The organism is Phenylobacterium sp., from assembly GCF_013822795.1.
Taxonomy (GTDB): Bacteria; Pseudomonadota; Alphaproteobacteria; order Caulobacterales; family Caulobacteraceae; genus Phenylobacterium.
Genome location: NZ_PNLB01000009.1, coordinates 111512 through 165912 on the forward strand (window position 1 = coordinate 111512; position 54401 = coordinate 165912).

General features: G+C 68.4%; 59 protein-coding genes, 1 tRNA gene and 1 pseudogene (2 of these 61 running past the window's edge). 34 read left to right on the plus strand and 27 right to left on the minus strand.

All coding sequences use genetic code 11. The annotated features are described in order from the left end of the window. A protein-coding gene (locus C0481_RS10050; protein WP_293403229.1) for an amidohydrolase family protein crosses the window boundary here: on the plus strand, nucleotides 1–399 show its 3' end. It extends 948 nt beyond the left edge of the window; the window shows 399 of its 1347 coding nt (coding positions 949–1347); its start codon lies off the left edge, out of view; it ends in the stop codon at nucleotides 397–399. Here C0481_RS10050 and C0481_RS10055 read toward each other — a convergent pair. The 3 genes from C0481_RS10055 to C0481_RS10065 are packed head-to-tail and all read right to left on the minus strand — an operon-like array spanning nucleotide 396 to nucleotide 3865. Beyond that, nucleotides 396–1412, minus strand: coding sequence for an inorganic phosphate transporter (locus C0481_RS10055; RefSeq protein ID WP_293403231.1), 1017 nt, complete (start codon nucleotides 1410–1412; stop codon nucleotides 396–398). The genes C0481_RS10050 and C0481_RS10055 overlap by 4 nt on opposite strands. 5 nt (nucleotides 1413–1417) lie before the next feature. Next, entirely contained in the window at nucleotides 1418–2062 is a 645-nt protein-coding gene (locus C0481_RS10060) for a DUF47 domain-containing protein (RefSeq protein WP_293403233.1), read from the minus strand. A 57-nt stretch (nucleotides 2063–2119) separates the two neighbouring features. Further along, on the minus strand, nucleotides 2120–3865 hold the full coding sequence (locus C0481_RS10065; protein WP_293403235.1) for a hypothetical protein: 1746 nt from the start codon (nucleotides 3863–3865) through the stop codon (nucleotides 2120–2122). 107 nt (nucleotides 3866–3972) lie between these two features. Here C0481_RS10065 and C0481_RS10070 point away from each other — a divergent pair, with 107 nt between their 5' ends. Together C0481_RS10070 and C0481_RS10075 are read left to right on the plus strand one after the other, a co-directional pair. Next, nucleotides 3973–5619, plus strand: a complete 1647-nt coding sequence (locus C0481_RS10070) for an amidohydrolase (protein ID WP_293403237.1) — start codon at nucleotides 3973–3975, stop codon at nucleotides 5617–5619. A gap of 99 nt (nucleotides 5620–5718) precedes the next feature. Further along, the gene (locus C0481_RS10075) at nucleotides 5719–6684 is read left to right on the plus strand and encodes a DUF1254 domain-containing protein (RefSeq protein WP_293403239.1); all 966 of its coding nucleotides are present in this window, start codon (nucleotides 5719–5721) and stop codon (nucleotides 6682–6684) included. Here the strand turns inward: C0481_RS10075 and C0481_RS10080 are convergent. Further along, nucleotides 6681–7262 (minus strand): TetR/AcrR family transcriptional regulator, encoded by a 582-nt coding sequence (locus C0481_RS10080; protein ID WP_293403241.1) that lies wholly within the window; start codon nucleotides 7260–7262, stop codon nucleotides 6681–6683. The genes C0481_RS10075 and C0481_RS10080 overlap by 4 nt on opposite strands. A 65-nt stretch (nucleotides 7263–7327) precedes the next feature. Between C0481_RS10080 and C0481_RS10085 the strand changes: the two genes are divergently transcribed. Continuing rightward, nucleotides 7328–8602: an MFS transporter gene (locus C0481_RS10085; RefSeq protein WP_293403243.1), complete on the plus strand. Its 1275-nt coding sequence runs from the start codon at nucleotides 7328–7330 to the stop codon at nucleotides 8600–8602. Here the strand turns inward: C0481_RS10085 and C0481_RS10090 are convergent. The 4 genes from C0481_RS10090 to C0481_RS10105 form a co-directional block, all read right to left on the minus strand. Beyond that, on the minus strand, nucleotides 8599–8943 hold the full coding sequence (locus tag C0481_RS10090; protein ID WP_293403245.1) for a hypothetical protein: 345 nt from the start codon (nucleotides 8941–8943) through the stop codon (nucleotides 8599–8601). The two genes, C0481_RS10085 and C0481_RS10090, sit on opposite strands and share 4 nt — an antisense overlap. A gap of 60 nt (nucleotides 8944–9003) precedes the next feature. Continuing rightward, nucleotides 9004–9447: a cupin domain-containing protein gene (locus tag C0481_RS10095; protein WP_293403247.1), complete on the minus strand. Its 444-nt coding sequence runs from the start codon at nucleotides 9445–9447 to the stop codon at nucleotides 9004–9006. Nucleotides 9448–9503: 56 nt separating this feature from the next. After that, entirely contained in the window at nucleotides 9504–10136 is a 633-nt protein-coding gene (locus C0481_RS10100) for a LysE family translocator (RefSeq protein WP_293403249.1), read from the minus strand. Nucleotides 10137–10228: 92 nt separating this feature from the next. After that, nucleotides 10229–11038 carry a peptidylprolyl isomerase gene (locus C0481_RS10105; protein WP_293403251.1) on the minus strand — a complete coding sequence of 270 codons (810 nt, stop codon included), beginning with the start codon at nucleotides 11036–11038 and terminating at the stop codon, nucleotides 10229–10231. Between the two features lie 121 nt (nucleotides 11039–11159). Between C0481_RS10105 and C0481_RS10110 the strand changes: the two genes are divergently transcribed. From C0481_RS10110 to C0481_RS10120, 3 genes are read left to right on the plus strand one after another with little or no spacing between them, the layout of a single operon-like run. After that, a complete protein-coding gene (locus C0481_RS10110; RefSeq protein WP_183769467.1) occupies nucleotides 11160–11486 on the plus strand; it encodes a PadR family transcriptional regulator in 327 nt (108 codons plus the stop codon). Then, a complete protein-coding gene (locus tag C0481_RS10115; RefSeq protein WP_293403254.1) occupies nucleotides 11483–12049 on the plus strand; it encodes a DUF1700 domain-containing protein in 567 nt (188 codons plus the stop codon). Before C0481_RS10110 ends, C0481_RS10115 begins: the two co-directional genes overlap by 4 nt. Nucleotides 12050–12064: 15 nt before the next feature. After that, the gene (locus C0481_RS10120) at nucleotides 12065–12886 is read left to right on the plus strand and encodes a DUF2807 domain-containing protein (protein ID WP_293403257.1); all 822 of its coding nucleotides are present in this window, start codon (nucleotides 12065–12067) and stop codon (nucleotides 12884–12886) included. On the opposite strand, the gene C0481_RS10125 is transcribed toward C0481_RS10120, so the two are convergent. Beyond that, nucleotides 12883–13530 (minus strand): arylesterase, encoded by a 648-nt coding sequence (locus C0481_RS10125; protein WP_293403259.1) that lies wholly within the window; start codon nucleotides 13528–13530, stop codon nucleotides 12883–12885. The two genes, C0481_RS10120 and C0481_RS10125, sit on opposite strands and share 4 nt — an antisense overlap. Before the next feature lie 53 nt (nucleotides 13531–13583). Here C0481_RS10125 and C0481_RS10130 point away from each other — a divergent pair, with 53 nt between their 5' ends. Genes C0481_RS10130 through C0481_RS10140 form a run of 3 tightly spaced genes read left to right on the plus strand, consistent with a single transcriptional unit; the run spans nucleotide 13584 to nucleotide 17084 of the window. Continuing rightward, entirely contained in the window at nucleotides 13584–14255 is a 672-nt protein-coding gene (locus C0481_RS10130) for an ABC transporter ATP-binding protein (RefSeq protein ID WP_293403261.1), read from the plus strand. Continuing rightward, nucleotides 14255–16774, plus strand: a complete 2520-nt coding sequence (locus C0481_RS10135; RefSeq protein ID WP_293403263.1) for an FtsX-like permease family protein — start codon at nucleotides 14255–14257, stop codon at nucleotides 16772–16774. The genes C0481_RS10130 and C0481_RS10135 overlap by 1 nt, the downstream gene beginning before the upstream one ends. A 58-nt stretch (nucleotides 16775–16832) precedes the next feature. Next, complete coding sequence (locus C0481_RS10140) at nucleotides 16833–17084, plus strand: hypothetical protein (RefSeq protein WP_293403265.1); 252 nt, start codon at nucleotides 16833–16835, stop codon at nucleotides 17082–17084. Nucleotides 17085–17149: 65 nt separating this feature from the next. Here the strand turns inward: C0481_RS10140 and C0481_RS10145 are convergent, their stop codons facing one another. After that, nucleotides 17150–17920, minus strand: a complete 771-nt coding sequence (locus C0481_RS10145) for a THxN family PEP-CTERM protein (RefSeq protein WP_293403267.1) — start codon at nucleotides 17918–17920, stop codon at nucleotides 17150–17152. 167 nt (nucleotides 17921–18087) lie between these two features. Between C0481_RS10145 and C0481_RS10150 the strand changes: the two genes are divergently transcribed. Next, nucleotides 18088–18348 (plus strand): DUF1272 domain-containing protein, encoded by a 261-nt coding sequence (locus C0481_RS10150; protein WP_293403269.1) that lies wholly within the window; start codon nucleotides 18088–18090, stop codon nucleotides 18346–18348. A gap of 2 nt (nucleotides 18349–18350) precedes the next feature. Here the strand turns inward: C0481_RS10150 and C0481_RS10155 are convergent, their stop codons facing one another. After that, nucleotides 18351–18692 carry a PilZ domain-containing protein gene (locus C0481_RS10155; protein ID WP_293403271.1) on the minus strand — a complete coding sequence of 114 codons (342 nt, stop codon included), beginning with the start codon at nucleotides 18690–18692 and terminating at the stop codon, nucleotides 18351–18353. Nucleotides 18693–18876: 184 nt separating this feature from the next. Between C0481_RS10155 and C0481_RS10160 the strand changes: the two genes are divergently transcribed. The 3 genes from C0481_RS10160 to C0481_RS10170 all read left to right on the plus strand — a co-directional run bounded on the left by C0481_RS10160 (nucleotide 18877) and on the right by C0481_RS10170 (nucleotide 24491). Further along, nucleotides 18877–19980, plus strand: coding sequence for an HPP family protein (locus C0481_RS10160; RefSeq protein WP_293403273.1), 1104 nt, complete (start codon nucleotides 18877–18879; stop codon nucleotides 19978–19980). Between the two features lie 136 nt (nucleotides 19981–20116). Then, entirely contained in the window at nucleotides 20117–22384 is a 2268-nt protein-coding gene (locus C0481_RS10165; protein ID WP_293403275.1) for an NADP-dependent malic enzyme, read from the plus strand. A gap of 118 nt (nucleotides 22385–22502) precedes the next feature. Then, nucleotides 22503–24491 carry a TonB-dependent receptor gene (locus tag C0481_RS10170; RefSeq protein ID WP_293403277.1) on the plus strand — a complete coding sequence of 663 codons (1989 nt, stop codon included), beginning with the start codon at nucleotides 22503–22505 and terminating at the stop codon, nucleotides 24489–24491. Here C0481_RS10170 and C0481_RS10175 read toward each other — a convergent pair. Beyond that, nucleotides 24488–25819: an MFS transporter gene (locus C0481_RS10175; protein ID WP_293403279.1), complete on the minus strand. Its 1332-nt coding sequence runs from the start codon at nucleotides 25817–25819 to the stop codon at nucleotides 24488–24490. The genes C0481_RS10170 and C0481_RS10175 overlap by 4 nt on opposite strands. 158 nt (nucleotides 25820–25977) lie before the next feature. On the opposite strand from C0481_RS10175, the gene cyoA reads away from it, so the two are divergent. Genes cyoA through C0481_RS10200 form a run of 5 tightly spaced genes read left to right on the plus strand, consistent with a single transcriptional unit; the run spans nucleotide 25978 to nucleotide 30705 of the window. Further along, nucleotides 25978–26988, plus strand: coding sequence for a ubiquinol oxidase subunit II (cyoA, locus tag C0481_RS10180; protein WP_293403281.1), 1011 nt, complete (start codon nucleotides 25978–25980; stop codon nucleotides 26986–26988). Between the two features lie 37 nt (nucleotides 26989–27025). Further along, nucleotides 27026–28996 (plus strand): cytochrome o ubiquinol oxidase subunit I, encoded by a 1971-nt coding sequence (cyoB, locus tag C0481_RS10185; protein WP_293403336.1) that lies wholly within the window; start codon nucleotides 27026–27028, stop codon nucleotides 28994–28996. 1 nt (nucleotide 28997) lies between these two features. Further along, nucleotides 28998–29636, plus strand: coding sequence for a cytochrome o ubiquinol oxidase subunit III (gene cyoC / locus C0481_RS10190; protein WP_293403283.1), 639 nt, complete (start codon nucleotides 28998–29000; stop codon nucleotides 29634–29636). Further along, nucleotides 29633–30013, plus strand: a complete 381-nt coding sequence (gene cyoD, locus C0481_RS10195) for a cytochrome o ubiquinol oxidase subunit IV (RefSeq protein ID WP_293403285.1) — start codon at nucleotides 29633–29635, stop codon at nucleotides 30011–30013. Before cyoC ends, cyoD begins: the two co-directional genes overlap by 4 nt. Beyond that, complete coding sequence (locus C0481_RS10200; protein ID WP_293403287.1) at nucleotides 30010–30705, plus strand: SURF1 family protein; 696 nt, start codon at nucleotides 30010–30012, stop codon at nucleotides 30703–30705. The genes cyoD and C0481_RS10200 overlap by 4 nt, the downstream gene beginning before the upstream one ends. A 32-nt stretch (nucleotides 30706–30737) precedes the next feature. On the opposite strand, the gene C0481_RS10205 is transcribed toward C0481_RS10200, so the two are convergent. Together C0481_RS10205 and C0481_RS10210 are read right to left on the minus strand one after the other, a co-directional pair. Next, nucleotides 30738–30813, minus strand: a tRNA-Lys gene (locus tag C0481_RS10205). A gap of 123 nt (nucleotides 30814–30936) precedes the next feature. Continuing rightward, nucleotides 30937–31641, minus strand: coding sequence for a hypothetical protein (locus C0481_RS10210; protein ID WP_293403289.1), 705 nt, complete (start codon nucleotides 31639–31641; stop codon nucleotides 30937–30939). Between the two features lie 90 nt (nucleotides 31642–31731). Here C0481_RS10210 and C0481_RS10215 point away from each other — a divergent pair, with 90 nt between their 5' ends. Beyond that, nucleotides 31732–32082, plus strand: coding sequence for an Hpt domain-containing protein (locus C0481_RS10215; protein ID WP_293403291.1), 351 nt, complete (start codon nucleotides 31732–31734; stop codon nucleotides 32080–32082). On the opposite strand, the gene C0481_RS10220 is transcribed toward C0481_RS10215, so the two are convergent. Next, a complete protein-coding gene (locus C0481_RS10220; RefSeq protein WP_293403293.1) occupies nucleotides 32055–32387 on the minus strand; it encodes a chorismate mutase in 333 nt (110 codons plus the stop codon). The genes C0481_RS10215 and C0481_RS10220 overlap by 28 nt on opposite strands. 12 nt (nucleotides 32388–32399) lie before the next feature. Beyond that, the gene (gene gcvA / locus C0481_RS10225; RefSeq protein ID WP_293403296.1) at nucleotides 32400–33356 is read right to left on the minus strand and encodes a transcriptional regulator GcvA; all 957 of its coding nucleotides are present in this window, start codon (nucleotides 33354–33356) and stop codon (nucleotides 32400–32402) included. Between the two features lie 178 nt (nucleotides 33357–33534). Here gcvA and cobA point away from each other — a divergent pair. From cobA to C0481_RS10255, 6 genes and pseudogenes are all read left to right on the plus strand, one after another. Further along, nucleotides 33535–34317, plus strand: a pseudogene (cobA, locus tag C0481_RS10230) (uroporphyrinogen-III C-methyltransferase); the annotation flags it as partial. 50 nt (nucleotides 34318–34367) lie between these two features. Then, entirely contained in the window at nucleotides 34368–34724 is a 357-nt protein-coding gene (locus tag C0481_RS10235; protein ID WP_293403298.1) for a DUF2849 domain-containing protein, read from the plus strand. A gap of 13 nt (nucleotides 34725–34737) precedes the next feature. Beyond that, nucleotides 34738–36393 carry a nitrite/sulfite reductase gene (locus tag C0481_RS10240; protein WP_293403300.1) on the plus strand — a complete coding sequence of 552 codons (1656 nt, stop codon included), beginning with the start codon at nucleotides 34738–34740 and terminating at the stop codon, nucleotides 36391–36393. Next, complete coding sequence (locus C0481_RS10245) at nucleotides 36377–36874, plus strand: DUF934 domain-containing protein (RefSeq protein ID WP_293403301.1); 498 nt, start codon at nucleotides 36377–36379, stop codon at nucleotides 36872–36874. Before C0481_RS10240 ends, C0481_RS10245 begins: the two co-directional genes overlap by 17 nt. 7 nt (nucleotides 36875–36881) lie before the next feature. After that, complete coding sequence (locus tag C0481_RS10250) at nucleotides 36882–37619, plus strand: phosphoadenylyl-sulfate reductase (RefSeq protein ID WP_293403302.1); 738 nt, start codon at nucleotides 36882–36884, stop codon at nucleotides 37617–37619. A gap of 131 nt (nucleotides 37620–37750) precedes the next feature. Next, nucleotides 37751–38512, plus strand: coding sequence for a ferredoxin--NADP reductase (locus C0481_RS10255; protein WP_363223398.1), 762 nt, complete (start codon nucleotides 37751–37753; stop codon nucleotides 38510–38512). 8 nt (nucleotides 38513–38520) lie between these two features. Here C0481_RS10255 and C0481_RS10260 read toward each other — a convergent pair whose 3' ends face one another. Beyond that, nucleotides 38521–39909: a PAS domain S-box protein gene (locus C0481_RS10260; protein ID WP_293403304.1), complete on the minus strand. Its 1389-nt coding sequence runs from the start codon at nucleotides 39907–39909 to the stop codon at nucleotides 38521–38523. Nucleotides 39910–40170: 261 nt separating this feature from the next. Here C0481_RS10260 and C0481_RS10265 point away from each other — a divergent pair, with 261 nt between their 5' ends. Continuing rightward, nucleotides 40171–40953, plus strand: a complete 783-nt coding sequence (locus C0481_RS10265; RefSeq protein WP_293403305.1) for a PEPxxWA-CTERM sorting domain-containing protein — start codon at nucleotides 40171–40173, stop codon at nucleotides 40951–40953. Here C0481_RS10265 and C0481_RS10270 read toward each other — a convergent pair. Beyond that, entirely contained in the window at nucleotides 40892–41470 is a 579-nt protein-coding gene (locus C0481_RS10270) for an AAA family ATPase (protein ID WP_293403306.1), read from the minus strand. The two genes, C0481_RS10265 and C0481_RS10270, sit on opposite strands and share 62 nt — an antisense overlap. 129 nt (nucleotides 41471–41599) lie before the next feature. Between C0481_RS10270 and C0481_RS10275 the strand changes: the two genes are divergently transcribed. Continuing rightward, nucleotides 41600–43966, plus strand: a complete 2367-nt coding sequence (locus C0481_RS10275; RefSeq protein WP_293403307.1) for an arylsulfatase — start codon at nucleotides 41600–41602, stop codon at nucleotides 43964–43966. Nucleotides 43967–43984: 18 nt separating this feature from the next. On the opposite strand, the gene C0481_RS10280 is transcribed toward C0481_RS10275, so the two are convergent. Next, on the minus strand, nucleotides 43985–44299 hold the full coding sequence (locus C0481_RS10280; RefSeq protein ID WP_293403308.1) for a hypothetical protein: 315 nt from the start codon (nucleotides 44297–44299) through the stop codon (nucleotides 43985–43987). Nucleotides 44300–44409: 110 nt separating this feature from the next. After that, nucleotides 44410–44895: a 3D domain-containing protein gene (locus C0481_RS10285; RefSeq protein ID WP_293403309.1), complete on the minus strand. Its 486-nt coding sequence runs from the start codon at nucleotides 44893–44895 to the stop codon at nucleotides 44410–44412. Nucleotides 44896–45064: 169 nt separating this feature from the next. On the opposite strand from C0481_RS10285, the gene C0481_RS10290 reads away from it, so the two are divergent. Genes C0481_RS10290 through C0481_RS10300 form a run of 3 tightly spaced genes read left to right on the plus strand, consistent with a single transcriptional unit; the run spans nucleotide 45065 to nucleotide 47114 of the window. Beyond that, nucleotides 45065–45646, plus strand: a complete 582-nt coding sequence (locus C0481_RS10290) for a glutathione S-transferase family protein (protein ID WP_293403310.1) — start codon at nucleotides 45065–45067, stop codon at nucleotides 45644–45646. A 10-nt stretch (nucleotides 45647–45656) separates the two neighbouring features. Further along, complete coding sequence (locus C0481_RS10295) at nucleotides 45657–46661, plus strand: S1/P1 Nuclease (protein WP_293403311.1); 1005 nt, start codon at nucleotides 45657–45659, stop codon at nucleotides 46659–46661. Nucleotides 46662–46664: 3 nt separating this feature from the next. After that, nucleotides 46665–47114 (plus strand): NUDIX domain-containing protein, encoded by a 450-nt coding sequence (locus C0481_RS10300; protein ID WP_293403312.1) that lies wholly within the window; start codon nucleotides 46665–46667, stop codon nucleotides 47112–47114. Here the strand turns inward: C0481_RS10300 and C0481_RS10305 are convergent. Next, on the minus strand, nucleotides 47111–47560 hold the full coding sequence (locus C0481_RS10305; RefSeq protein ID WP_293403313.1) for a low affinity iron permease family protein: 450 nt from the start codon (nucleotides 47558–47560) through the stop codon (nucleotides 47111–47113). The genes C0481_RS10300 and C0481_RS10305 overlap by 4 nt on opposite strands. Nucleotides 47561–47638: 78 nt before the next feature. On the opposite strand from C0481_RS10305, the gene folD reads away from it, so the two are divergent. Next, nucleotides 47639–48535 (plus strand): bifunctional methylenetetrahydrofolate dehydrogenase/methenyltetrahydrofolate cyclohydrolase FolD, encoded by an 897-nt coding sequence (folD, locus tag C0481_RS10310; RefSeq protein ID WP_293403314.1) that lies wholly within the window; start codon nucleotides 47639–47641, stop codon nucleotides 48533–48535. Here the strand turns inward: folD and C0481_RS10315 are convergent. Genes C0481_RS10315 through C0481_RS10330 form a run of 4 tightly spaced genes read right to left on the minus strand, consistent with a single transcriptional unit; the run spans nucleotide 48532 to nucleotide 52012 of the window. Continuing rightward, nucleotides 48532–49149 carry an ABC-type transport auxiliary lipoprotein family protein gene (locus C0481_RS10315; protein ID WP_293403315.1) on the minus strand — a complete coding sequence of 206 codons (618 nt, stop codon included), beginning with the start codon at nucleotides 49147–49149 and terminating at the stop codon, nucleotides 48532–48534. The two genes, folD and C0481_RS10315, sit on opposite strands and share 4 nt — an antisense overlap. Then, nucleotides 49146–50084, minus strand: coding sequence for an MlaD family protein (locus C0481_RS10320; RefSeq protein ID WP_293403316.1), 939 nt, complete (start codon nucleotides 50082–50084; stop codon nucleotides 49146–49148). Before C0481_RS10320 ends, C0481_RS10315 begins: the two co-directional genes overlap by 4 nt. Beyond that, entirely contained in the window at nucleotides 50084–50896 is an 813-nt protein-coding gene (locus C0481_RS10325; protein ID WP_293403317.1) for an ABC transporter ATP-binding protein, read from the minus strand. The genes C0481_RS10320 and C0481_RS10325 overlap by 1 nt, the downstream gene beginning before the upstream one ends. Beyond that, nucleotides 50897–52012, minus strand: coding sequence for an ABC transporter permease (locus tag C0481_RS10330; RefSeq protein WP_293403318.1), 1116 nt, complete (start codon nucleotides 52010–52012; stop codon nucleotides 50897–50899). 260 nt (nucleotides 52013–52272) lie between these two features. On the opposite strand from C0481_RS10330, the gene C0481_RS10335 reads away from it, so the two are divergent. Continuing rightward, complete coding sequence (locus tag C0481_RS10335; RefSeq protein ID WP_293403320.1) at nucleotides 52273–52593, plus strand: hypothetical protein; 321 nt, start codon at nucleotides 52273–52275, stop codon at nucleotides 52591–52593. 33 nt (nucleotides 52594–52626) lie between these two features. Next, a complete protein-coding gene (locus C0481_RS10340; protein WP_293403322.1) occupies nucleotides 52627–53127 on the plus strand; it encodes a YdcF family protein in 501 nt (166 codons plus the stop codon). On the opposite strand, the gene C0481_RS10345 is transcribed toward C0481_RS10340, so the two are convergent. Further along, nucleotides 53124–53813 (minus strand): response regulator, encoded by a 690-nt coding sequence (locus C0481_RS10345; protein WP_293403324.1) that lies wholly within the window; start codon nucleotides 53811–53813, stop codon nucleotides 53124–53126. The two genes, C0481_RS10340 and C0481_RS10345, sit on opposite strands and share 4 nt — an antisense overlap. Further along, a protein-coding gene (locus C0481_RS10350) for a sensor histidine kinase KdpD (protein WP_293403326.1) crosses the window boundary here: on the minus strand, nucleotides 53810–54401 show its 3' end. It continues 2087 nt past the right edge of the window; the window shows 592 of its 2679 coding nt (coding positions 2088–2679); its start codon lies off the right edge, out of view; it ends in the stop codon at nucleotides 53810–53812. Before C0481_RS10350 ends, C0481_RS10345 begins: the two co-directional genes overlap by 4 nt.

The following is a 54401-nucleotide window of genomic DNA, read 5'->3' on the forward strand; positions in this document are numbered from 1 at the left end:
CCCTATTGCTCGGTCGAGCTCGCGGCCCAGCTGACCGCCCAGGCCCTGAAGGCCGGCGTGACGATCTCGGCCGGCACCGACGGCTTCTCGAACCCTGCCGCCGCCTATCCGGCGCTCTACGAGGAGCTCGAGCTGCTGGTCGACAAGTCAGGCTTCTCGCCGATGCAGGCGATCGTCGCGGCGACCCGCAACGGCGCCCTGGCCGTCAGCAAGACCCCGGATTTCGGAACCATCGAGGCGGGAAAGCTCGCCAACCTGGTGTTCACCGGCCAGGACCCCAGCCAGGACATCCGCGCCCTGCGGACCATCACCCTGACGGTGAAGCGCGGGAAGGACTATCCCCGGGCCGATTTCGATCCAGGCGCGGACGTCGCCGCCCGCGCCATGGTCGACGACTAGCCCATGAACCGCCCGGCCGCCCAGTACGTCAGGGCGCCGATGACCGCAGCGGCCGGCAGCGTCACGACCCAGGCCGTGACGATTTCCTTGGCCACGCCCCAGCGCACCGCCGAGACCCGCTTGGCCGCGCCGACGCCGACGATGGCGCCGGTGATGGTGTGGGTGGTCGAGACCGGCACGCCCAGGCTGGTGGCGGCGAACAGGGTGATCGCCCCGCCGGTCTCGGCGCAGAAGCCCTGCATCGGGGTCAGGCGGGTGATCCGCGAGCCCATGGTGTGAACGATCCGCCAGCCGCCGAACAGCGTGCCCAGGCCCATCGCGGCCTGACAGGACAGCACCACCCACAGCGGCACGTGGAACTCGCCGTCGCTCGGGCCCAGGCCGTGTGCGATCAGCAGCGCGGCGATGATGCCCATGGTCTTCTGGGCGTCGTTGCCGCCGTGGCCCAGCGAGTAGAGCGAGGCCGAGACGAACTGCAGCTTTCGGAACACCCCGTCGACGGCGAACGGCGTCAGCCGCACGAACAGCCACGAGACGATCAGCACCAGGAACAGCGCCAGGATGAAGCCGGTGGCCGGCGACAGGACGATGGCGAACAGGGTCTTGGAGAGCCCGCCCCACATGACCGCGCCCATGCCGGCCTTGGCGATGCCGGCCCCCACCAGCCCGCCGATCAGGGCGTGCGAGGACGAGGAGGGAATCGCCGCCCACCAGGTCAGCAGGTTCCAGCCGATCGCCCCGATCAGCGCCGAGAAGATCAGCCCGTCGCTGATCAGCTCGGGCATCACCAGGCCCGCGCCCACCGTCTTGGCCACGTGCAGGCCGAAGAACAGGAATGCGATGAAGTTGAAGAACGCGGCCCAGGCCACGGCGATGAACGGCGGCAGCACCCGAGTCGCCACGATGGTGGCGATCGAGTTGGCCGCGTCGTGCAGCCCGTTCAGGAAGTCGAAGGCCAGCGCGACGAAGATCAGGAAGATCAGCAGCGGCCCGTAGCCGGTAAGGAGCTCCACTGGGGCTAGACCTGCTCGATCACGATGCCGCTGATGCGGTTCGCCACGTCCTCGAAGCGGTCCATGACCTTTTCCAGGTGGCTGTAAACGTCGACGCCGACGACGAACGCCATCGGGTCGTTATGTCGGTGCGCCAGGAACAGGGCCTTTCGGCCGGCGTCGTAGATCGCGTCCGAGCGATCCTCGATGTGGGTGATCTGTTCGGTCAGTTGGCTGAGCCGCGTCACGTTCTGACGCATGTTGCTCAGCAGGCCGACGGCCTCGCGGGTCAGGACGGCGGCCTCGACGATGATGTCCGCCATTTCCCGCATCGGGTCTTCGAATTCACGCAGCTCGAACAGGCTGACGACCTTCACGGTCTTGTGCATCTGGTCGATCGCGTCGTCGAGCGAGGTGATCAGGTCCTGGATGTCGCTGCGGTCGAACGGGGTGATGAACGAGCGGCGCACGTTCAGCAGCACCTCGCGGGTGATCCCATCGGCGGCGTCTTCGTGCGCCACGACGCGGGCGCAGGCCTCGGCGACGCCGTCGCCGCCCTGCAGGACGTCGCGCAGCGCGGTTGCGCCCTCCACCAATTTCTCGGCGTGGGCGCTGAAGAGGTCGAAGAATTTCAATTCCTTAGGCATCAACGCCTGGAACCAGGTGAGCATCTGTCCGTCCGTGTCCTTCGTGTCGCGGCCGCGGCGGCGCGATGATTCTGCGCGCTCTTAGCCGCTTCCAGGCTCCGACAGAAGACCTCCACCGCCCGCGACCGATGCGCGCGGCGGGATCGAGGGCCCCGTTCGGCGTGTATAGACGATCAGTTTCTGACCATGAAACGCGACCCGCCAGGCCGGCCCGAGCGGCCGTGATCCGATGGCCGCCACGGTGTCGATTTCCGCCAGTCGGGCGCGGTCCGGGGCGCTCAGAATGGTGATCGGGCGGGCCCGCAGCCGCAGATAGGCCAGCCGCGCCTGGATCGGGTCCTCGACGATCACCGCCACGCCGCCGGGGCGCTGTTCGATGATCGCGGCGGCCGCCGTCAGGTCCTGGGCCAGGGCGTCGCGCGCGGCGGCGTTGGTGCGTTCCCACTGCACGTCCAGGACGGTGGAGAGCACGGCCAGCGCCGCGAAGGCGGCCAGCCAGATGCTCATGACCGACCAACTGCGAAGGGCGGTCGCCGCGCCGGCCGCGACGATGATCGCCGCCGCCAGACCGGCGGCTGGGAGATGCTCGAGCGAAAAGGCGCTCAGGGCGGCGGCGTCCCAGGCGCGCGGGGTCACGCCGCCGATCAGGCAGGCGCCCAGCCCGGCCAGGCCGACGATCGGGGCCGCCCCCATGGCCGTCCGCCACCAGCGGCCGCCCGCGCGGTCGAATTCGCTGATGAATGGGGCGGCGGCGATCCAGAGCAGCGGGATCAGCGCTTCGAACTGGCGTCCCCAGATGCGGCTGGGATTGGCGGTCTCGCCGGTGGCGAGCAGCGCGGTCAGGCCGAGGTTCAGGGCCAGGGCGAACAGCACCAGCAGGAAGGTGGCCTCGTGCGGGGCCAGGAAGAAGCGGCCGCGTCCCCGGTGCCAGCGCCAACGCATCTCTATCCGCAGCAGGCCGGTCAGCGCCGGAACCGCGGCCAGCATGACGCAGGACGCAACCATCGCCACCAGGCCGCGGGCGCCGGCGATCCAGCCCTCTGGCGTCACAGAGCCGGTCAGCAGCGCGTCGTAGCGGTTTTCCAGATAGAAGCTGAAGGGCGCGGTCGCGGCCTGGTCCGTGGCCAGCTGCAACAGGTTCACGCTGATCAGGAACGTCACAGCCAGCACGGTCACGCGTCCGACAAAGACGCGCAGATCGCGTCGGCCCAGCAGCAGGTCGACCACAGCCAGCAGCAGGAACGCGACGCCGACCGCCGGCCCTTGCGGCTTCAGCATGGTCAGGGCCCCGACCAGAACGCCGGCCAGGGCCGCATGGACGATCGGGCGGGGGGCATAGAGCCGTGTCGTGGCCAGCGCCGCCGCGCCGAGCAGCAGCACGTACCAGCCTTCCGGCAGGGCCGCGGTGGCGAAGCGGTAATAGGGATAGGCCAGCGCCAGCAGCGCCGCCCCGATCCAGCCGTCCCGGTCCAGGCTGGTGCGCACGCTGGCCAGCATCAGCGCCAGGCCGCCGAAATAGGCGGCCGCGCCGAGGACCCGCAGCCAGGGCAGCAGGTTCTGCGTCGCATAGGTCAGCGCTCGGATCAGCAGGCCGAACAGCGTGTCGCCCATGCCCTGGGCCTGGGGCAGCAGATCGGGCCGCGCCGCTAGCGTCTTCCCGAACAGCGCATGGACGAGGTGCGAGCTCTCGGCCCCGGCATAGAGCGGCAGCTCGAAAAAGATGCGGTCCACATAGACCAGCGCCACGGCGAGCGCCGCTATCGCCAGCAGGCCGTAAGCCGCTTGCGCGCCCAGCCATGCCGGCCGACCTGCTTCCCCCCGAGTCATGACTTCACTGTGGCTGCTTCCGCGGCGAGTGGCCATAGCGCGAAGGCGGTTTGCGCGCGCTCGCAGATCGTCGATCAATGGACGCGGCGATTCACGGTGGGGGAAACATGCGCGCGGCTTTGCAAACTCTAGCCCTGACGGCGGGCCTAGCCCTGGCGGCTCCGGCCGCGGCGCAGGATCTGCTGATCCACGGCGGACCGATCTATACCGGCGAGGCCGTGGTCCAGGCCCTGGCGGTCAAGGACGGCAAGGTCGCCTATGTCGGCGGGCTCGACGCCGCGCGAGCGGCCGCGCCCGGCGCCCGCGACATCGACCTCAAGGGGGCCGCCGCCTATCCGGGCTTCGTCGATTCCCACGCCCACCTGGCGGGGATCGGCTTCCGCGAGATGACCCTCAACCTGGAGGGGACCGCGTCGATCGAGGCCCTGGTCGCCCGGCTGAAGGCGTGGGCGGCGGCTAACCCCGGGGCCGACGTGATCTCCGGCGCCGGCTGGATCGAGACCCATTGGCCGGAAAAGCGCTTTCCGACCCGCGCCGATTTGGACCGCGCCGTACCCGACCGGCCGGTGGTGCTGACCCGCGCCGACGGCCATGCCCTGGTCGCCAACACCGCCATGCTGAAGCTGGCTGGGATCACCGCCCAGACTGCCGCCCCAGCCGGCGGCCAGATCCTGAAGGACGCCAAGGGCGAGCCGGACGGCATGCTGATCGACAACGCCATGAGCCTGGTCCGCGCCAAGGTTCCGCCGCCCGGCGCCGCAGCCCTGGCCGAGGCGGTGCGCCGAGGGGCGCGGGTCTACGCTTCGCGCGGCTGGACCGGCCTGCACGACATGAGCGTCTCGTCCGCGGAAGTGGCGGTCCAGCAGTCGCTGGCCGCGCGCGGCGAACTGTCGATCCGCATCGACAACTACATGTCCCAGGCCGACTCCCAGAAAGTGCTGGCCGAGGGGCCGTCCCAGGATCCGACCGGCCTGGTGCGCGTGCGCGGCGTCAAGCTGTTCATGGACGGGGCGCTCGGCTCGCGCGGCGCAGCGCTGTTGGCGCCCTATTCCGACGCCGAGGGGACCGGTCTCATCGTCACCCCGCGCGAAACTGTCGACGCCATCCTCGCCAAGGCGCGCAACTCGGGCGCTCAGATGGCCGTCCACGCCATCGGCGACCGCGGCAACCGGGTGATCCTCGACGCCTACCAGCAGGCCTTCGCCGGCGATCCTGGCGCGCTCAAGGCTGCGCGCTGGCGCGTCGAGCACGCCCAGATCCTGGCGCCCGAGGACCTGCCGCGCTTTGCGCAGATGGGCGTCGTCGCCTCGATGCAGCCCTCGCACGCGATCGGCGACCTCTATTTCGCGCCGGCCCGTCTGGGCCCCGAGCGCCTCAAAGGCGCCTATGCCTGGGAGAGCCTGCTGAAATCCGGCGCGCATGTCGCCGGCGGCTCGGACGCCCCGGTGGAGAAGGGCGATCCGCTGGTCGAGTTCTACGCCGCCGCCTATCGCCACGATCTCAAGGGTTTCGCCGGACCCGACTGGCATCTCGACGAGGCGGTCACCCGCGCCCAGGCGCTCGACATGTTGACGTCGGGCTCGGCCTTCGCCGTGTTCCGCGAGCAGGATCTCGGGCGCCTGTCGGTCGGGCGGGACGCCGACGTCTCGGTGTTTTCGGTCGACCTGATGACCGCGCCGTTCGCCGACATCGCCAAGGCCCACGCGGTCATGACCATCGTCGGCGGCAAGGTGGTCTACCAGTCTGGATCGTGAGTTCGAGCGTGGGCTGCCGCGCCGACCACTCTAGGGTGTTTTGCGGATAGCGAGGGGCCGCCGGCCGGCTGAGCATTGGGGCTCAGCCAGGAGCCAGCCATGCCCGATAACAGCCCGATCCTCGTCACGCCCGACAACTTCGTCCGCGCCGAGAGCGATCTCTACTTCGCGAACATCATCAAGAACGAAAACGCCTTCGCCCGCTTCATGCACAATCGGGCGCCGGCTCCCATCGACCACCAGAACGTCATCCGGCTGAACCGCGACACGCTCTACTCGGCGATCGTCTTGGATCTCGACGCCGGGCCGGCGGCGGTCACCCTGCCGGACGCCGGGCGGCGGTTCATGTCGGTGCAGGTGATCAATGAGGACCAGTACACGCTGTCGGTCACCTACGGCGCCGGCGCGCGGACCCTGACGCGCGACGCCGTCGGCACGCGCTACGTTGTCGTTGCGATCCGGACCCTGGCCGATCCGAACGATCCGGCCGATCTTGCCCAGGTCGCCGCTCTGCAGGACGCGATGACCATCGATCAGCCCGGCGATCCGGGCCGTTTCGAGATTCCGCAATGGGACAAGGAGAGCCAGGACAAGGTGCGCGCGGCGTTGCTGACGCTCGCCTCGACCCTGCCGGACACCAAGGGGATGTTCGGGCCCAAGGACCAGGTCGATCCCGTCCGCCGCCTAATCGGGGCGGCGATGGGCTGGGGCGGCAACCCGGAGAGCGAGGCGCTCTATCTCAACGTCACGCCCGAGAAGAACGACGGCAAGACGGTCTATCGTCTGAAGGTCGGGGAGGTGCCGGTCGATGGCTTCTGGTCGATCAGCCTCTACAACGCCGAGGGCTACTTCGCGCCGAACCCGCAGAACGCCTATTCGGTCAACAGCATCACCGCCAAGCCGGACGCCGATGGCGGCGTGACCATCCAATTCGGCGGCTGCGACGGCGTGGTCCCGAACTGCCTGCCGATCATGCCGGGCTGGAACTATCTCGTGCGGCTCTACCGGCCGCGGCCCGAGGTGCTCAGCGGCGCCTGGACCTTCCCGTCGCCGCAGGCCGTCTAGCGGGTATAGGCTTCGATCAGGCGGGCGGCGGCGCGGGGCGCCTCGGCCGTTGGCCGGTCTTCGTCGAACAACTGGCTGCTGAGATACGCGCCCTCGATCACCAGCATCAGGGCGTCGGCCAGGCCGTGCGGGTCGTCGGCGCCCATCTCGGCGGCCATGCCGCGCAGCCGCCCGCGCACCTTTGTCTTGAAATCCTGGGCGGTCAGCCGGGCAGGGTGGCCGACCTCGGGGTATTCGACCGCCGCATTGCTCAGCGGGCAGCCGCGATACTCGGGCTGCGCTGCGCGCTCGGCCAGGCCCTCGAGGAACGCCAGCACCTGGGCGCGCGGATCGCCAGGATGGGCGTCGACCGCCGCCTCGAAGCGGCCCCAGAAGGTGTCGGCCCCTTCGCGCAGCACGGCGGCGGCCAGTTCATCCTTGGATTTATAGGCGCGATAGAGGCTGGGCTTGGTGGCCCCGGCCTTGGCGACGATCTCGTCGACGCCGACGGCGCGGATGCCTTCGCGATAGAACAGCTCGCGGGCGGTCTCGCGGATCTTGTCGGCGGCGCGCAGGGCGGGTTTGTTCGGCTCGGTCATGGAAGTTCGCTTGACGATGTAACTGACCGGTACGTATATCCAGATGAAACTTACAGGTCAGTAACATGACGATACCGCGCCCCCGACCCTTTGGCCAGAACTATGCCTTCGTCGCGGTCGCCGCGGTGTTCATCGCCCTGATGGCGGCGGCCGGCCTGCGTTCAGCGCCGGGGGTGCTGATGCTGCCGCTTGAGCGGGCGTTTCAGTGGGATCGCGGCACGATCTCGATGGCCGCGGCCGTCGGCATCTTCCTCTACGGCCTGACCGGTCCGTTCGCCGCGGCGCTGATGCAGTCGTTCGGCGTGCGCCGCACGGTGACCCTAGCCCTGGCGGTCATGGCGCTCTCGACCGCGGCCTCGTCGCTGATGACCGAGCCCTGGCACTATGTCGCCACCTGGGGCGTGATCAGCGGCGTCGGCTCGGGCGCGGTGGCGATGGTGCTGGGCGCGACGGTGGTCAATCGCTGGTTCGTCGCGCGGCGCGGCCTGATGATGGGCCTGCTCAGCGCTTCGGCGGCGACCGGCTCGCTGATCTTCCTGCCCGGCATGGCGGCCCTGGCCGAGGCCGGCGGCTGGCGGCCGGTGGTGCTGGCCATCGCCGCGGTCATGGCCGTGCTCGCCCCGATCGTCTGGTTCCTGCTGCCCGAGGCCCCGGCATCGATCGGCCAGAAGCCCTACGGCGCGAGCGACAGCTATGTCGCTCCCCAGCCGATGCCGGCGGGCGGCGCCCTGCGCGGCGCGTTCGGCGCGCTGTTCCGCGCCGCCCGCACCCGGACCTTCTGGCTGCTGTTCGGCGGCTTCTTCGTCTGCGGCCTGACCACCAACGGCCTGATCGGCGTGCACATGATCGCCATGTGCTCGGACCAGGGCCTGCCCGAGACCCGCGCGGCGACCCTGCTGGCGGTGATGGGCATCTTCGACCTGATCGGCACCACGCTCTCGGGCTGGCTCACCGACCGCTATGACCCGCGCAAGCTGCTGTTCGTCTATTACGGCCTGCGCGGCCTCTCGCTGATGGTGCTGCCGTTCACCGACTTCTCGATTGTCGCCCTGGGGATTTTCGCCGTGTTCTACGGCCTAGACTGGATCGCCACCGTGCCGCCGACCGTGCGGCTGGCGACTGAGGCGTTCGGCGAGCACGACGGGCCGATCGTCTTCGGCTGGATCGCCGCCGGGCATCAGGCCGGCGCGGCGACGGCCGCCGTCACCGCAGGCGTGATCCGCGCGGCCCAGGGGCGCTACCTGGAAGCCTTCGTCCTGGCCGGCGTCGCGGCGCTGGTCGCCGCGCTCGCCTCGCTGATGATCCGCCGCCAGACGGCGAGCGCGCCGGCCCTGGCCTAGCGCGCCTCGGGCAGGGCCAGCAGCTGATCGCGGGACAGGCTGCTCTGGACGTTGAACCCGCCCGGGTCGGTCGGATCGGGCACGGCCCGCATGCTGGCCAGCTCGACCTGCACGCGGCGGTCGGGTTTCGGCGAGCGCTGGTCGATCTCGACCACCAGGCCGACGACGTCGCCCTTGGGCCCGAGCATGAGGTTCTCCACCTCGCCGATCTCGCGACCCTGCGGATCGAGCAGGTCGGCGTCGTCGAGCTGCTCGGCGGTCAGGCCCAGCGGCCCAGGCGCCGTCTGCGCGACGGCGCCGGGGGCGAGGAGGGCGGCTGTCAGCAAAACGGCGAGTCTCATAGCGGGCTCCTGAACGCTCCCAAGCGAACGGCCCCGTCCGGTCCAGGGTTCCGCTTCGATCTAGCGTTTGGTCGGGTCGTCCGCCGGGTTGACATAGGTCAGTGCGAACGGCCCCTCGGCGGAGACCTGCACCACCGCGCCGCCGGTCGAGAAGGCGAAGTGGTTCATCTTGGCGCCGGCGACCGCGAATCCGCCCGGACTGAGCTTGGCGCTCTTGGCCGGATCGAGCTTGTCGCCCATGCCCAGCGACAGGTCGCCGGATACGACGGTGACGTACTCGTCGCTCGGGTGGTTGTGCGCCGGGATCTTGTAGCCGGCGGGCATCTTCAGGCGGATGACGAACGTGCCCGCTTTCTCAGGATCGCCCGCCAGCACCGCCATCTGGGCTCCAGCGGGGAAGACGGCGGGGGCGGGACCCCATTTCAGATCGCCGGTGTTGACCTGCGCCGTGGCGGTCGATCCCAGGCACAGCAAGCCACTAACGAGAACAACTGTCCTAAGCATGACGTTTCTCCTGTGGTTTCCACAGGATAGCACGATTTCCGTCGGGTCGCCCGCAGCTAGCGACGCGAGTCCAGCGCCATGCGCACGGCCAGGCCGCCCAGCACGGTGCCCATGATCCAGCGCTGGATCATCGCCCAGGTCGGACGCGTCGCCAGGAACCCGGCGACGGAGCCGGCGGCCAGGATCATCACTCCGTTCACCGCCACGCTGGCGGCGATCTGGGTCGCGCCCAGCACCACCCCTTGAACCAGCATGCCGCCGCGCTCGGGATGCATGAACTGCGGCAGCAGCGACAGATAGAGCACCGCCGCCTTGGGGTTCAGCAGGTTGGTGAACAGCCCCATGGCGAACAGCTTGGCGTCGGAGTGCGGTTCCAGCGCCCGCACCTCGAACGGCGAGGCCGCGCCCGGCTTCAGCGCCTTCCAGGCCAGCCAGGCCAGATACATCGCTCCGCCGATCCGTAGCGCGTCGTAGGCCAGCGGAATGGCCATCACCAGCGCGGTCAGCCCGACCACCGCCGACAGCATGTAGAAGATGAAGCCCAGCGCCACCCCGGCCAGTGAGACCAGCCCCGCGCGTTTGCCCTGCGAGATGGATCGCGAGATCAGGTAGATCATGTTCGGGCCGGGCGTCAGCGCCATGCCCAAGGCGATCAGTCCGAATGCGATCCAGTCCGTCCAGGCGACCATGCGCAGCTCCCTTGCCTGCCAGGGCTCATAGCCACGCTCGGCCCGCTGGTCGCGCGACTTTTCGGCAATCGAGCGGCGCTCAAGTCACTCGCCTAGGGAATGGGCCGTGTCGGGACCTCGATGTCGCAGATCGAGAAGTCCGCGCCCCGTTCTCGGCGGACCTTGTCGACCAGCGCCGCGAAGGCCGCGCCGTGCTCGCCCATGACCTCGATCTTCGGGCGCTCGGCGGCCGGCAGGTCGGCGGCGACGCGGACCTTGCGCATCACGTCGGGGTTCGCCGGCGGCTCGCCTACCGCCACCGCGCGGATGACGTCCAGCCCGACGACGGCGCGCCCCCAGACCGTATAGCTGCGGTCCAGCCGCCGGCTCGCCGCGCGCATGAAGAAGATCTCTGAGTTGGCCGTGCCTTCGCCGGCCTGCCGACCCATGCCGGCGACGCCCGGGCAGTAGGCGCCCCAGGCCCGTCGCCCGATGGCCGCGTCCCGCCGGGCTTCCAGGTCCGAAGCCGCCTCGAACGGCGCGGAGCCGACAAAACCTGCCAGGCTGTCGCTAGCGTTGACGACGACCTTGGCCGGCGCGCCGGATTTCAGCCGGAACGTGAACTCCGGCGGCAGATCCGGGTGCTGCGAGACCCCGCCGTCCTTGTTGTTCGGGTTGCCGGTCTGGTCGACGAAGTGCTCGATCACCCGGTGGAACTGCAGCCCGTCATAGACGCCTTCGCGGGCCAGCAGCTTGACCCGTTCGACCGCCTTCGGCGCGAAGTCCGGGCGCATCTCGACGACGACAATCCCTTTGCTGGTCTCGATCACCAGCGTGTTCTCCGGATCGAGGGGGCGCCAATCGGCGGCCTGGGCGGGGAGGGCGAACGACAGGGCCAGGGCGGCGGCGATGGTGCGGATCATGGAAGGACTATCGGGCAACCTGCCGATAGAGGCCACTGCCCAAGCTTACTAAGATGTAATGCAAGCTACCTTGTTGTACACGCTACCGTGCGATACACGATAGGCGAACTGGAGGTTCGCCGTGCCGGAAACCGTGCAAGTCCAATTGAAGAAGGGGGTGCTCGAGCTCTGCGTGCTCGCCTTGCTCTCTTCCCACGACAGCTACGCCTACGAGATCGCGAGCCGCCTGGCCGAGGGGATCGATATGGGTGAGGGAACGATCTATCCGCTCATGCGGCGGATGCAGAGCGACGGGCTGGTCGAGACCTATCTGGTCGAGAGTTCGGCCGGGCCGCCGCGCAAATACTACAAGCTGACCGAGGCCGGTAAGGCGAGCTTCACCGCGCAAAAAGCGGAATGGGCTGCGTTTTCCCGTGCGGTCGACAACATTCTTGGAGACGCCCAATGAACCGTCAGGCCTTCATCGATCGGCTGCGGTTGGGCCTTTCGGGCCTGCCGCCGGCCGCCATCAAGGACGCCGTGGCCGACTACGAAACCCACTTCGCCGAGGGCGCGGCCGCGGGCCGGACCGAGGAGGAGGTGGCCGAGGCGCTGGGCGATCCGGCCCGCCTGGCTCGTGAGCTGCGCGCCGAGAGCGGCCTCAAGAAGTGGGAAGAGCAACGCAATCCCACCTCCGCGGCCGGCGCGATCTTCGCCGTCTTGGGGCTTGGCGCCATCGACATCCTGATCCTGCTGCCGATCCTGATGACCGTCGGCGGCGTCTTGTTCGGCCTGATCGTCGCGGCCATCGGCGTCTTCATCGCCGGCGGTGTGGTGTTCGCGGCTGGCCCGTTCCTCGGACCGCCCGGCGGGCCGATCGCCGCCCTGTTGGCCGGCATCGGGATGATGGCCCTGGCCGCCTCGGCCGGCGCGATCCTGACCATCGTCGTCATCGGCCTGGTCAATGCCCTGGTCTGGTACGGGCGTCTTCACTACCGGCTGCTCAAGCCGGCCATCGAACCGCAGTCCTGAGCCAGGAGCGCAGACATGATCCGTGTGCTTGTGATGATCGCCGTGGCCGGCTTCCTGGCAGGGGTTGTCGCCCTGGCCGGCGCCGCCGCCCTGGGCGGGCCTGAGCTGGCCGCCCGCAACTGGAACTGGGACGTGGACTGGCATGACCGCCACGAGCGCCGCGAATGGCGTGATCGCGATCTGCGCCGCGACCGGCCGCTCGACAAGGACGCCAGCGAGATTACCCGCGAACTGGCGTGGGATGGCTCGACCAAGGCCGAGTTCGACATTCCCGCCGCCGTCGAGTTCACCCAGGCTCCCGGCCCGGGCAAGGTGACGATCTACGGCCCCAAGGACGTCGTGGACCGCATCCGCCTGAGCGACGGGCGCTTCAGTCTCGACCAGCCGCTCGCCGACTACGCCCGCCTGCGGGTGGTGATGACGGCCCCGGCCGTCACCCGCTTCCAGATCAGCGGCGACGACCGCCTGGAGATCCGCGGCTACAAGCACGACCAGCTGCAGATCATCGCCAGCGGCTCGTCCGAGGTGGTCGCCAGCGGCCAGGCCCGCGAGGTCGACGTCGAGCTCTCGGGCTCGGGCGAGGCCGACCTCACCGACCTGGTCACCGACAACGCCGACGCCGACATCTCCGGCTCGGCCGAGGTCGTCCTGGCCCCGCGCGAGGCCGCCAGCTTGGAAGTCTCCGGCTCGGGCACCGCTCGGCTGCTGACCCGGCCCAAGCGTCTGGAGACCGACGTCGCGGGCGCCGGTTCGGTGATCTTCGACAATGGCGGCAAGGCGGGCGGGGTCGGCGAACCGGCCAAACCGGCCAAGCCGACGGCGGCCAAGGAGACCTAGGCGCGCCGTCCGCCCAGGGCCTTGACCAGCACCGGCGCCAGGCCCTGGGCGATCACCGTCACGCCCTGGGCGTTCGGGTGGAACCCGTCAGGCTGGTTCAGGCGCGGCTGCTGGGCCACTCCGGCCAGCAGGTTGGGGTACAGCGCCACGCCCTGGGCCTTGGCCACAGCCGGAAACACCGCCTGGAAGTCGCGGGCATAGGCGCGACCGATCACCGGCGGCGGCGCCAGCCCGGCCAGCACCACGCCGATCTTCCGCGCCTTCAGGCGGGCGACGATCTTGTCGAGATTGGCCTGGGTGCGCTTGGGATCGATCCCCTGCAGCAGGTCGTTGCCGCCTAGCGCCACCAGGCAGACGTCGGTGTCGCGCTGGACGCTGAAGTCCACCCGCGCCAGCCCGCCGGCGGTGGTGTCGCCCGACACGCCGGCGCCGCGGACCAGGGCGTTCGAACCCAGCTTGCGCAACTGCGCCTGCAACTGCACGGGCAGGGCGGCGCTCGCGGGCAGGCCATAGCCGGCGGTGATCGAGTCGCCCAGTATGGTGATCACCCGGCGCTGCTGGGTCAGGCCCTGGGCCGGCCAGGCGGCCAGAGCGGCGGCGATCAGCAGCCGGCGGCTCGGAAATCGGGGGGCTGTCGCATCCATGTCGCTGTCCTATCTAGGCGATAGCCAGTGAAGCTCAATCTCCAGAGGCCGCATTGTCCGAAGCAGCTCCGCCGCTCGCCGTCGCCAACGTCTCGCTCACCCTGCCGTCGGCGGCCGGACCGGTCGAAATCCTCAAGGACCTGAGCTTTTCCGTGGCGCCGCGCGAACGGGTGGCGATCACCGGTCCCTCGGGATCGGGCAAGTCCAGCCTGATCGCCGTCGCCGCCGGCCTTGAACAGCCGACCGCCGGCCGCGTCGAGCTGCTGGGCCAGGACCTCGGACGCCTGAGCGAGGACGGCCGCGCGCGCCTGCGCAGGGGCAAGGTCTCGCTGGTCTTCCAGTCGTTTCACCTGCTGCCCAACATGACCGCCCTGGAGAACGTCGCCGCCCCGCTGGAGATCGCCGGAATCGCCGACGCCGACGGCGTCGCCCGCGGCTGGCTCGACCGCGTCGGGCTGTCGGCCCGAATGCGACACTATCCGCATCAGCTGTCGGGGGGCGAGCAGCAGCGCGTCGCTCTTGCCCGAGCGCTCGCCCCGCGGCCGGCCCTGCTGTTCGCCGACGAGCCGACCGGCAATCTCGACGCCGCCAACGCCGCCAAGGTCGCCGACCTGCTGTTCGGCCTGGTGGCGGAGGAGGGGGCCGCGATGGTCCTGGTCACCCACGATCCGGCCTTGGCTGAGCGCGCCGACCGCCAAGTGCGGCTCAGCGGCGGTCACGCCTGATGCCGCTGGCCCTGCGCTTCGCCGCGCGCGAGCTGCGCTCGGGCGTCAGCGGGTTCCGCATTTTCCTTGCCTGCCTGGCGCTCGGCGTCGCGGCTATCGCCGCGGCCGGTTCGACCGCCGAGGCCTTCCGCGAGGGCCTGGCCAGCCAGGCGCGTGAAATCCTCGGCGGCGACATGGCGGTCACGGTCGAGCAACGCCGCTTCACCCCCGTCGAGCGCGCCGCCATCGAGAAGGCTGGCAAGACCTCCTGGGCGGTCGGCAGTCGGGCCATGGCCCAGGCCCCCGACGGCCAGCGCCGGCTCGTGGAGCTACGCGGGGTCAGCGACGCCTATCCGCTGGCCGGCCAGGTCACGTTGGAAGGCGGCGGTGATTTCCACCGCGCCATCGCGCCGGCGGCCGATGGGACCGCTGGGGCCGTGGTCGAGCGGGTGCTGCTGGAGCGTCTGAATCTGAAGATCGGCGACCGCATCCTGGTCGGGGAACTGCCGGTGCTGGTCCGCGGGGTGCTGGTGCAGGAGCCCGACCGCCTCTCGCGCGGCTTTGCGCTGGGGCCGCGCGTGCTGGTCCGCCGCCAGGCGGTCGAGGCGGGGGGATTCCTGGAGCCGGGCTTGCCGTTCCTGGAGACCGCCCGGATCGCCTTGCCTGCGGACGTGACCCCGCCGCAGGCGCGCAAGGCGCTGCGCAAGGAGATCAAGGACCGCGGCGTGCGGATCCGCGATCGCGACGACGCCGCGTCCGGAGTTCGCTGGCTGATCGACCAGCTCGAATACTTCCTCGGCTTCATCGGCCTGGCCTCGCTGGTCGCCGGCGGGCTCGGCGTCTACGGCGCGGTCACCGCCTTCCTGGAGGAGCGCAAACCCTCGATCGCCGTGCTCAAGGCGCTGGGGGCGGAGGGGCGCTTTATCCGCGATCTCTATCTGATCCAGATCGGCGTGCTGGCGGTGCTCGGCGTCGCCATCGGCCTGGCGGTCGGTGCGGCCGCGCCGTTCCTGCTGGCCAGCCTGATCCCTGACGACTTGACCGTACCGGCGCTGTTCGCCGTCTATCCGGAGCCGCTGCTGAGGGCCGGGGCCTTCGGGCTGCTCTCGGCCGCCGCCTTCGCCTTGGCGCCGCTGGCCCGTGCCCGCGCCACGCCGCCGGCAAGCCTGTTCCGGCGCGACACCCGCGGGCGCCTGGGCTTCAGCGTCGAGACGGTCGGCGCCGCGCTGGCCGCCATCGCGCTCGGCGTGCTCTCGGTCGTGACCGCGCCGACTCCACTCGCCGCCGGCCTCATGATCGGCGGCGTGGCGGCGTCGTTCGTACTGCTGTGGGGGCTGGGCCTGCTGGCTGCGCACCTTGCCGGACGCCTGCGCGGCCGGACCTACGGCGCAGTGCGGATGGGCCTCGCCAATCTGGCAGGCCCCAGATCCGCCGCCCGCACGGCGGCCCCAGCCATCGGCCTCGGCGTCGGGCTGCTGGCGGCGGTGGTGCTGATCCAGTCGAGCCTGCTGCGCCAAGTCGCCGAGGTCGCGCCGAAGACCGCGCCAGCCATCGTCTTCACCGAGATCCCGGGTTCGGAAGCCGTACGCTTCGACCAGGTCGTGCAGGCCGCCTTCGGACAGAAGCTGAACGCCGACAATTACTTGCGCGCGCCCTTTCTCACCGGCCGCATCGTCCACATCAAGGGCGAGCCGGTCGACCGCAAAGCCATCACCGAGCGTGAGCGCTGGGCCTACGACAACGACATTTCGATCTCGGCCATCGGCCCGCGGCCGGCCGACCCACAGATCGTCGAGGGCCGCTGGTGGCCGGCGAACTACCAGGGACCGCCGCTGCTGGCCATAGAAGTCGACGCCGCCCGCGCCGGCGGGCTGAAGGTCGGCGACATGGTCACCCTGTCGGTGCTCGGCCGGGAGATCGAGGCGAAGATCGCCGTGCTGCGCAAGGTCGACGTCGGCGGCTTCGGGGCCAGCTTCCCGCTGATCCTGACGCCCTCGACCCTGGAAGGCGCCGAACTGCGCCACGTGGCCATCGCCAAGGCCGGCAAGGCGCAGGAGGCCCGCGTCACCCGCGCTCTGGGGGCCGAGTTCCCGGAGGTGAATGTCATCTCCGTCCGCGAGCAGTTGGAGGCGGCGACCGAACTGTTCGACCGGCTGGTGCTGGCGATCCGCAGCGCCGCGGCCGTCGCCGCCTTGGCCGGCCTCCTGGTGCTGACCGGGGCCATCGCCGCCCGCGCCCAGGCCCGCACGCGCGAGGCCTCAATCCTCAAGGTGCTGGGCGCCACTCGGCTGCAGGTGCTGGGCGCCTATGTGCTGGAATACGGCGCGGTCGGGCTGATCGCCGGGGTGACCGGTGTGGGGCTGGGCGCGCTGGCGGCCTGGCCGGTCGTGACCTTGGTGTTCAAAGCCGACTGGGCCGTGGATTGGTCTGGCGTCGCGGCCTTGGTGCTGGGCGCGGCGCTGCTGGCGGGACTCGGGGGCTTGCTCGCCTCGCTTCATGCCCTCGCCAAGCGGCCGGCGGCGGCGTTGCGTTCAGAATGAAAACAGAGTGAACGGGCTTTAAGGATCTGGTCACCGACGCAGGGCCTACTTCGTCTTCATGAGGTCCGCCCGTTCCACCGCTGCTTTCGATCATGGCGCTGCGCTCCGCGTGCCGCCGGCCAACGACACCCGTAGCTGGCACAAGCTTTGGGCTTGGCTGGGCGATGACGCCCAGGCCATGACCGAGGCTGGCGCCGTTCAGGTCTGCACGCCCCAAGGCTGGGCGATCGCCCAGGCGGGCGACTGGATCGTGCTGTCGGTCAGCGGCGATTTCCACGTGGCCCATACCGGCCGCGTCTGGGACGCCTGACAAAAGAAGGCCGCCCGTCGCAGGACGGGCGGCCCAGTTCCACCAATATTCGGTAGGTTGTCGCTTTAGGCGGCGAAGGCCAGTCGGCGGCGCGAGCTGCGGGCCATGGAGCCGACGGCGCCGAAGCCGATGATCATCATCGCCCAGGTGGAGGGTTCGGGAACCGCCGACTGCACGAGCTTGACGCTGGCCATCATGTTGATGGAGTTGTTCTTGCGCTCCTTGGTCCAGAAGTCGGTGACCGGGGTCGTGCCGTCCATGAAGCCGGCGAAGTCGAGGGCGTAGAGGGCTCCGCCGACTTTGAAGGTGTCGGAAGTGCTCAGGAAATTGACCTGGACGCGGTCGGCGCAGCCGTTGGCGTTGATGCTGGCGCTTTCCCTCAGGCCATTGGCGCAGGTGCCGTTGTAGCCGGGGACATCGTTGGTCGTTTCGAGGTGGTTGAAGACGTAGTTGAAGGTCTTCACGCCCTGGTCGACGCCGTCGATGATGATCTTGGTGCTGATCGCCAGCTTGATCGAGGTGATCGCGTTGCCGGTGACCGGCCAGTTGTTGTGGGTGAATTCACCGATCTCGAACGGACCGTAGTTGCCGGGGCTGGCGACGTTGACGTTGATCGGCGAGGCGCCGTCGAACGTGTAGGCGCTCTTGCCGTAGCCGGTGCTGTTCCCCCACGAAGCCTTGGCGTAACCGCTGCCGTTGCCCGAATAGCTGACCGAAGCCCCGGTCGGGCTCGACCAGGTCCCCTTGATGTCGGTGAAGATAACGGTGCCGGCGTTGGCGGCGGTGGTGATTGAAAGGCCCGCGGTCAGCGCGATCACAAAACCCTTGATGTTCATGTTCAGCCCCAGTGTGCGGAACGCTGGTGCGTCCCAAATTGAAATTCGATGAGCGGGCTCTCGCAATCTCGGCGCCAGTCGACGTTTGTCGCTTTTCGAGGGAACTATGTCGTTCGTCGGGCGAGCGACCTGGGGCAGTCTGAGGTCGATCCTCGCTGGAGACCCCGATGCTTTTGCTGAAGCCGAATTGCGAATGCTGCGACCGCGACCTGCCGCCCGACTCGGCGCAGGCGCGCATCTGCTCGTTCGAATGCACCTTCTGCGTCGACTGCGCTGAGGGCGTTCTGAACGGCGCCTGTCCGAACTGCGGAGGGAACTTCGCGTCGCGCCCGATCCGGCCGGCCATGGCCCTCGCGCGCTTTCCGGCCTCGGCCGAGCGTGTGGTCGGCGCGGCCGCGCCCTGCGTCGAGAAGCGGTCGGCCGCCTAGGCTCAGGCGGCGCGGAGCGCTTCCCAGGCCTTCTGGACGCCGGCCAGCCGTTCTTCGGTGTTGGTCTCGATCTGGGCCTGGGCGTCGAACGAGACGCCGGTCATGTCGCCCCGCCGCCATCGCACGCGCACGTCATAGACGACGCCGCCCAGCAACTGCAGCACCACGAAGCGCGAGGGCAGGGGATAGATCGCCGAAATCTGCAGCCGCGCGCCGCCCTTGCTCAGGTCGACGATCGAGCAGTCGGCCCAGTGGGCCATCTCCTTGCCATAGAACACGCGCGCGCGAAGGCTCGTCGGCTCGCGGGGGTGCTCTCGGCGATCTGTGTAGTCAGGGGCGCTCACGTTGGCATCCTGTCAGGTAAACGCTTTCAGCTGGCTTAATGGCCACGCTTGCCGCTCGACCGCAGCCAAAGCCGAAACCGATGCGATTCCAAAGGCGACGCTTCGTCGCGCCGCCTGAAAAACTTGGGGTGCGAATAGAGATTCCGGGGCGCGCGGCGCCAATCTTCTGTGCATAAGCGCCCGCATGTTGAGCAGGCTCATCAGTGTGCTGGGCGGCCGCGCGCCGGTCCGGTTCGACGACGTGCTGCGCGCCGGGGTCGGCAGTCTGCTGGGGGTGGCTCTAGCCGGGCTGGTCGCGCGGGCGATCTCTGGCGGCGACCTCGGCCTTGGGCCGCTGCTGGTCGGACCGATCGGCGCCTCGGCGGTCCTGCTGTTCGCGGTGCCGGCCAGCCCGCTGGCCCAGCCGCGTTCCGTGCTCGGCGGCAACGTCATCTCTGCGCTGGTTGGCGTGACCTGCGCGATGTTCGTGCCGCAGCCGGCGGTCGCCGCTGCTCTGGCGGTCTCGCTGGCCATCGTGGCGATGATGCTGGCGCGCTGCCTTCACCCGCCGGGCGGCGCCATGGCCCTGACCGCAGTGATCGGCGGTCCGGCGGTCAGCGACCTCGGTTTCGGCTTCGCCCTGGTCCCGGTCGGTCTCTGCTCCTTGCTGCTGGTCATCGCCGCCGTCGGTCTCAACCGTCTGATGGGCCGGTCCTATCCGCACCGCGTGCCCGTCGCCGCCAACCCACACGCCACCAGCGATCTCGCCCCGCAGAGCCGTGTCGGCTACACCGCCGCCGACCTCGATCAGGCCCTGGCCCAGTACGGCGAGTTGCTGGACGTCAGCCGCGAGGACCTCGACGCCCTGTTTCGGCAGGTCGAGCTGGCCGCCCACAAGCGCCTGCACTCGGCGATCCTCTGCGGCGCGATCATGTCGCGCGACGTGATCTCGGTGGACGCCCAGCAGAGCGCGCAGAGCGCTCTGGCCTTCATGAGATCGCACGACCTGCGCACCGTGCCGGTCGTCGACATCCAGGGCAGGGTGGTCGGCATGGTCCGCCGCGCCGAGCTGCAGGCCGCCGGCCAGCGGCCGGTCGAGACCGTGGTCGATCCCTTCGTGCATAAGGTCCGCGAGTCCACGCCCATCGAGGCGCTGCTGCCGTTGCTGTCCAGCGGCGCGGCGCACGAGGCCCTGGTTGTCGATGAAAACCGGGTGCTGATCGGCATCATCACCCAGACCGATCTGCTGGCCGTGCTCTACCGCGCCCACATCGTCGAGACGGTGGTCGCCGAGCGCTCCGCCGCCTGATCGGCGATAACTCGCCAGCAGGACTAGGATTTCCGCTGGTCTGGGCTAGAAACCAGCCTCCGCCCCGTCGTATCGATGACCCTCGTGGGACCAAGCCCCCACGCGTGGGTAGCTCTGTATTTGGAAGGAACCGGCTTTGGATGACGCTCTGCGGCGCGCGGCGCTCGCCTATCACGAGTTTGGACGGCCGGGGAAACTGAGCGTCGAACCCACCAAGCCGATGGCCACCCAGCGCGACCTGGCTCTGGCCTATTCGCCAGGCGTGGCGGCGGCCTGCGAAGCGATCGTCGAAGATCCGGCCTGGGCTGAACGTGTCACCGCCCGCGGCAACCTGGTGGCGGTGATCACCGATGGCACCGCAGTTCTCGGCCTCGGCAACATCGGTCCGCTCGCCTCCAAGCCGGTGATGGAGGGCAAGGCCGTGCTCTTCAAGAAGTTCGCCGGCATCGACGTCTTCGACCTTGAGGTCTCCTCGGCCAATCCCGACCACTTCGTCGAGGTGGTCGCCGCCCTGGAGCCGACCTTCGGCGGCATCAACCTCGAGGACATCAAGGCGCCCGAGTGCTTCTACATCGAGCGCGCTCTGCGCCAGCGGATGAACATCCCGGTCTTCCATGACGATCAGCACGGCACCGCCATCGTCTGCGCCGCGGCTGTCCGCAACGCTCTGACCATCCAGGGCAAGCAGCTCTCCGAGGTGAAGCTGGTCACGTCCGGCGCCGGGGCCGCGGCCCTGGCCTGCGTCGACCTGCTGGTCTCCATGGGCCTGCCTGCCGACAACGTGACCCTGACCGACATCAACGGCGTCGTGCACAAGGATCGCGGCGACCTGACGCCGGAGCTGGCCCGCTACGCCCGCAAGACCGACGCCCGCGCCCTGCCGGACGTGCTGGTCGGCGCCGATATCTTCCTCGGCCTCTCGGCCCCGCGGGTGCTGAAGCAGGAGTGGCTGTCGCTGCTGGCCAAGAGCCCGCTGATCATGGCCCTGGCCAATCCCGAGCCGGAGATCCTGCCCGAGCTGGTCGTCGCCAGCCGTCCCGACGCCATCGTCGCCACTGGCCGGTCCGACTATCCGAACCAGGTCAACAACGTCCTCTGCTTCCCGTTCATCTTCCGCGGCGCCCTCGACGTCGGCGCCACCGAGATCAACGAGGCGATGAAGAAGGCCGCTGCCGAAGCCATCGCCGAACTGGCCCGGGCCGAGGTCAGCGACGTTGTCGCCAGCGCCTATGCCGGCCAGGTCCCGCTGTTCGGCCGCGACTATGTGATCCCCAAGCCGTTCGATCCGCGCCTGATCCTCGAGATCGCACCGGCCGTCGCCAAGGCGGCGATGGACTCCGGCGTCGCCCGCCGCCCGATCGCCGACTTCGAGGCCTATCGCCGCGAACTCGAAGGCTACGTCTATCGTTCGGGCCAGCTGATGCGCCCGGTGTTCGCCCAGGCGCGGGACTGCAAGCGCCGCATCGCCTACGCCGAGGGCGAGGACGAGCGCGTCCTGCGCGGCGTCCAGACCGTCGTCGACGAGCAGCTCGCCCGCCCGGTGCTGATCGGGCATCGCGAGACCATCGAGGCCAAGGTCCGTGAACTGGGTCTGCGCCTGACCCCCGACCGCGACATCGAGATCTTCGATCCCGACTCCGATCCGGCCGTCGAGGAGATTTCGGCCGAGTACCGCGCCATCGTTGAGCGGCGCGGCGTGCCGCCGACCGCCGCCAACCGCCGGGTCGTCACTCGCCCGACCGTGACCGCCGCCATGCTGCTGCGCCGCGGCGTGGTCGACGGCGCCTTGGTCGGCGGCGGCGGCGACTGGTGGCGGCACTTCACCTACGCCACGCCGGTGATCCCGGCGCGGCCGGGGGTCTCGCGGATCTCGGCGCTGTCCGGGGTGATCATGCCCAAGGGCGCGCTGTTCTTCTGCGACACCCACGTCAACGTCGATCCGACCGCCGAGCAGATCGCCGAGTCGACGATCCTGGCGGCTGAGGCGGTGCGCGGCTTCGGCATCACTCCGAAGGTGGCGCTGCTCTCGCACTCCAGCTTCGGCTCGTCGAACTCGCCCTCGGCCCGCAAGATGCGCCAGGCCCTGGCCATCGTCCGCACGCTGGATCCGGGTCTCGAGATCGACGGCGAGATGCACGGCGACGCGGCCCTGAACGAGCAGGTCCGTACTCGCTACATCTCTGGCGGGGCCTTCGCCGGCGACGCCAACCTGCTGATCGCCCCCTCGCTCGACGCCGCCAACATCGCCCTGACCCTGGTCAGCGCGGTGACCGAGGGCATCGAGGTCGGCCCCCTGCTGCTCGGCCTTTCCAAGCCGCTGCACGTGCTCAGCCCGACGGCGACGGCCCGCGGCATCGTCAACATGACCGCCCTGGTGGCCAGCCAGGCCGCGGCCCAGGCCTGACGACGACGGGAGGCGCGCTGCTGCGCGTCTCCCGCCCGCAGTGTGGCCGTTTAGCTCTACCCGGACGGGGCGAAGCCTGCGCTAGTCCGTGCGCGTCCAATTCGGGAGAGTCGCGCCAGTGCCTCTAGAGCTTCCTCCGCTCGTCGACACCGTCGTTGTCGAGGCCGCCCGGCTGCCGCCGTCGCCGACCGACAAGGCGTTCGCGATCGTCACCATCGACAGCGAGGCCATCGCCACCGCGCCGCGCCTGGATGAGGCGCTGACCGCGACGCCGGGCGTGCAGCTGTTCCGCCGGACCTCCAGCCAGGCCTCCAACCCGACCACCCAGGGGATCAGCGTCCGCTCGATCGCCGGCTCTGGGGCCAGCCGCGCGCTGGTGCTGCTCGACGGCGTCCCTCAGAACGACCCGTTCGGCGGCTGGGTGCTGTGGACCGGTCTGCCGACCATCGCGGTTGAACAGGCCCAGATCGTGCGCGGCGCGGGCGCGGGGCCCTACGGCGCCGGCGCGCTGACCGGGACCATCCAGCTATCCGAGCGTACCCGCGTCCCCAGCGGCGGCGAGTACGAAGTGTACGGCGGCGAACGTGGCCTGGCCGGCGCCGCCGCGGCCGGCGCCGTCGGCGACCTCTTCATGGCCGCGGCGACCGAGCGCAGCGACGGCTGGATCCCGCTGGGCGCAGGGCGCGGCGCGGCCGACACCGAGCTCTACTATCGCGGCCTCGGCGGCGCGCTGCGTTGGACGCCGCAGCTCGGCGACCAGCAGCTGGCCGTGCGCCTTTCGGGCTATCAGGAAAAGCGCGGCGCGGGTCTGGTCGGCGCCGACTCCCGCGCCACTGGCGCGACCCTCTCGGCGACCCTGGTCGACCAGCCGGAGGGCGAGGGAACAGGCTGGCGCCTGCAGGGTTGGGTCAAGCGCTCGGACTTCGAGAACCGCTCGGCCGCCGTGGCCGCCGGCCGCAACACCACCACCCCGGCCAGCGAGCAGTACGCGACCCCGGCGATGGGCTATGGCTTCACCGCCGCCTGGCGCCGTGACGCGGCTGACGGAGGCTGGGAAGTCGGCGCCGACGCCCGTATCTTCGACGGCGAGACCCGCGAGAAGTTCCGCTACATGGCCGGGGCCTTCACCCGTGATCGCGTCGCCGGCGGAACCCAGTCGGTGCTCGGCGCCTATGGCGAGGCTTACCGCAATCTCGGCGACTGGCTGCTGACCGGCGGGGTGCGGATCGACCGCTGGGCCACCTATGACGGCCATCGCACCGAACGTGACGCCGCGAGCGGCGCGGTGACCCTCGATAACCGTCCCAGCGATCGCGACGGCTGGCTGCCGACCGGACGGCTCGGCGCGCGCTACAGCGTCTCGGACGACCTCTACCTGCGCGGCGCCGCCTATGCCGGCTTCCGCCCAGCCACGCTCAACGAGCTCTACCGTCCGTTCCGGGTCGGCAACGACGTCACCGAGGCCAACGCCGGCCTGGAACCCGAAAAGCTCTACGGCGTCGAGCTCGGCGTCGGCTCGGAGGGCGACCTGCGTTGGGACGTCACGGTGTTCGCCAACCGATTGGAGGCGGCGGTGACCAACGTCACCATCGGCTTCGGACCAGGGACCTTCCCGATCGCTGGGTTCATCCCGGCGGGCGGCGTGCTGCGCCAGCGCCAGAACGCGGGCGAGGTCGAGGCCTATGGCGTGGAGGCCGAGATCGAACGCCGCTGGGAGAGCGTCTCCCTGCGCCTGGCCGGAGCCTATACCGAAGCCGAGGTCGACGGCGGCTCGGCCGCACCCCAGCTGACCGGCCTGCGCCCGGCCCAGACCCCGCGGCTCACCGCGGCGGGGGAGGCGATCTGGCGTCCGCTCGACGTCCTTAGCCTGCGGGCCAGCGTGCGCTACGAAGGCAACCGCTACGACGACGACCTCAACACCCGCGAACTCTCGGCCGCGACCGAGGTCGATCTGCGGGCCGACTGGTCGGTGTCGCGCGCCGTGACGCTCTACGCCGCCGCCGACAACCTGTTCGACGCCAAGATCGAGACCGCCCAGACCGGCGACGGCCTGGAAAGCTACGACCAGCCGCAGACCTTCCGCGTCGGGTTGATCCTGCGGCGCTAGGCGGCTTCGCCCCAGTCGCGGCTGATCGCCAGCGCCGCTAGGGTGCAGATCGCGCCGGACAGCAGGTAGGCGCCGACCGACCATAGGCCAAAGCGGGTGGCCAGCAGCAGCGCCACGAGCGGGGCGAAGCCCGCGCCGATCAACCAGGCGGAGTTGGCGACGATCGCCGCGCCCGTATAGCGGTGCTCGGGCGTGAACTTGCTGTTGACGATGCCCGAGGACTGGCCGAACGCCAGCCCCAGCAGCACGAAGCCGACCAGCATGTAGAACACCTCGCCGACCGGCCCGGCGTTCAGCAGCTGGGGCGCAAAGCCGCTATAGGCGCCGATCAGCACCGCCGAGACGCCGAGCAGCGCGCGACGCCCGACGCGGTCGGCGATCACGCCGGAAGCGATCACCGCGCCCACGCAGACGATCGCGCCGACGCCTTCGATGATCAGGAAGCGGATCGGGGGTTCGTCGGCGAACAGGGTCACGTAGGAGAGCGGGAACACCGTCACCAGGTGGAACAGCGCGAAGCTGGCCAGGGTGGCGAGCGCGCCCAGCGCGATGGTGCGCCACTCGGCGAACACGGTGGCGAACGGCGGCGAGGGCTGGAGGTCACGGGTCTCGAAAAGCCGCTGGAATTCCGGCGTGGCGACGATCCGCAGGCGGGCGAACAGGGCCACGACATTGATCGCCAGGGCGACGAAGAACGGATAGCGCCATCCCCAGTTCAGGAAGTCGTCGGCCGGCAGCACGTAGAGGAAGTAGCCGAACAGCGCCGCAGCCACGAGCAGGCCCAGCGGCGCGCCGAGCTGCGGGATCATCGCGTACCAGCCGCGCCGTTCGCGCGGCGCGTTCAGCGCCAGCAGCGAGGGAAGGCCGTCCCAGGCGCCGCCCAGCGCCATGCCCTGCGTGAAGCGGAACAGCGCCAGCAGCGCCGCCGACCACACCCCGACCTGATGATAGCTGGGCAGCAGCGCCATCGCCATGGTCGAGCCCCCCAACAGGAAGAGCGCGAGGGTCAGCTTCACGCCGCGCCCGTGGCGGCGGTCGAGCGCAGTGAACAGCAGCGTCCCGAACGGCCGGCCGACGAAAGCCAGGGCGAAGATGGCGAACGCGTAGAGCGTTCCGGTGACCGGATCGACGTACGGAAACACCACTGACGGGAACACCAGCACCGAGGCGATTGCATAGACGAAGAAGTCGAAGAACTCGCTGGTCCGGCCGATGATCACGCCGATTGCAATTTCGCCGGGAGCCACACGGTGCTCTCGTGCGTTGATCAGCGCAGCGTCGCGCTCCAGCGGCGTTGACGTCGATGACGCGGTGACCGGCCCGACCATGCTGCTGATCTCCTATGTCCCTCTGCGTTTCCGAATGGCGGTCGGGCCTTCAGCCGGCTCGCACCCACCCTTGGCTTGAGAGCGGAAGCACGATGCCGCGACAAGGCAATGGCCAATGGGCGAGATCGTTCCCAAGAGGATGGGGGAAGCCGGCGGCCGTGCTGCTCGCGCCGTTGCTGCTGCTTCTGGCCGGATGTTCTCGCGATGTGCTCGATCCGGCCGGCGACATCGCCGTCCAGCAGCGCAACCTGATCTACACCTCGACCGGCCTCATGCTGCTGATCATCGTGCCGGTGATCGTGCTGATCATCGTGTTCGCCTGGCGCTATCGGGCCGGCAACCGCGAGGCGACCTACGATCCTGACTTCGACCACTCGACGTCGCTCGAGCTGGCCATCTGGGCCGGGCCGCTGCTGATCATCATCGCCCTGGGCGCCCTGACCTGGTCGAGCACGCACCTGCTTGATCCGTTCCGCCCGCTGGACCGCATCGCCGCCGGCAAGCCGACGGTCGCCGGCGAGGCGCCGCTGACCGTCCAGGTGGTGGCGATGGATTGGAAATGGCTGTTCATCTACCCCGAGCAGGGGATCGCCACGGTCAACGAACTGGTCCTGCCGGTCGATCGCCAGGTGCGTTTCGACATCACCTCGACCAACATGATGAACACCTTCTACGCCCCGACCCTGGCGGGGATGGTCTATGCGATGCCCGGCATGCGCAGCCAGCTGCACGCCGTCCTCAACCGACCCGGCGATTACGAAGGCTTCTCGGCCAACTACAGCGGTGAGGGCTTCTCGGACATGCGCTTCAGGCTGCGCGGCGTCGACGCCGCCGGCTTCGAGACCTGGGTCGTCCAGACCAAGTCCGCGGCCGCGCTCAGCACCCCAGCCTATCTCGCCCTCGCGAAACCGAGCGAGAAGGTGCCGCCCGCCTACTTTGGTTCAGTCGAGCCGGACCTCTTCCATCGCGTGCTGAACCGCTGCGTGCCGCCGGGCACGCCCTGCATGCACGAGGTCATGGCGAAGGACCGCCAGAAGGGCGGCTCGCACGTCTCGCATGGCGCCCAGCCCGCCGCGCCGCCGCCGGCGCCCGCAAAGCCCGCGCCGGCCGCTCCGCACCCTCACGACACGTCCTTCCTCGAACCCGGCGCGCCCACGGCGCTCGGATGAGCCGGAGATAGACATGCACGAGCAGACCTTCTGGACGATGCTGTTCGGCCGGCTGTCGTGGGAATCCATACCGCTCCACGAGCCGATCCTGCTGGGCACCTTCATCGTCGTGGTGCTGCTCGGCCTGGGGATCCTGGCGGCGGTGACGCGCTATCGGCTGTGGGGCTGGCTCTGGCATGAGTGGCTGACCAGCGTCGACCACAAGAAGATCGGCATCATGTACATGATCCTCGGGATCATCATGCTGCTGCGGGGGTTTGCGGACGCCCTGATGATGCGCGCCCAGCAGGCGATCGCGTTCGGCGGTGCGGAGGGCTATCTGCCGGCCCACCACTACGATCAGATCTTCACCGCCCACGGCACGATCATGATCTTCTTCGTGGCGATCCCGCTGATCGTCGGGCTGGTCAACTTCGTCATGCCGCTGCAGATCGGCGCGCGGGACGTGGCGTTTCCGTTCCTCAACAATCTGAGCTTCTGGCTGACCGTCGCCGGCGCGGTGCTGGTGATGATCTCGCTGTTCGTGGGCGAGTTCTCGCGCGGCGGGTGGCTGAACTACGTGCCGGTCGCCAACATCCAGAACAGTCCGGACACCGGGCCGGACTACTACCTATGGGCCCTGCAGATAGCCGGGGTCGGCACGACCCTATCGGCCATCAACATGGTCACCACCATCATCAAGATGCGCGCCCCGGGCATGACGATGATGAAAATGCCGGTGTTCTGCTGGACCGCCCTGTGCAGCAACGTCCTGGCGATCGCCATCTTCCCGGTGCTGACCGGAGCCTTCGCGCTGCTGATGCTCGACCGCTACGTCGGGATGAACTTCTTCACCAACGACCTCGGCGGCAACCCGATGATGTACTGGAACCTGGTGTGGATCTGGGGGCATCCGGAAGTTTACGTCCTGGTCCTGCCGGCGTTCGGGATCTTCTCCGAGATCACTTCGACCTTCTCGGGCAAGCGTCTCTTCGGCTACTCCTCGATGGTCTACGCCACGGTGGTCATCACCATCCTGTCGTACCTCGTCTGGCTGCACCACTTCTTCACGATGGGATCAGGGGCGAGCGTCAACTCGTTCTTCGGCATCGCCACCATGGTGATCTCGATCCCGACGGGTGCGAAGATCTTCAACTGGCTATTTACGATGTACCGCGGCCGCATCCGTTTCGAGCTGCCGATGATGTGGGTCGTGGCGTTCATGCTGACCTTCGTGGTCGGCGGGATGACCGGGGTGCTGCTGGCCGTGCCGCCGGCCGACTTCGTGCTGCACAACAGCCTGTTCCTGGTCGCCCACTTCCACAACGTGATCATCGGCGGCGTGGTCTTCGGGCTCTTCGCCGGCATGGTCTACTGGTTCCCCAAGGCGTTCGGCTTCAAGCTCGATCCCTTCTGGGGCAAGATCTCGTTCTGGGGCTGGGTGATCGGCTACTGGGTCGCCTGGACGCCGATCTACGTGGTCGGGCTGATGGGCACCACGCGGCGGGTTCGCCACTTCGACGATCCCTCGCTGCAGATCTGGTTCGTGATCGCCGGTATCGGCGCCCTGATCATCCTGGTCGGCATCCTCGCCTTCGTGATCCAGATCGCCGTCAGCATCCGCAACCGCGAGGCGCTGCGCGACACCACCGGCGATCCCTGGGACGGCCGGACCCTGGAGTGGTCGACCACCTCGCCGCCGCCGCCCTACAACTTCGCCTTCACCCCCCGGGTCCACGACCTCGACGCCTGGTACGACATGAAGGCGCTCGGCCACGCGCCGCCGGCTGAGGGCTTCCGCCCGATCCACATGCCGCGCAACACCGGGGCAGGGGTGATCATCTCGGCCCTGGCCCTGGTGCTGGGCTTTGCGATGATCTGGTACATCTGGTGGCTGGCGGCGCTCAGCTTCGTGGCGCTGCTGGTCTATTCGATCGCCCACACCTTTAACTACGACCGCGACTACTACGTGCCGGCCGAGGAAGTGGCGCGGATCGAAGGCGCGCGTACAGCGCCGGGAGCGGCCTGACATGGCGCGCGAAACACTCGAAGCCGCGCCGGCGGTGAACCCGACCTACTACCTCGTCGAGGAAGACGAGCACCACGCCGCCAGCGGCGGCGGCACGCTGCTCGGCTTCTGGATCTACCTGATGAGCGATGCGCTCATCTTCGCCACCCTGTTCGCCACGTACGGGGTCGTCTCGGGCAATTTCGCCGGCGGCCCGTCCCCGCGCGAGATCTTCGAGCTGCCGCTGGTCGCGCTCAACACCGCCATGCTGCTGTTCTCCTCGATCACCTTCGGCATGGGGATGATCGACATGGAGTCCGGCCGCACACGCGCGACCCTGGGCTGGTTGGCGGTGACCGCGCTGTTCGGCTTCGCCTTCATCAGCATCGAACTCTACGAGTTCGCCAGCCTGATCGCCGAGGGCGCCACGCCGCAGCGTTCGGCCTTCCTGTCCGGGTTCTTCACCCTGGTCGGGACCCACGGCCTGCACGTCACCTTCGGCCTGATCTGGATCGCGGTGATGATGGTCCAGATCGGCCAGCGCGGCCTGATCCCGGAGAACCGCCGCCGGCTGATCTGCCTGGGCATGTTCTGGCATCTGCTCGACGTCGTGTGGATCGGCGTCTTCACCTTCGTCTACCTGCTCGGAGTCCTGCGGTGAACGCATCAGACAATCACGTGCACGGCCATGGCGACACCCACGGCCACGGGACGCGGCGGGACTATCTGATCGGCTTTGCGCTGTCGGCGGTGCTCACCGCCGCGCCGTTCTGGCTGGTGATGACCGGGGCGCTGGGCGACCCGCGGCTGACGGCGGGCTGGATCATCGCGCTCGCCTTCATCCAGATCGTCGTCCACACGATCTTCTTCCTGCACGTGAACACCCAGGCCGAGGGCGGCTGGACCTTGCTCGCCCTGCTGTTCACCCTGGTGATGGTGGCCATCGTCATCAGCGGCTCGCTGTGGATCATGTACCACCTCAACAGCAACATGATGTCGATGCCGATGCCGCCCGAGGCCGCAGCCGCCTCGTCATGAAGCGGCGGCTGTTCGCCCTGCTCTGCCTGTTGCTGGCGGCCGGTTTCATGGCGCTGGGCGTGTGGCAGCTCGAGCGGCGCGTCTGGAAGCTCGATCTCATCGCCCGTGTCGAATCCCGCATCCACGCGCCGCCGCGCCCGCTGACGGACCTGACGGTCTTCAGCGACGCCGACGCCTACACGCGCGTGCGGCTGACAGGGACGTTCCAAAACGACCGTGAGACCCTGGTGCAGGCCCTGACCGAGCGCGGGGCGGGCTGGTGGGTGGTGACGCCGCTTCGCACGCCAGGCGGGACGGTGCTGGTCAATCGCGGCTTCGTGCCGGCGCAGTTCCGCGATCCAACGACTCGCCCTGCGCCCGGAAGGACCGTCGAGGTCGTCGGGCTGCTCCGCGCCAGCGAACCGGGGGGAGGGTTCCTGCGCCGCAACGATCCGACCTCCAACCGCTGGTACTCGCGCGACGTCGCCGCCATCGCCCGGGCCCGCGGGCTGGAGCAGGCCGCGCCGTTCTTCGTCGATGCGGAGGCGGGCTCGGGCTATCCGATCGGCGGGCTGACGGTGGTGGCGTTCCGCAACGCTCACCTGGCCTACGCCTTGACCTGGTTCGGGCTGGCGGCGCTGAGCCTGGCCGGCGCGGCGATCGTCTGGCGTTCAGGCGTCGGCCGGCGCGGCGAACCCGCCCGCGCCGTCTAGCGAGGGGTAAGTCCAACCAATTTCTGAGGAAATGGTGGGTGCAGTAGGATTCGAACCTACGACCCGCTGATTAAGAGTCAGCTGCTCTACCAACTGAGCTATGCACCCGTAACCGTTACGCCGTAAGGCTTTGCGGTTGTTTCCCTGGCCGGCCCGAAGAGCGTTTCGCTCGCGGCCCCGCTGGGGAGGCGTCCTGTTAGCGAGTCTCGATCTGCGTTGCAAGCGTCTTTGTCATCCGGCCGGCATCGGACGGAACGTGTAGGGCCCGGTGTGGCCGATATAGTGGTCGAACAGGGTCCAGATCTTCCCGCCCAGCGCCCGCCAGCGATGGCAGAACGAGACATCTTCGCTCATCGCCACGCCGTTCTCATCGGCCAGCGGCTCGAAGCACTGCAGCACGTTCTTGAGGTTCTGGTAGCCGTAGTAGCTGCCCTCGGCGCTGCGATAGAGCGACGGGTCGGCGGCGCGCATCTGCTCGAACACTTCGCGCTTGATCAGCATCAGCCCGGTCGGCGCCGTCTTGGCCTCGTAGAACTCGCCCTTGATCGCGTGCGGCTCGACCAGGTCCACCGGATAGCTGAGCGCGGCGGCGAAGGCGGTGTTCGGATCGTCGTGCTTGCGGGAGGCGGCGTGGAACGCCGCCACGTTCAAGGTCCGCTGCGGATAGATTCCCGCGACCACCGGCTCGTTCAGCGCGATCATCTTTTGCACCACGCCGGCCGGGAAGCTGACGTCGGCGTCGACGAACAACAGGTGCGTATGGTCGGTCTCCAGCACGCGGCTGGCCAGCAGGTTGCGCGCGGTCGAGATGATCACGGCCTTGGTCGATTCCCAGCCCATGGCCGCGCCCAGCATCGCCTGCAGCTCCAGCATGCTGCGGGTGTACTGGCCGGTCACCTGGCCGTTGTAGGTGGGCGTTCCGACCAGAATTTTCATGTGCATGGTCCCTTGCTAGGCCAGCGGCAACTTAGGCAAGTTCACGTCGAGGTCGAGCGGTTTGCACGACGACGATCAGTGGGGGTTTTCATGGCGAGGCGCGACCTCACCGGGGCGGTGGATTTCGGCTATCTCGAAGGCTTCACGGCCGGTGACGGCGACGTGATCGACGAGGTGCTCAGCCTGTTCCGCGAACAGGCGGCGATCTGGGCCACGCTCCTCGACCCAGCCTCGGAGGGCTGGCGCGACGCCGTGCACACCATCAAGGGGGCCGCCCGCGGCGTGGGGGCGTTCCAGCTCGGCGACGCTTGCGCGCACGCCGAGGCCGCGGGCCCCGGCGCGCTGGATGGGGTCAAGGACGCGCTCGATGCGGCGCTGGCCGACGTCGCGGCCTACGCCCACGAGCGGGCGCTTCAGTCGTTACGCACGCCGCGCAGCTGATCCCAGACGCCGAACTCGTAGGCGATGCAGCGGTCGACCAGCGTCCGCCAGACCGGCTCGGCGATCTCTTCGGACAGTCCGGCCTCGCGGGCCGCGGCCTTGACCTTGGTCACCACGTCCTCGATCCGCGCGGTGTCCAGCACCGTGTGGCGCTCGGACTTGATACGGGCAGCGGCGTCCATGTAGCGCTGGCGCTCGGCCAGCATCAGAACAAGCGCGCGGTCCAAAGCATCGACGCCCTTGCGGACGTCGAGCATGGTCTCGCAGTCGGCCGGCAAGGGCCGCTCATCAACAACGATTTTCATGGCCGCTTAGGACTAAATCCCGGCCCCGTTGTCCAGGCTTCTTAGCGCAGCTTCGTGGGCTTCGGCCTCGGCCGCGATCCAGTTGATGAACGCCTTGACCTGCGGCAGGCGGCCCTTGGCCTTCGGATGGACGACGTAATAGGCGAAGTCGACCGCCGTCGCGATCTGCAGCGGGGCGACCAAGCGGCCGGCGTCCAGGTCGGCCTGGGCCAGGGTGCGCTTGGCCAGCGCCACGCCGCGGCCGTTGACCGCCGCCTCAATCACCAGGCTCGACTGGTTGAACCGTGGGCCGCGGGCGCCGTCGATGCCGCGCAGGCCGCGGGCGGCCAGCCACATGGTCCAATCGGGGCACGAATCGTCGGGCTCGGGCGAGCCGTCGTGCAGCAGGATGTGGTTGGCCAGATCGGCTGGTTCGTTCAGCGGGATGCTGGCCGCAAGTTCCGGAGAAAGCACGGGAATCACGGTTTCGCCGATCAGTCGGCGGACCTCCAGGCCCGGGTAGCGGCCGGCCCCGTAGCGGATCGCGACGTCGACCTCGCCGGCGGTCAGGTCGACCAGTTCCAGGCCGGCGGACAGCCACACGTCGACCTGCGGGTGCAGCTCCTCGAATCGGCCCAGCCGCGGCACCAGCCACTTGGCGGCGAACGACGGCGCGGCGGTCAGCGTCAGGCGCCGCCCGTCCACGGCCGCGGTCAGCATCGAGGCGGCTTCGGCCAAGCGGTCGAACGCCTCGCGCAGGGCGGGCAGGGCGGTCTGCGCCGCGTCGGTCAGCAGCAGGCCTTTTGGCGTGCGCTTGAACAGGGCCGCACCGACATAGTCCTCCAGGTTCTGGATTTGCTGGCTGACGGCCCCCGGCGTAACGGACAGTTCGTCCGCCGCCCGAGAAAAATTCAGGTGCCGCGCAGCCGCCTCGAACGCCCGTAGGGCGTTGAGTGGCGGCAATCGGCGGCGCTCCGCGTTACGCTCCATCGAGTTTTCCTGACACCCCCGGCAGAAGTCCTTGGGTTGCGAATTGGCGCTTTCACGACCAATTTGCAACCGTTCGCCGAGGTATTGGCCCTTTTCGTCGGCGGATTATGTGGCGGGGCGGGTGCAAGCCCGTCCCGCTCTCACATTCAAGCTCTGGCGTTTAGAGAACCTAAAAACAATGCCTCACCGCAAGCCCAAAAACGAGAGCGGCCAGCGTCTCGTCGTGCTGGGCGGGGCGCGCCGTCGCGCGACCGGCGCGGTCTGGCTGGTGGGCGCAGGTCCCGGCGACCCCGAGCTGCTGACCATCAAGGCGCTGAAGGCGTTGCAGGCCGCCGAGGTCGTCGTGCACGACGGGCTGGTCACCGACGAGATCCTGGATCTGGCCCCGGCCTCGGCCCGGCGCATCAGCGTCGCCAAGCGCAAGTCGCGCCACTCCTACGCCCAGGACGAGATCAACCGCATGCTCGTCGCCTTCGCCCAGGAGGGCTTGAAGGTCGTGCGGCTGAAGGGCGGCGATCCGTTCATCTTCGGTCGTGGCGGCGAGGAGCTGGAGGCTTGCCGTGAGGCCGGCGTCGAATGCCACGTGGTGCCCGGAGTCACCGCGGCCCTGGCGGCCAGCGCCGACGCCGGCGCGCCGCTGACCCATCGCGGCTCGGCCCAGGCCGTCACCTTCGTCACCGGCCACGCCGCCGCGGGCAGCGAGCCGGATCTGGACTGGGGAAGCCTGGCCAAGGCCAACCAGACCGTCGTGATCTACATGGGCGTCTCCACCGCGGCGGGCATCGCCGCCCGGCTGATCGGCGCTGGCCGCGCCGGCTCGACCCCGGCCCTGGTGGTCGAGAACGCCAGCCGCCCGGACGAGCGCCGCATCGTCACCACCCTGGCCGAGCTGCCGGCCGCCGCCGAGCAGGTCGCTGGCCCGGCTCTGCTGATCGTCGGCGAGGCTATGGCCTTGGCCAAGGCTTCCAGCGATACCGCCGTCTTCGAATCGAAACTTGAGTTGCGTGTGAAATGAAAGCCCTGACCGGAAATCGCCTGACCGACGGCGAAGTCGTCTTCTGGAAGGCTGGGGCCTGGGTCGAGCGCTTCGCCGACGCCGAGCTCTTCGAGTCCGCCGAGGCCGGCGAGGCCGCTGAAGCGCACGCCAAGACCGAGCAGACGGTGATTGTCGATCCCTACCTGATCGACCTGATCGAAAGCGAAGGCCTGTGGGCGCCGGTCAGCTACCGCGAGCGCCTGCGCGCGCTTGGCCCCACGAACCACCTGCACCACGGCAAGCAGGCCGAAGGCGGAGCCGCCATCGAGGCCCTGCAGCATGCGTCCGGCGCCGCCCGCTCCAAGGGCCGCGTCAATCTGATCAAGCGTTAGAGAGGGGAGGGCCATGTACCAGTACGACACCCTCGATAAGGAATTCCTGGCCGACCGCGCCGCCGAGTTCCGCGAACAGGTGGTCCGGCGTCTGGCCGGCGAGATCACCGAGGACCAGTTCAAGCCGATCCGGCTGATGAACGGCCTGTACCTGCAGCTGCACGCCTACATGCTGCGCGTGGCGATCCCCTACGGCTCGCTGAACCCGACCCAGCTGCGTGTGCTGGCCGACATCGGCCGCACCTACGACAAGGGCTACGGCCACTTCACCACCCGCCAGAACCTGCAGTTCCATTGGATCAAGCTGGCCGATACGCCGGATATCCTGGACCGGCTGGCGGCGGTGGACATGCACGCCATCCAGACCAGCGGCAATTGCATCCGCAACACCACCGCCGACCCCTATTCGGGCGCCACCGCCGAAGAGGTCGACGATCCGCGCGTCTGGTCCGAGGCGATCCGCCAGTGGTCCAGCCTGCACCCGGAATTCTCGTTCCTGCCGCGTAAGTTCAAGATCGCCATCACCGGCGCCGCCAAGGACCGCACGGCCGCCAAGGTTCACGACATCGGCCTGATGATGCGCCGCGGCCGCGACGGCGTGCTGGGCTTCGAGGTCATCGTCGGCGGCGGCCTGGGCCGCACGCCCTTCGTCGGCCCGACGATCAAGGAGTTCCTGCCGGCCAACCGCCTGGTCTCGTACCTGGAAGCGATCCTGCGCGTCTTCAATCGCCACGGTCGCCGAGACAACAAGTACAAGGCCCGCATCAAGATCCTGGTCGCCGCGCTCGGCGCCGAGGAATTCGGCCGCCAGGTCGAAGAGGAATGGGCCAAGATCGGGCCGGAGAGCGACCTGCCGGACACCGAGATCGCCCGCATCCGCGGCGCTTTCGCCGCGACCGCCTTCGACACCCTGGTCAACCGCTCGGAAGTGTTCGAGGCCGCCAAGGCCGCCGACCTGGGCCTGGCCCGCTTCGCGCGCAACAACCTGCGTGAGCACAAGCGCGCCGGCTACACCATCGTCGAGATCTCGCTGAAGGCGATCGGCGAGACCCCCGGCGACGCCACTTCCGACCAGATGGACGTGGTCGCCGACCTGGCCGAGCGCTACGGCCAGAACGACATCCGCGTCACCCACGAGCAGAACCTGGTGCTGCCGCACGTGAAGCTGGACGACGTGCCGGCGCTCTATGCGGCGCTGAACGCGGCCGGTCTGGCGACGCCGAACGTCAATCTGATCACCGACATGATCGCCTGCCCGGGGCTCGACTACTGCGCCCTGGCCAACGCCCGGGCGATTCCGATCGCTCAGGACATCGCCCGCACCTTCGCCGACCAGGATCGGGCCGAACTGATCGGCGAGCTGAAGATCAAGATCAGCGGCTGCATCAACGCCTGCGGCCACCACCACGTCGGCCACATCGGCATCCTGGGCGTCGATAAGAAGGGCGAGGAGTTCTACCAGCTCACCCTCGGCGGCTCGGGGGCGGAGGACGCCGCCGTCGGCTCCATGCTTGGCCCGGCCCTGCCGGCCGACCGCGTGGCGCCCGCCATCGACACCCTGGTCGAGGTCTATCTGCGCGAACGCCAGGGGCAGGAGCGCTTCCTCGACACCTTCCGCCGCACCGGCGTCGTTCCCTTCAAGGAGGCCGTCTATGCCGACGCGAATTAAGCTGACGGACGGCCAGTTCTCGCTGGTTGAGGATCCCTACACCCACGTCTCGGATGACGAGGACCTGGTCCGCGGCGACCTGATCATCTCGCTGACCCGGTTCCAGAGCGAGGGCGAACGCCTGCTCGCCGAGGGCCGCTCGGTCGGCGTGCGGCTGGAGCCGGCCGAAGAGGTCGAGGTCCTGGCCTACGACCTGCCGCGCATCGCCCTGGTCGCTGTGGCCTTCCCGAAGTTCAACGACGGCCGCGCCTATACCGCCGCGCGCCTGCTGCGCGAGCGCTACGGCTTCACTGGCGAGGTCCGCGCGGTCGGCGACGTCCTGCGTGAGCAGGCCGGGTTCATGGTCCGGGTCGGCTTCGACGCCTTTGAGCCGGCCGACGGCTCGACCCCCGAACAGTGGGCCCACACCGCTCACCGTCAACGTCACGTCTATCAGCGCGCGGCCGACCGCCGTGCGCCGGCCTTCGCCGAAAGGGAGTGAGCTGACCATGGCTTTCGATCAGTTGGAGCGTCCGACCTTGGCGGCCCGGCTCGACGCCGAGCTGCGCCACGCCCATCCGGCCACGGTGCTGGAATCGGCGGTCGAGGCGTTCGGCGACAAGCTGGCCCTGGTCTCGTCCTTCGGGGCGGAGTCCGCGGTGCTGCTGCACATGATCTCGAAGATCAAGCGCGACGTCCCGGTGCTGTTCCTCGATACCGGCATGCTGTTCGGCCAAACGCTCGACTATCGAAAGAACCTGGCCGCGCGGCTCGGCCTGACCGACGTGCGTGACCTGCGCCCCGCCTACAACGATCTGGCGCTCGCCGATCCCAACGCCAAGCTCTGGCAGACCGACACCGACGCCTGCTGCGAGGTCCGCAAGGTCGTCCCGCTAGACAAGGCGCTGACCGAGTTCGACGGCTGGATCACCGGTCGCAAGCGCTTCCACGGCGGCGACCGCCTGTCGCTGCCGGTGGTCGAGCAGGCCGATGGCCAGGTGAAGTTCAATCCGCTGGCCAACTGGGGCAAGGCCGAGCTGGACGCCTACATGCTCGATCATGAGCTGCCCGCCCATCCGCTGGTCGCGCAAGGGTTCCCCTCGATCGGCTGCTGGCCGTGCACCAAGCCGGTGGAGGAGGGCCAGGACGTCCGCGCCGGTCGCTGGGCCGGGCAGGACAAGACCGAATGCGGCATCCATGTCGCCCGCGCCCCGGGCGCTGTCGACAATGTCGGCGGCGACATCTGATCGCGGCGTTGCTAAGTACGCACCAACCTCATCAGCGGCTAGAATGCCGCTGATCATTCGGTAGCCAAAGATCCATCATGACTGACGTAATCGCTCCGGCCCCGGCCGCATCCAAGGCGCGCGGCGCCTTCATGGTCGAAACCGTGACTTGGGTTCAGCACTGGACCGACGAACTGTTCTCGTTCCGCACCACCCGCGATCCCGGCCTGCGCTTCTCGTCGGGCCAGTTCGTGATGGTCGGCCTCGAGGTCGAGGGCAAGCCGCTGGTGCGCGCCTATTCGATCGCCAGCCCGTCGTGGCACGACGAACTCGAGTTCTATTCGATCAAGGTCGCCGACGGTCCGCTGACCTCGCGCCTGCAGAAGATCAAGGTCGGCGACGAGGTGCTGATCGGCAAGAAGCCGACCGGCACCCTGGTGCTGGACGGCCTCAAGCCCGGCAAGCGGCTCTACATGGTCGGCACCGGCACGGGCCTGGCCCCCTGGCTGTCGCTGGCCCGCGACCCGGAGGTCTATGACCGCTTCGACGAAGTGATCGTCACCCACACCGTGCGCAACGTCTCGGACCTGAACTACGCCGAGCTGTTCGAGAAGGACCTGCGCGAGGACGAGATCCTCAGCGAGGTGATCGGCGACAAGCTGCGCTACTATCCGACCGTGACCCGCGAGCCGTTCCGCACCCAGGGCCGGATCACCGACCTGATCACCTCGGGCAAGATCTTCGAGGATCTCGGCGTTCCGCCGCTGGACCCGGCGGTTGACCGCCTGATGCTCTGCGGCGGCCCCTCGGTCCTGGCCGACCTCAAGACCCTGCTGGTCGAGCGCGGCTACGAAGAAGGCTCGCTCGCCGCTCCCGGCGATTTCGTGCTGGAAAAGGCCTTCGTCGAGACCTAACGCGCCGGTCAGGCGCTCTCGAACAGGTTCAGCTGGTCGCTGCGTTCGGCCAGCTGCGCCTTCATGATGCAGATCAGCCCGTCCGGCGCGTAGGTCGTCGACGCCGAGCCGCGCAGTTCGCCGCGCAGCCCGCGCTCGATCAGCCGGCTGCCGAACCCTTTTCGCGTTGGCGGCGTCACGGGCGGGCCGCCGGCTTCAGCCCAGGTGACGGTCAGCGCCGGGCCTTCGAGCATCCAGGTCAGTTCGACCCGTCCCTGGGTAACCGACAGCGCCCCGTATTTCACGGCGTTGGTCGCCAGCTCGTGGAAGATCAGCGCCATCGAGAGCGCCGCGCCGGGCGCCAGCCACGCCGCCGGGCCGTCGATGTGGATCTGGCCGGTGGTTGCGCCCGCAAACGGCCCCAGCGCCCGTTCGGCGACGTCGCGAAGCTCCGCCCCATGCCAGCGCTCGCGGGTCAGCACGTCGTGGGCCTGCGATAGGCCCAGCAGCCGCGCTTCGAGCTTTTCGTACACGACGTCCGGATCGCTCTCGCCGCGCAGGGTCTGCGAGGCCATCGACTGCACAGTGGCCAGGGTGTTCTTCACCCGGTGGTTCAGCTCGTTGATCATCAACCGCAGTTGGCCCTGATAGCGCTTCTGCTCGGCCTCGGCCTGCTTGCGCGCGCCGATGTCGTCGATGATCGAGATGAAGTAGTCGGGCTCGCCGGCGCCGTTGCGCACCAGTGCGACGGTCAGGTTGTTCCAGATCACCTCGCCGCCCTTGGCGATGTAGCGCTTCTCCAGCGAGTAGGTCTCGATGTCGCCTGCCAACAGCGCCCTGGTGAGCGTGATGTTGGAGTTCAGATCGTCTGGATGAGTGATCTGCTGGAAGTTCATGTCGGTCAGCTCTGCGCGGCTGTAGCTCAGCATGCTGCAGAAGCGGTCGTTCACCTCCAGCAGCCGCCCGTCGGGGGCGACACGAGCCACGCCCATGGCCGCCTGGTCGAACACGGCGCGATACCTCGCCTCGGCCGCCTCCAGCCGCGCCCGCGCCTCGACGGTGGGGGTCACGTACTCGGTGTAGAGCACCAGTCCCCCGATTTCCCCGTCGTCGTCACGCCAAGGCTTCAGGGACCAGCGGATCCAGTCGACGCGGCCGTCGCTGCGCTCGAACGGATCGGCATCGTGGCTGAGCTCCAATCCTTCCAGCAGGGCGCGTCTGTGAATTTCGCGCCAGCGCTGCGGAATGTCGGGAAAGACCTCGTAGTGGTGGCGGCCGACCAGCGGCACGTCGCCAGGTAGGCCCTGTTCGGTCAGAAAGCGGCTGGAGGCCGCGAGATAGCGCATCTGGCGGTCGAAGATGGCGATCCCCAGCGGCGCCTGGCTGAGCGCCGTCAGCACGCCGGAATGCGCGGACACCTGCAACGCCGTTCTCGCCTCGCCGATCACGCTTGGTGTCTGCCGCTCGCCACGCTCATGACCAACGGCATGGGCCGTCGATACAACCCAAAGGATACAGCCAAATCCAATGGGTCAAGGCCCGTTCGGTTCCCGGCCGCGCATCGGGCTCAGATCGCTGGCCGTTGTGGCGTTCGTGTTCGGCGAACGCTGCGAGACGGCGGCGCATTGACATCTAGGATTGGTTAGCGAGAATTAATTCTACCCTAGGGAGTTTTGCCGATGTCGAAGATGCTTGGAGCCATGGCCGCAACGATCGTTGTGGTGACCGCCGGCACGGCCGACGCGGCCCAGTTCTACAACTTCAATCTCACCGGCACGCTGATGTCCGAGCTGGGGCAGGGGCCGAGCGAGGAGAATACCGGCGTCGATCCCAACTTCTCGGTCGGCGAGACCATCACCCTCTCGGCCCGGATCAGCTCCGACAACATCGTCAAATGGGGCGACACCGGCTACTCGGTGGCGTTCTTCAGCTGGGGCTCGGCCCCGGCCGGCGAGTCCTGGAACATCACTGGCGAAGGCCTCACCTGGGTCACCGGCGATGAGATCTACGACGGCGATCCGGTGTTCACGCGCGACTACTCCATCGAGCGCTCCGGCGGCGGCTCGGAGTTTTCGACCAGCTTCTATGGCGCGCCGGCGATCGTGTTCGCCGGCGGCAAGGTCGTCGGCGTGATGGGCTATCTGGGACCGCTGACCAGCACTCGCCCGGTCCTGCAGCTCGGCTCCTACGTCTCGGGCTACGAAAGCTACTTCAACACCGAGGTCGACGGGCCGGTGCAGGTCGACGGCTTCTACCGCCAGAGCCTCTCGAACCAGTTCACGCTCGAAGCCGGCAACGGGCTCTATAACAACCTCTACAATTCCCAGGGCTTCCAGGGGACCTGGGACTTCGCCGGCTCGAGCGCGGCAGTCCCCGAGCCCTCGACCTGGGCGATGCTGATCACCGGCTTCGGGCTGGCCGGCGTCGCGATCCGCCGCCGTCGTCAGCCGCTGGCGGCCTAGCGGCCCCCAGCACGAAGTCGGCCCGGTCCCCCACCGGGCCGAACGGCACGTCCACGGGCTCGTAGCCCAGGCGGCGCAGCTGGCGCGTGATCGCCGCGTGCGTCGCCAGGCAGTCCTCGAAGGTCTGCTTGCGCTCGGCGTCCTGCGCATAGATCTCCGGCCAGGGCGGCGGCGTAAACACCACGCGGCTGTATCGGTGCGTCTGCGCCGCGCGCTCCATCCAGTCCGGCGCCTGGCCGTCGACCAGGCTGTCGAGGATGCCGCGGTCGAAGAACACGCGCTCCTCGACGCCGACCATCGCCTCGAAGATCGCGATGTCCTCGCGGCAGGCGCGCGCCAGATAGGCGTCCTGGTCGATCCAGGGCAGGGCGCTCCCGCCGCTGGCGACCTCCTCGCGGATCACCCGTCGATGGGTCTCCTCGACCACCCGCTCGCCGCGGCGGCGCAGTTCCTCGATCAGGGCGGTCTTTCCCACGCCTGGGCCGCCGGTCAGCAGGAAGAAGTTCGGCTTGTTCATGAGTCCTCACGCGGTTGTGCGGGCCGGCGGCGAGGGTGCTCCGGGGAACACCCGATGGTCAGGTCAGGGGACGACAAGCCAGGGTTGGGCCAGGTGCGGGGGCGACCGTCAATTCAAGGGAGGATCCCCATGGCGCTCACCGAGTACGAACCCGGCCAGGCCTTTCCCGGCGTGATCGGGCGGACGTTCGACGTCTCCAAGCCGGCTTGGCCGGCGCCCAATCGCGCCAAGCAGGGCACGCCGAACGTGCTGTTCATCGTGCTCGACGACACCGGCTTCGGCCACCTCGGCTGCTACGGCAGTCCGATCAGCACTCCAAACCTCGACGCCTTGGCCGCAGACGGCCTACGTTACACCAACATGCACACCACGGCGCTCTGCTCGCCCTCGCGTTCCTGCATGGTGACGGGGCGCAACCACCACTCCAACGCTATGTCGTGCATCACCGAAGGATCGACCGGCTACCCGGGCGGTAACGGCTACATGCCCTTCGAGAACGGCATGATCTCCGAAATCCTGCTGCAGAACGGCTACAACACCTACGCCATCGGCAAGTGGCATCTGACCCCGTCCGAGGCGACGTCCGCCGCTGGGCCCTACGACCGCTGGCCGCTCGGCCGGGGCTTCGAGCGCTACTATGGGTTCCTGGGCGGGGACACCCATCAATACTACCCCGAACTCGTCCGCGACAACATGCAGGTCGAGCCGGAGAAGACGCCCGAGGAAGGCTATCACCTGACCCCAGACCTGGTCGAAAAGGCCAAGGCGATGATCGCCGACGCCAAGCAGGTCGCGCCGGACAAGCCGTTCTTTATGTACTTCTGCACCGGCGCCTGCCACGCGCCGCACCACGTGCCCAAGGAATGGGCCGACAAGTACCAGGGCAAGTTCGACGACGGCTGGGACGCCTATCGGGAAAAGGTCTTCGCCCGGCAGAAGGAACTCGGGATCGTCCCGAAGAACACCACCCTGTCGCGCCATGATCCGGACGTGCAGGACTGGGGCAAGCTGCCGGCCAATGAGCGCAAGCTCTACGCCCGGATGATGGAGGTGTTCGCCGGCTTCCTGGAGCACGCCGACCATCACATCGGTGAACTGATCGCCTTCCTGAAAGAGCTGGGCGAATACGAAAACACCCTGATCATGGTGATCTCGGACAACGGCGCCAGCGCCGAGGGCGGGCCGTCAGGATCGGTGAACGAGAACAAGTTCTTCAACAACGTCCCTGACAGCTTGGAGCAGAACCTGGCCGCCATCGACGACATCGGCGGACCGAAGTACTTCAACCACTACCCGTGGGGCTGGACCCACGCCGGCAACACCCCCTTCCGGCGTTGGAAGCGCGAGACCTATCGCGGCGGCGTCTCCGATCCGTTCCTGGTCTGCTGGCCCAAGGGCATCAAGGCCAAGGGGCAGGTTCGCACCCAGTTCGCCCATGCCATCGATATGGTGCCGACCGTGCTCGACTGCCTCGGCATCGAGCCGCCGACGCATATCCGCGGCGTCACGCAGTCGCCGATCGAAGGCTTCAGCCTGAAGTCGTCGTTCGACGACGCCAAGGCCGCGCCGTTGCACATCACCCAGTACTTCGAGATGTTCGGCCACCGCTCGCTCTATCACGACGGCTGGCGGGCGGTCTGTCCATGGCCGGGCACGTCCTTCGTGGAGTCCGGCCTCGGGTTCGGCGCGCCGATCGACTACGACAAGCTGACCGAGCTCGATGCTCACGGCTGGGAGCTCTACAATCTCAACGACGACTGCGCCGAAACCAACAACCTGGCGGACAAGGAGCGCGAGCGCCTGATCGCCATGATCGGCATGTGGTACGTCGAGGCCGGCAAGTACCACGTTCTGCCGATCGACAGCCGCGGGACCCTGCGCCTGGGCGAGCCGCGTCCGCAGATCGCCGTCGATCGCAAAAAGTACGTCTACTACCCGGGTACTCAGATCGTGCCGAGCAGCGCCGCGCCGCGGGTGCTCAACGCCCCGCATTCGGTCTCGGTGCACGCCACTGTGCCCAAGGGCGGCGCCGACGGATGCCTGTTCTCGATGGGCGGCAACGACGGCGGCTTCGCCCTCTACATTCAGGACGGCAAGCTGACCTACGGCTACAACTACGTCGCCGATCAGCGTTTCAAGGTGCAGGCCGACGGCAAGGTCCCCGAGGGCGACCACGTGTTCAGCGTCGAGTTCAAGCCGACCGGCAAACCTGATCCGCTCAAGGGCAAGGGCGCGCCGGGCGACATCACGCTCCTCATCGATGGCAAGAAGGCGGGGGCAGGTACGTTGCCTGTGACGATCCCGCTGTCGCTGGGTCTGTCGGCCGGCGTTTCCGTCGGCGCGGACTCCGGTTCACCGGTGATGACCGACTACGCCCCGCCGTTCCGCTTTGGCGGCACGATCAGCAAGGCGTTGGTCGATATCACGGGCGAGGCGGTGGAGGACAAGAAGGTCGCCATCGAGGCCTATCTCAAGGCCGCCATGGCCCGGCAATAGGGGGCCGGCCCGGGCTGGTCAGTCGACCAGCTCGGGCGCCTCGATCTCGGTCTCGTCGGGCACGTCGCACATCAGCGCGGCGATGAACTCGCCGTTCGGCCGGTAGATCTTGCGGAAGCGGCCGGCGTCCCAGCCGCAGTGGCCGCAGGCGCAGACGCCGCCCAGGTGGCAGCTCGGCGTCAGCTCCTTGAGTTGAACGCTGCGCCCGTCGCTGACCGGACGGATCGAGGTGACGGTGTAGAGCGCCCCGAGGTCGGGCATGATCTGGCTCTCGGGACGGGAGGGCGTGTCGTCGATGCACTCGACGATGTCGCCCGTACTGATGTCGGACACGGTACGCAGGCCTTCAGCTCAGGCGCTGGGGGAGCCCAGAACCTGAAAGGCATGATCCAACAGTGTGGGGAGCCAGGCTATGCGGCCTGTCGCCGCCCTATGCGGGGCGCTTAGGCGGGCGGGCAGCCCTTGAACTCGCCGACCTTGGCGACCGAGAGCTTGGCGAGGTTCAGGGCCATCAGCGGGCGCATCGAGGACGAGCCGTGGCCGGTGAACAGGTCGATCTTTTCGCCCTTGATCGCGCCGCCGGTGTCCGAGGCGTACCAGAAGCCGTCGTGTTTCGAGCCGTCGGGCATCGGCAAGCCCACGGTTTCCTTGATGAACAGGCGCGTGCGGCGCGGGATCAACTTGGTGTCGACGGCCACGGTGCGCATCGCGACGACCTTGCAGCCGAGCGAGTCCAGCGAGCCCACGCCCTTGGCGCCGGCGTGGTAGAGCGTGGCCTTCATCCGGAAGTCGGGCGTCCCCGGCAGCGCGCCGGTCAGGGCCGACACGATCAGGTCTCCGAGCGGATCGGATTGGGGCGCGGCTTGTGCGCTTTGTGACAGCCCAAAGAAGAAGGGGAGGGCGGCAAGGGCGGCGAGGCGACGTCGCATGACGGCGGCTCCTTCGTCGTTGTTCTTGGCAGCGGCCGTCTTCGTACCCGGACTCCGAGCGGCAGATCAACCCCGTGTGAACCGCGGCCCGTCGCGACAATTCGACACGAGCGCTTTCACCGCAGCCCTCTGAAGGCTATCAATCCGTTGACCAACAAGGGGTTGAGGCATGCGCGTCTATGGCGATTCCATCTCGGGAAACTGCCTGAAGGTAAAGTGGGTGGCGGACCATCTTGGCCGTAAATTCGAGTGGATCGAGACCGACATCCTGCGCGGCGAGTCGCGCACGGCGGAGTTCCTGGCGCTGAATCCGGCCGGTCAGGTGCCGGTCGTGGTGCTCGACGACGGGCGCCCGCTGGCTCAGTCGAACGCGATCATCATCCATCTGGCCGAGGGCTCGGATCTCATCCCGGTCGACGCCTATGACCGTGCGCGGATGCTCGAATGGATGTTCTGGGAGCAGTACAGCCACGAGCCCTATGTCGCCGTCGCCCGCTTCCAAGTGCGTTATGCCGGCAAGCCGGTCTCGGAGCTGGAGGCCAGGCTGGTCGAGCGGGGCAATGGGGCGCTGCAGCGGCTGGAGGATGGATTGGCGTCGTCGTCGTTCCTGGTCGGCTCGGTCCTCAGTCTCGCGGACGTCGCACTTGTCGCCTACACCCGTGTCGCCCACGAGGGCGGCTTCGACCTGGGCCGCTACCCACGCGTCCAGGCCTGGGTGAAGCGGGTAGAGGCCGCGCTCAAGATCGCTTAAACGGGACCGTATGAAAGCTCCGCTGCTCGCCGCCGTCGCCGCGCTCTCGATCCTTCCCGCTCAGGCCCACGCCTGGGGGGCGATGGGACACCGGATGGTCGGAGAAGCAGCGGCCAGGGCCCTGCCGGCGGAGGTTCCGGCCTTCCTGCGCACGCCTACGGCGGTGCGCGACATCGGCGAGCTCTCGCGTGAGCAGGACCGCTCCAAGGGCGCGGGCCGCATCCACGACCACAACCGCGACGCCGGGCACTTCCTGGATCTCGACGAGGAGGGCAAGCTGCTTGGCGGGCCGTCGTTTACGCCGCTGCCGGCGACCCGCGCCGACTACGAGAAGGGTCTGCAGGCCGCCGGTCTCGACAGCTGGAAGGCTGGTTACCTGCCGTATTCGATCGTCGATCGTCACCAGCAGCTGACCAAGGACTTCGGCTACTGGCGGGTGGTGACCTACATGGCCGCCCGCGAGAAGAACCCGGTGCGCAAGGTCTGGTACAAGCGCGACCTGGTCCGTCGCGAGGCGCAGATCCTGCAGACCATCGGCGACCTCTCGCACTTCGTCGGGGACGGCGCCCAGCCGCTGCACGTCACCGTGCACTACAACGGCTGGGGCGAGTACCCGAACCCCAACGGATACACGACCGCCCGTATCCACGGCCCGTTCGAGAGCGAGTTCGTCTTCGAGAACGTCAAACCTGCCGAGGTGACGATGAAGATGGCGCCGCTGAAATCGTGCGACTGTCCGATCGAAAAGCGGACGGTGGATTATCTCAAGGAAACAAGCACCCAGGTCATTCCGTTCTACGAACTGGAGAAGGCTGGCGGCTTGGCGCGGGGCGACCGCCGGGGCGTGGACTTCGCCGCCGCCCGCCTCGCGGTGGGCGCTTCGGAGCTGCGCGACATGATCGTTTCGGCCTGGCGGGCCAGCGACAAGGCGACTGTAGGCTGGCCGGTGCTGCGCGTCGACGACGTGCTGGCCGGCAAGGCCGATCCCTTCGATTCCCTCTACGGCAAGGATTGATCGATGCGCTCCGTCCCCCAGTTCGGCGATCGCCAGGCCGGACGCAGCTATGTCGACCGCCCCGCCGCGTTCGGGATCCTCGAACGCAACGGGCAGATTGCTGTGGTGCGGATCGAAAAACCTGACGGTGCGGCCTGGATCGACCTGCCCGGCGGCGGGGTCGATCCAGGCGAAACTCCCGAAGAGGGCGTGGTGCGCGAGTTCGGCGAGGAGGCCGGCCTGAAGGTCGTCGCCCGCGACTCCTTCGCCCTGGCCGACCAGTTCTTCGTCAACACCGAGGGCGAGGCTTGGAACAACCGCAGCGCCTTCTTCGTCCTCGACCTGGACGGAGACGGCGTGGCCGTGAAGGTCGAGGATGACCATACGCTGGTGTGGCTTGCGCCGCTCGAGGCGATCACCAGCCTGCGCCACGACTCCCACGCCTGGGCGGTCGCGGCCTGGATGCGCCGCTAGGCGCGCTTGCGGGCCGGGCGGCGCGCCGCGGGCTTGGCCTTCGGCTGCGAGCGTCGACGGCTCGGGGTGCCGGCTTCCTTCCGCACGCGCGTCGAGGTTTCATCCAGCTCGGTGAGGATTTCCTCGAGCTCCTTGTCTGGCAGATTCTCGATGCCGATGAAGGAGTTGTGCGCCTTCGACACCCGGATCAGCTCGTCCAGCTTGGCGTGCAGAGCGTTGTTGTCGCGGTTCTGGGTGTTCTGGATCAAGAACACCATGAGGAAGGTCACGATGGTCGTGGAGGTGTTGATCACCAGCTGCCAGGTGTCGGAAAACCCGAACAACGGCCCGCTCACCGCCCACAACACGACCAGGACCAAGCAGGTCACAAACGCCAGCGGGCGACCGGTCAGCCGCGAAATGTCGGTGGCGAACTGGGTGAAGACGTGGGTGACTTTGCCGCTCATGGCTGGAACTCCCGCCGCATTGCGCGGCGCAGGCTGAACGGGTACTGGCTGCGCCAGTTCCGACCCCCAGGAGAGCGCATGTCCCAGGCCCAGATCATCGACGGCAAGGTCACGGCCGAGCGCCTGCGCGCTGAGGTGGCGGAGGAGGTCGCGGTCCTCAAGGCGCAGCACGGCCTGCAGCCGGGCCTTGCGGTGGTGCTGGTCGGCGAGGATCCCGCCAGCCAGGTCTATGTCCGCTCCAAGGGCGAGCATTCCAAGGCCGCCGGCATGCACTCGGTCACCCACCGCCTGCCGGCCGACGTCAGCCAGGACGAGCTGCTCGGCCTGGTGCGCCAGCTCAACGCCGATGCGGCCATCCACGGGATCCTGGTGCAGCTGCCGCTGCCCAAGGGGCTGGATGAGAAGGCGGTCATCGAGACCATCGACCCGGCCAAGGACGTCGACGGCTTGCATGTCGTCAACGCCGGCCGGTTGGCCCAGGGCCTGCCCTCGCTGGTGCCGTGCACGCCGCTCGGCTGCATGATCTTGCTCCGCGAGACGCTGGGCGACCTGACCGGCAAGCGCGCGGTCGTCGTCGGCCGCTCGGTGCTGGTCGGCAAGCCGGTGGCGCAGCTGCTGCTGGCCGCCGACTGCACCGTGACCATCGCCCACTCGCGCACCCAGGACCTGCCGGCCGTCTGTCGCGAGGCCGATATCCTGGTCGCCGCTGTCGGCCGCCCGCAGATGATCAAGGCCGACTGGATCAAGCCGGGTGCGACGGTGATTGACGTCGGCATCAACCGCGTGCCGTTCCGCGACCCGGTCAAGGCCGCCGAAGGCAAGACCAAGCTGGTGGGCGATGTGGCCTACAAGGAGGCCTCTGCGGTCGCCGGCGCGATCACCCCGGTGCCGGGCGGCGTCGGCCTGATGACGGTGGCGTGCCTGCTGCAGAACACCGTCACCGCCGCGAAGCGCATCGCCGGGCTGGAGGCCTAGGCCCCCCGGTTGTTGGTCCAGGCGACGAGCTCGCCGAGCGCCTGGCTCACCGCTTCATCATACGCCGCGACGATCGCTGAAACGCGGTTGTCGCGGGCCCGCACCCGCGTCTCGAACTTGCGCGATCCGGCCAGGACGCGATCGGATCCGGTTAGCGTCGCGCGCAGGGTGACCACGACTTCCGGGGCCGCCCTGGCGCCTTGGTTGTAGTCGGCCTCGAACTGGGTGACGTCGACCCGCAGGACATAGTCGGCCTTGCCGTAATCGCCGCGGGTAAGCAGCCGCGCCGAGCCGGTGTTGGCGTCGAACGCCCGCGACAGCGCCTCATTGAACAGCACCGAGGCCGGCGAGACCCAGCGCGAGTCGGCGACATAGGCGGCCCGGCTGCCGGTGATGGTCAGCATGCGGTCGTTGGCCGCCGACTGCACGAAGGATCCGCCGAGCCGCGCAACCGTGAACCGCTCCGACTGGCTGGCGGCCGGCGCCTGGATGTCACCGTCGAACCGGTAGAGCTGGGCCGGTTTCTCGTTGGGCAGAAGGGTGATGCAGCCGGCGAGCAGGGCGGCGCAAGCCGTCAGGGCGAGGGCGGGGAGGGTGCGCTTGAGGGCGTTCATGGCTTGACCTTGACCTCCTGGGCCGGGGACTTGCCGACCAGGCCGCGGGGGTTGGCTTCGATGTCGCGGATCAGCCTGTCCAGCGAATCCGCGGTCTGTTGCAGCGATTGGATGGCCGAGGTGAGCTGGGGCAGCCCATTGGACGCGAAGTCGTTGGTCGGGCCGTCCAGGCGTCCGACCATGGTGCGGATGTCCTTGGCGGCGACCTGCGCCTCTTCGGCGGCGTCGGCCAAGTTGGCCAGGGTGCGCTTGCCCTCGCCGTCGACCAGCGTCTGGCTCGACTTGCTGAGCTCGGTGATCTGGACAGCGGCGGCGTCGATGTTCTGCAACGCCTTCTGGGCGTCGGCGATCAGCGCCTTGCGCTCGCGCAGCTCGGCGGTCACCGCCTGGGTGTCGGCGATGGCGGCGCTGACCGTCTTGATGTTCTGGTCGGACAGCACGCGGTTGACGCGGTCCAGCGCCTCCACGGTGCGGGTCAGCACAGTCCCGCCGCCCTCCAACAGGTCGGAAAGCGCGCTGCGCTGGGTGCGCAGCTTGGGCACCTTGCCTGGATCGACGGTGTCCTTCAGCAGGCGCTTGGTCGGGGTGCCGGCGGTGATCTGGACGTAGTTGATGCCGGTGATGCCTTGCGGCTCCAAGGTCGCGAAGGAATCGACCCGGATCGGCACGTCGGAGGTGACGCGGGCGCGGGCGATGACGCGGTTGGGGTCGGCCGCGTCGAGTTGGATCTTCGTCACCTCACCGACCTTGATGCCGTTGAAGTGCACTTCGCCGCCTTGGCTCAAGCCGCGCACCGGGCCCTGGAAGACGATGTCATAGAGGTCGAAGTCCTGGGCGAAGCTCAGCCGCGCCAGCCAGACCACGAAGATCAGCAGGCCGGTCACCAGCAGCAGGGTCGAGAAACCCACCAGGGCGTAATTGGCGTCTTTTTCCATCAGGCTGGTTTCCCGGCTCTATGAGCCGCAACGGCCGCGGCGCGGCCGCGCGGTCCAAGGAAGTACTCTTTGATCCACGGATGTTGTGAACGCTCAAGCTCGGCGACAGGCGCCACTTCGACCACGTGCTTGTCGGCGAGCACGGCCACGCGGTCGGTGATCGAGTAAAGCGTGTCGAGGTCATGAGTGATCATGAATACCGTCAGGTCGAGGCTGTCGGAGAGGTCGCGGATCAACTCGTCGAAGGCCCCGGCGCCGATCGGGTCGAGGCCGGCGGTCGGCTCGTCCAGGAACAGCAACTGCGGATCGAGCGCCAGCGCCCGCGCCAGACCGGCGCGCTTGCGCATGCCGCCGGAAAGCTCGGCTGGCTTCAGATCGCCGGCGCCCGGGCGCAAGCCGACCAGCGCGATCTTCAGATCGGCCAGTTCGTGCACGACGCGGCGGGGCAGCTTGGTGTGTTCGTACATCGGCGCAGCGACGTTCTCGCGCACGGTGAGGTTCGAAAACAGCGCGCCCTGCTGGAACAGCACGCCCCAGCTGCGCTCGATCTCCGACCAGCGGCGGCGGCTGGTGCGCTGGATATCCTGGCCCAAGACCTTGATCGTGCCGGCGTTCGGCTGGCGTAGGCCGATGATCGAGTTGAGCAGCACCGACTTGCCGGTGCCCGACCCGCCGACCACGCCGAGCACCTCGCCGCGCTCGACGGTCAGGTCGAGGTTGTCGTGCACAACATGCTCGCCGAACTGCGAGCGCAGGCCGCGCACCTCGATGGCCGGACCGTCGTCGTCGAGCAGGGATTGCTCTTCAGCCATCTAGACCCCGATCTGCATGTAGATCAGCGCAAAAATGGCGTCGATCAGGATGATCGCGAAGATGGCGTGCACCACCGCGGCGGTGACTCGACGCCCAAGCGACTCGACGTCGCCGCCGACTTCCATGCCCTGGCGACAACCGATGCCGGCGATCACCGCGGCCATGATCGGCGCCTTCGACAGGCCGATCCAGAAGTGGGTCGGGCCGACATTGTCGAGGATGCGCTGCAGGAAGAAGGAAGGGCCAAGGTCCAGCACCGTCCAGGTGACCAGCAGGCCGCCCATCAGGCCGGCGATCGTGGCCACGAAGGTCAGGAGCGGGATGATTGCGAGCAGCGCCGCGAACCGCGGGAACACCAGGGCCTCGAACGGGTCGACGCCGAGCACCTTCATGGCGTCGACTTCCTGGTTCATCTTCATCGAACCGATTTCGGCCGCGAAGGCCGAGGCCGAGCGGCCGGCCAGCAGGATCGCCGTGATCAGGATGTTGAACTCGCGAAAGACCGCGATGCCGATCAGCTCGACCGCGAACACCTCGGCCCCGAACTGGCGCAGCATGTTGGCGCCCAGCAGCCCGACCACCGCGCCGATGAAGAATGAGGTCAGGGTGACGATCGGAATGGCGTCCAGGCCAGCGCGCTCGGCCAGCGACACGCATGACGCCCAACGGATCCGCCGGGGATTGATGAGCGTGCGGCCGACCACCACCAGCAGGTGGCCGACGAAGACCATCGTTTCGAAGATCTCGGTGCCGAGGTTGAACACCCCCCGACCGGTCCTGATCGCCAGCTCATAGAAGCCGCGCGGCTCCTGGCGCTTGGCCGGCTTGTCGCGCGCGGCGGCGGCGACCAGCTCCAGCAGTCGCCGGGTCTCCGGCCGCGCCTCGATACGCTCGGCGGCGGGATGGTCGTTGACCGCACGCAGGATGCCGTAGGCGCCAGCAGTGTCGAGCCGGCGGACGGTCGTCAGGTCCAGCGCCGCCAGGTCTCCGGCGCGCACGGCTTCGCCCAGACGCTTGACCGCGTCGCCGGCCGCGGTCGCCGTCCAGTCGCCCGAAAGCACCGCCAGGCGGCCGCCCTCGGTCTCCATCAAGCTGAAATCGGCGGGACGTTCCATGGGCTCGGGTTCGGGGCCTCAACAGGGTGGATCTGTTTGAAACGAAACGCCTCGGGATCCACCGTAGCAGAGCCGCCTCAGGACGCCGAACGCCTTATGGCGAAGGTTGTTCCGAGATTCCAGGGCGCCTTTCTCGTCTCGCGACAAGGTGATCCTAGGTCGCAGCGCGCGGCCTAGATTTCGCCCAAGTCGCAAGCCTTACAGGTGCGCGAGGCGGCTCGTCCGGCCTCAAAATCTCCATCTCAAGTCGGGAGCGTGCCTTGGCCCGTCAGATCGAATTCGCCGGAAAGTCCGGCAACCTCTACCGATACACCGCCCTTGAGGAGGATCGCGTCCTGCCGCCGGCCGGCGCGAACTACGTCATCTGCAAGCCTGCTGACCGGGGCGTCGACATCCTGTTCGTCGGGGAAACGGACAGCCTGGCCCGCCTGGTCTGGCGCGAGCAACTCGCCTACGCCCGCGACACCTACGGCGACGAAGCCAACGTGCTGACGCGGCTCAACGTGCGCAGCGCGGTGCGCCTGGCCGAACAGGAAGACCTCCTCGAAGAGTATCGTCCGCCGATGAACGCCGGGGCCTAGCGCCGGCGGGCGCGGACGGCCATTGTCCGCGCCGTGCCAGAGCCTCTCATCGTCATCCTTGGCGCCGCCGTCCGTCCCGACGGCCGCGCCAGCCCCGCCCTCAACCGCCGGATCGAGGGCGGCTTTCGGTTGGCCATGGCGCATCCGGACAGCCTGGTGTTCTGCTCGGGCGGCGTCGGCCGCTACGGCCCGTCCGAAGCCTCGATCATGGCTGGGCGGCTGCTCGCCATGGGGCTTGCGCCGGAGCGGATGGTTCTGGATGAGGCGAGCCTCGACACCCTGCAGACGGTCGTCGCCGCGGCGCGGTTCATCCGCTCGGAAGGACTGCCGGGCGCGATCGTTTGCACCGACAGCTATCACACGCCGCGCACCCGGTTGTGTTTCGCCGCGCTCGGGATCGCCAGCCTCGACGGCTCGGTAGAGGCCGGGCCCCGCCAGATGGGATGGCCGGCCTGGTTGCGCATGCGCCTGCGCGAGGCGCCCGCCATCCCTTATGACGTCATGCTGGCGCTCACCAAGCGCGCCGGCCTCTAGGCGGTCCAGCGATAGCCGACGCCAGGTTCGGTGGTGATCAGGGTTGGGGAAGCCGGATCGGGCTCCACCTTCTGGCGCAGCTGGGCCACGAAGACGCGCAGATACTGCACGTCGTCCTCGTGCGCCGGGCCCCAGACCGCGGTCAGCAGCTGGCGATGGGTGACCACCTTGCCGCCGCCGACGACCAGCTGCGCCAGCAGATCGTACTCCTTGGGCGATAGGCGGATGGCGTGGCCGGCGCGGGTCACCAGCCGCTTGACCAGGTCCACGGTCAGGTCGCCGGCGGTCACCACCGGCTCGGCCCCGGCGGACTGCAGCCGATGGCGCAGAGCGACGCGAAGACGCGCCAGTAACTCCCCGACTCCAAAGGGCTTTTCGACGTAGTCGTCGGCTCCCATGTCGAGAGTGTCGATCTTCTCGGTCTCCTTGTCGCGGGCCGACAGCACGATGATCGGACCGTCGTAGAACGCCCTGGCCTTGGTTAGCGCCTCCTTGCCGTCGAAGTCGGGAAGCCCGAGGTCGAGGACGACCGCGTCGGGCGCCTTGCGGGCGATCTCCTTCAGACCTTCGGTGGCGGTGTCGGCGCGGATCGGCTCGTAGCCGGCGGCCTCGAGCGCCGGTTGCAGGAAACGGTGGATCTGCGGTTCGTCGTCGATGACCAGGATCCGGGGGCGGTTGGCGCTCACAGCATGTGCCCCGGCATCGTATGCTCCTTGGGCATGCTGATCAGAATACGCGTGCCGAGTCCTTCGTGGATCGGACTGGCCGCTGCGATGCGGCCGCCCATGGCCTCCACGAAGCCCTTGGAGATCGCCAGGCCGAGTCCCGCGCCCTTGCCGCGGTCGGTGGCTTCCTCCATGCGGCGGAACTTCTCGAACACCCGCTCCAACTCCTCGGTGGGAATGCCGCGGCCTTCGTCCTCGATGGAGATCACCACGTTGCCGCGATCCTCATAGGCCGCGACCTCGATGGCCGAGCCGTCCGGGCTGTAGGCGATCGCATTCTCGAGGATGTTCACCAGCGCCTGCTCCAGCAGCGATGCGTCAGCCTTGACCATCGACAGCTGGTCGGGGAAGTCGCGCGAGACGGCGCGCTTGTCCAGCCGCCGTTGCACCCGTTCCACAGCCGCCCGCAGCACGTCGCGGATGTCGACCCATTCGCGGCGGGTGACCAGGGCGCCGCCTTCCAGGCGGGTCATGTCCAGCAGGTCGCCGACATAGCGGTTCAGGCGTTCAGCCTCCTCGCGGATCGACTGAAGAAGGTCGTGTTGGACA

Bases quoted from the DNA above. Each gene is read 5' to 3' on its own strand.
- C0481_RS10060 (WP_293403233.1), bottom strand. From the start codon at position 2,062: ATGCTCACCTGGTTCCAGGCGTTGATGCCTAAGGAATTGAAATTCTTC.
- C0481_RS10065 (WP_293403235.1), bottom strand. From the start codon at position 3,865: ATGACTCGGGGGGAAGCAGGTCGGCCGGCATGGCTGGGCGCGCAAGCG.
- C0481_RS10070 (WP_293403237.1), top strand. From the start codon at position 3,973: ATGCGCGCGGCTTTGCAAACTCTAGCCCTGACGGCGGGCCTAGCCCTG.
- C0481_RS10075 (WP_293403239.1), top strand. From the start codon at position 5,719: ATGCCCGATAACAGCCCGATCCTCGTCACGCCCGACAACTTCGTCCGC.
- C0481_RS10080 (WP_293403241.1), bottom strand. From the start codon at position 7,262: ATGACCGAGCCGAACAAACCCGCCCTGCGCGCCGCCGACAAGATCCGC.
- C0481_RS10085 (WP_293403243.1), top strand. From the start codon at position 7,328: ATGACGATACCGCGCCCCCGACCCTTTGGCCAGAACTATGCCTTCGTC.
- C0481_RS10090 (WP_293403245.1), bottom strand. From the start codon at position 8,943: ATGAGACTCGCCGTTTTGCTGACAGCCGCCCTCCTCGCCCCCGGCGCC.
- C0481_RS10095 (WP_293403247.1), bottom strand. From the start codon at position 9,447: ATGCTTAGGACAGTTGTTCTCGTTAGTGGCTTGCTGTGCCTGGGATCG.
- C0481_RS10100 (WP_293403249.1), bottom strand. From the start codon at position 10,136: ATGGTCGCCTGGACGGACTGGATCGCATTCGGACTGATCGCCTTGGGC.
- C0481_RS10105 (WP_293403251.1), bottom strand. From the start codon at position 11,038: ATGATCCGCACCATCGCCGCCGCCCTGGCCCTGTCGTTCGCCCTCCCC.
- C0481_RS10115 (WP_293403254.1), top strand. From the start codon at position 11,483: ATGAACCGTCAGGCCTTCATCGATCGGCTGCGGTTGGGCCTTTCGGGC.
- C0481_RS10120 (WP_293403257.1), top strand. From the start codon at position 12,065: ATGATCCGTGTGCTTGTGATGATCGCCGTGGCCGGCTTCCTGGCAGGG.
- C0481_RS10125 (WP_293403259.1), bottom strand. From the start codon at position 13,530: ATGGATGCGACAGCCCCCCGATTTCCGAGCCGCCGGCTGCTGATCGCC.
- C0481_RS10135 (WP_293403263.1), top strand. From the start codon at position 14,255: ATGCCGCTGGCCCTGCGCTTCGCCGCGCGCGAGCTGCGCTCGGGCGTC.
- C0481_RS10140 (WP_293403265.1), top strand. From the start codon at position 16,833: ATGAGGTCCGCCCGTTCCACCGCTGCTTTCGATCATGGCGCTGCGCTC.
- C0481_RS10145 (WP_293403267.1), bottom strand. From the start codon at position 17,920: ATGAACATCAAGGGTTTTGTGATCGCGCTGACCGCGGGCCTTTCAATC.
- C0481_RS10150 (WP_293403269.1), top strand. From the start codon at position 18,088: ATGCTTTTGCTGAAGCCGAATTGCGAATGCTGCGACCGCGACCTGCCG.
- C0481_RS10160 (WP_293403273.1), top strand. From the start codon at position 18,877: ATGTTGAGCAGGCTCATCAGTGTGCTGGGCGGCCGCGCGCCGGTCCGG.
- C0481_RS10175 (WP_293403279.1), bottom strand. From the start codon at position 25,819: ATGGTCGGGCCGGTCACCGCGTCATCGACGTCAACGCCGCTGGAGCGC.
- cyoB (WP_293403336.1), top strand. From the start codon at position 27,026: ATGCTGTTCGGCCGGCTGTCGTGGGAATCCATACCGCTCCACGAGCCG.
- cyoC (WP_293403283.1), top strand. From the start codon at position 28,998: ATGGCGCGCGAAACACTCGAAGCCGCGCCGGCGGTGAACCCGACCTAC.
- C0481_RS10200 (WP_293403287.1), top strand. From the start codon at position 30,010: ATGAAGCGGCGGCTGTTCGCCCTGCTCTGCCTGTTGCTGGCGGCCGGT.
- C0481_RS10210 (WP_293403289.1), bottom strand. From the start codon at position 31,641: ATGAAAATTCTGGTCGGAACGCCCACCTACAACGGCCAGGTGACCGGC.
- C0481_RS10215 (WP_293403291.1), top strand. From the start codon at position 31,732: ATGGCGAGGCGCGACCTCACCGGGGCGGTGGATTTCGGCTATCTCGAA.
- C0481_RS10220 (WP_293403293.1), bottom strand. From the start codon at position 32,387: ATGAAAATCGTTGTTGATGAGCGGCCCTTGCCGGCCGACTGCGAGACC.
- gcvA (WP_293403296.1), bottom strand. From the start codon at position 33,356: ATGGAGCGTAACGCGGAGCGCCGCCGATTGCCGCCACTCAACGCCCTA.
- C0481_RS10235 (WP_293403298.1), top strand. From the start codon at position 34,368: ATGAAAGCCCTGACCGGAAATCGCCTGACCGACGGCGAAGTCGTCTTC.
- C0481_RS10240 (WP_293403300.1), top strand. From the start codon at position 34,738: ATGTACCAGTACGACACCCTCGATAAGGAATTCCTGGCCGACCGCGCC.
- C0481_RS10245 (WP_293403301.1), top strand. From the start codon at position 36,377: ATGCCGACGCGAATTAAGCTGACGGACGGCCAGTTCTCGCTGGTTGAG.
- C0481_RS10250 (WP_293403302.1), top strand. From the start codon at position 36,882: ATGGCTTTCGATCAGTTGGAGCGTCCGACCTTGGCGGCCCGGCTCGAC.
- C0481_RS10255 (WP_363223398.1), top strand. From the start codon at position 37,751: ATGGTCGAAACCGTGACTTGGGTTCAGCACTGGACCGACGAACTGTTC.
- C0481_RS10265 (WP_293403305.1), top strand. From the start codon at position 40,171: ATGTCGAAGATGCTTGGAGCCATGGCCGCAACGATCGTTGTGGTGACC.
- C0481_RS10270 (WP_293403306.1), bottom strand. From the start codon at position 41,470: ATGAACAAGCCGAACTTCTTCCTGCTGACCGGCGGCCCAGGCGTGGGA.
- C0481_RS10275 (WP_293403307.1), top strand. From the start codon at position 41,600: ATGGCGCTCACCGAGTACGAACCCGGCCAGGCCTTTCCCGGCGTGATC.
- C0481_RS10285 (WP_293403309.1), bottom strand. From the start codon at position 44,895: ATGCGACGTCGCCTCGCCGCCCTTGCCGCCCTCCCCTTCTTCTTTGGG.
- C0481_RS10290 (WP_293403310.1), top strand. From the start codon at position 45,065: ATGCGCGTCTATGGCGATTCCATCTCGGGAAACTGCCTGAAGGTAAAG.
- C0481_RS10295 (WP_293403311.1), top strand. From the start codon at position 45,657: ATGAAAGCTCCGCTGCTCGCCGCCGTCGCCGCGCTCTCGATCCTTCCC.
- C0481_RS10300 (WP_293403312.1), top strand. From the start codon at position 46,665: ATGCGCTCCGTCCCCCAGTTCGGCGATCGCCAGGCCGGACGCAGCTAT.
- C0481_RS10305 (WP_293403313.1), bottom strand. From the start codon at position 47,560: ATGAGCGGCAAAGTCACCCACGTCTTCACCCAGTTCGCCACCGACATT.
- folD (WP_293403314.1), top strand. From the start codon at position 47,639: ATGTCCCAGGCCCAGATCATCGACGGCAAGGTCACGGCCGAGCGCCTG.
- C0481_RS10315 (WP_293403315.1), bottom strand. From the start codon at position 49,149: ATGAACGCCCTCAAGCGCACCCTCCCCGCCCTCGCCCTGACGGCTTGC.
- C0481_RS10320 (WP_293403316.1), bottom strand. From the start codon at position 50,084: ATGGAAAAAGACGCCAATTACGCCCTGGTGGGTTTCTCGACCCTGCTG.
- C0481_RS10325 (WP_293403317.1), bottom strand. From the start codon at position 50,896: ATGGCTGAAGAGCAATCCCTGCTCGACGACGACGGTCCGGCCATCGAG.
- C0481_RS10330 (WP_293403318.1), bottom strand. From the start codon at position 52,012: ATGGAACGTCCCGCCGATTTCAGCTTGATGGAGACCGAGGGCGGCCGC.